The following is a 41,150-nucleotide window of genomic DNA, read 5'->3' as shown; positions in this document are numbered from 1 at the left end:
ATAAAGCACTAATTACAAAAACATTTACTATCCTTAACCATCTTTTTCTAGGATGATATTGGGCCATAAGAATACCTATTACTAAAACTGGTCCTAAAGTAAAAAATAGCGAAGACCCTAATATAGAAATACCCTTCCGATTAATATGATACCAACCTCTGCTTATTGCCCTAGTATCTATAGCTATCTGTAAAGCTACTGCTAGGACACCACACCAGATATTAACCTTTAGTCTCTTCAAATCAACTAAAAGATAAAGGAGAATCCAACTTTTTATAAAGACTATAATCCATTCCATATAAATAAAGCACCCCCTCATATAGTAATTAGATTTAACGATATTATTTATGCTTGAAGTTGAAAACTATAGTAACATAGGTTAACTTTTGATGGATTAAATGTAGGAGCAGACCTATGTGTCTGCCCCCTAAATAATATTATAAAGACTACACTTAATTACTAAAATGTAGAATTTTTAGGGAAGACCTTTGAAATAATACCAGAAGGTGCTTCTAGCCTCTTTATCTTATGCTGTAGCTCTACAATAGCTCGCATCTCATCATCCCTCATCTGGGTGGTAATTGCCCTTACCTCTGGATTCCTAATCTCAATAAGATTTTGATTGTAAAATTTTTGATTTGAAATCCGATATTCGAGTATGTCCTTTAAGATATCTACATCTTTCATTTAAATTCTTTCCCCTTTCAATTAAGATTCAAGCCCTAATTTTATAATCTTATCCTTTATAAAACTTATATGTTCTTGAGATGTTTTTTTAAATTCCTTTATAATATCTTTCAATTCATCATTTTGAATATCTGGATAATACTCATCATATTTCTCTATAAGCAATTCTTCCTTTTCTAATGCCTTCTTAAAGTAAATCACTAGAATATATTCAGCTGAAAGTTTTTGCACATCTATTTCCTCCTACTCTCTTTGATATAATTTAATCTTAATAAATATTTTCCCGCTTATAAGTAAATATTATTCTTATATACAGACGTCGAAAGGAAGGTATCTTATATGAAAGTTGCAATTATTGGTGGTGGTATATCTGGTTTAGCATCTGCTTTGGCATTTGAAAGGTATGGAATTACTCCTGTTGTTTTCGAAAAGAATGGTCATATAGGAGATCCTGTATTATTTACCTCAGCCATTCTTCATATATTTAATCATTTTAAATCAGACCCTTTTAAGCACCTTAAAAAAAAGTATAATCTAAAGTTATCCCCTTCCTCTTCTATAAAAAGAATTGCTATGTACGGGCCAACAGAACAAGTTACTATAGAGGGAAATTTAGGATATATTACAAATAGAATGAGAGAAGGAACTTCTATTAACAATCAACTCTCTTCTAAACTATCTCTTTCAGTTGAATTTGATAGCTTAGTAGATATAGATGATTTAAAAGAAGAATTTGATCATATATTAGTAGCTACTGGAAATAGTGTAATTCCAAAAAAGCTAGACCTATGGGAAGATATCTTTAATACTCACTTTAGATCTGCTACTGTTATTGGACACTTTGATACCCAGTCTGTCTCAATGTGGTTGAATAAAGACTATGCCAAAAATTGCTCTGCCTACCTCATACCAATCAGTTCAAAAGAAGCTAATTTAAATCTTGTGATTGACAACATTACTGCTCGTGAAATAGATTACTATTGGGAGAAATTTCTTTCCAGCGAAAAATTAGATTATAAGATAATTGAAACAAGAGACTCAAGTTTTAATTGTGGTTTCTTATCTAGACACCAAAAAGATAACATTTATTTAATAGGAAATGCAGGGGGATTTGTTGGCAGTTTAGTAGGTCTTGGTCAGATTAAATCAATAGAAAGTGGAATCTTAGCAGCAGATTCTATTGTCAAAGGGATTGATTATGATAAACTAATCAACCCCTTTGTTCAAGATATGAAAAAATTTTATGAACTTAGAATGTTATTGAACACCTTTACTAATCAAGATTTAGATAGACTAATCAACTTATTAAAAAAACCTACACTTAAAAAATTAATCTATAATAACCCTCTTTTCAAAGTGAAATATGGCGCTTCTATTGCAAAAATATACAACTTTTTAAATAAAGTAAAGAACCCCTAAATCTAATTTACTTTTCTGTTTGAATAAATATATAATTTGAAATAGGTTGGTATATCCTTGATATTATACTACCCGGTCTAAACAAATTCCAATTTAATAATATTCCCCAACTATAAAAGACGGCTATAGCCATTATAACTATATAGACTATTAACTCTCTTTTAAGCTTTGCTTGTACTAACCTCTTTATCTGAAGATAAGCTATTATAATAAAGAATATTGTCATAATATATAACATTTATTTTCCACCGCTTTTTTATTTTTTAGTTTTACCAAGCAAGTGGAAAATATCCGTTTTTTTAATATGAGGGATTATAGAGTGAAGCATATTAGTAATAAAGTGTCACTTTCGTGCCACTAGTAATGGGTAATGAGTGAAGAGTAATTAGTAAAGTCAAAATCTCAAAACCTCTTATAAGTCTTAGGTAACAAAGGGGTTTCTGTTTTTTTAAGGTTTTACCCATTACTCATTACTGATTACTCTTCACCAGTAATAAAGCTCCGCTTTATTACTATAATATTTCACTCTTCACCTTCGCAAAAGCTCTCAATGCTTCTTCTAAATCAGATCTACTATGGTTAGCCATAACTGTAACTCTAAGCCTGCTACTACCCTTTGCTACAGTTGGTGGTCTAATGGCTGGAGCCAACACCCCTTCTTCTAATAAAGCCTTACTTAAACTTGTAGCCCTCTTAGCATCACCGATTATAATCGGGATAATTGCACTATTACTAGGTAATAGATCATAACCCAAATCCTCTAATCCAGACTTTAAAAACTTTATATTATTCCATAATTTTTCAATAATCTCTGGGTGCTCTGTTAAATACCTTAGCGAAGCTAGAGACCCACCTATTGTAGAAGGGGATAAAGCTGTAGAGTATACAAAAGACCGTGACTTATTTCTTAATAAATCAATCAATTCCCTACTTCCTGCTACAAAGCCACCTTCTGATCCCAACGCTTTACTTAAAGTACCCAGTTGAATATCCACTTGGCCCTCTAAACCAAAATATTCAACACTTCCTCCAGCATTTTTACCTAAAACTCCCGTCCCATGAGCATCATCAACCATCACCATAGCATCATACTTTCTAGCTAAATTGACTATCTGATCTAAGGGGGCCAAATCTCCATCCATACTAAAGACCCCATCAGTTACAATCAGCCTTCTTCTATACTTACCAGCACCTTGCAATTTTCTCTCCAATTGCTCCATATTATTATGCCTATAAACTCTTAACTTTGCCTTACTTAACCGGCAACCATCAATAATACTGGCATGATTTAACTTATCACAGATGATGATATCTCCTTTTCCTACCAGAGTAGTCAAGACACCTATGTTGGCCATATAACCGGTATTAAAGACCAGAGCATCCTCAGTTTCTTTAAATTGCGCCAACCTTTTTTCCAACTCTCTATGTAAATCATAATTACCAGTAGTTAGTCTTGAGCCACCTGAACCAATTCCATACCTTCTTACTATCTCTATAACCTCTTCTTTTACCTGTTTATTTGTGCTTAGACCTAGATAATTATTTGAGGCTAACATTATAACTTCTCTGCCATCAACAATAGTTCTAGGAGATTGAGAGCCTTCTAAAACTCTCAATCTCCTATATAGCCCCTCCTTCTTTAATGAGTCTAGTTCACTTTTCCATCTGCTCACATTAACCCTCCTAAAACTCTAAACCTAAATCCTTAATCATCTGTAAATCCTCTTTAACATCTCTTCCCTGAGTAGTCAAATAATTTCCTATTAGTAAACCATTAATCCCAGATAATAAAGCTAAAGACTGTAAATCACGCAAATTCTTCTCTCGCCCTCCACATAACTTAATAGTCTTTTTAGGATTGATAAACCTAAAGATTGCTGCTGTCTTTAAAGCTTCCATTGGTGGAACCTTCCTATTATCTTCTACTGGAGTTCCCTCTACTGGATTTAAGATATTTAAAGGTATAGAGTCAACATCTAGCTCTTTTAAAGTAAAGGCTAAATCTACCCTATCCTCAAAGGATTCACCCAAACCTATAATCCCACCACTACAGACCTCTACTCCTCTTGCTTTTAAGGCTCTTACAGTCTTCACCCTATCTTCATACTGGTGGGTCGTACAGATATTGGCAAAATGACTTTCAGAAGTTTCTAAGTTGTGATTATACCTCTTCAACCCTACCCCCGATAACTTCTTAGCCCTATCTTCATCTAAGGTTCCCAAAGAAGCACAGACTTCTAAGCTTGTATCCTCCTTTATAGTCCTAAAAGCCTCTACTAGTTGTTCAAACTCCTGATCATCTATTACACCCCTACCGCTAGTTACGATTCCAAAGTGCTTAGCCCCACTCCCCTCCATCTCTTTGGCTCTAGCCAAAATGTCCTCTTTAGCCATCAAAGGATAACTTTGTACTCCTGTATTATAATGAGCCGATTGAGAACAGAAGGTACAATCCTCAGAACAACTACCTGCCTTTGCACTAACAATTGAACATAAATCAACCTTCTTCCCCTTATACTTCTCTTTAATTTCGTTTGCTGCTCCTAAAAGCTCTAGTGTTTTAACCTCTGCTAAATTAACCAACTCCAAAGCTTCTTCTTTAGTAATCTCTCCCCCAGCTAATACCTTATGCTTTAACTTACTTATCATATTTTCTCATCCTTTCTAAATTTAATCTTCTAACCTTACAAATAACAGATGGTGGGTTACAATAATATCCCCATCCTTTTTATACCTACTTTCGTACTCTTGCTCTAATCTCTTTAGGAGACCTTTTGTCATAATAGGCTTCCCCTTTGTGGCACTATTGGCCCCAATCTTTTTAGTGGCCCTTAAAAAGTCTCTTACCCTAGAAAATCTTTCTTTATACTCCTTCTCTTCTATGTAAACCCTTTCGAATTCATCCTTTAAAAGCTCTTCTAACTCCTCTTTACTAAAAAAGCTCTGAGAATAGTTATCTTCACCATAGATTGAAACTAAAGAATTTCTTAATTCATAAAAAGTTCTATCTCCAAAGGTTGAAAAGTATATCTTCCCACCTCTATTTAGGTGCTTTTTAAGATTTTTAATAGCCCCCTTTAAATCTTCAAACCATTGGAAGCTAGCATTAGATGCTATCAAATCAAAGCTACAATCCAACTCTAAAGTTTCCCCATCTTCTACTAAATAACTAATGTTAGAATAATCTTTAAACTTCTCTTTACATCTGCTAATCATCTTAGAAGAGATATCTACCAATAGATAATCACTTTTTGGGAACTGATCTAATAGCATCTGAGTAAAAAGACCTGTCCCAGCACCTATTTCTAATACCTTATTTGCTTCATTTTTGTCTAGATAATCCTTTAAATGTTGGCCCATATACCTCTGCACTACCGCATAATCATCATAACTATTTGCAGCTTTTGAAAAATTACTCTTAACCAAGCTCTTCTTTATCATCTAAATATCCCCTTATTAATCTATTCACTTCTTTTTTACCCTCGTAGATGAGGTTATGACCTATTACTTCTAAGTCATAGAAGTAATAATTAGAAAACTTCTCTAAAACCCTTCTTGAACTTAAATTTTTCATTATCCTATCTTTCTCTCCTATTATTATAAGTGGATTTAAAGTATCATTTACCTTTAGATTTCTTAGATCCTCTTCCAGTAAAAAATTTAAACCTTGTTCTAAATAATCCAAATCTAAACTTTCTAAAGCTCCTTGATTCTTTTCTAAATAGTCTTTAAAGTACTTGTTTTTATAAAAATTAAGCCTGCTAAAGTTAGTTAATAGACCTAACTTATCTCTTCGCAAGTCCCTAAGCATCTTCTTTACCACAACCTTAGGCTGATTCTCTAAAAAATTTAAAGTCGGTGAAATTAATATTAACTTATCAACCTCAAAATCTTTTAAGTGTTTTAAAGCCAACATAGCTCCTAAAGACCAACCAAAGAAAATCAGTTCACCTTCACTTAGTTCTTTAACCTCTTCTTTCAATCTATTTAAATCAAAATAATCTACAAATAAGATTTGATGCTCTCCAAAATCTAGATTTTTATATAACTTCTTACTAGTCCCCCAACCAGGAAATAATACAACAAGACCCATATAAAAATCCTCCCTTCATTTTTGTTAACCTGATAAAATTCAAAGTTGACAATGTTGGTAAAAATTTTCCCTTTTTTAATTATATTAGATAAGACAAGTATTGTCAACTAACTTATCGTTTAGTTGACAATACTTGTCTTATCTCTTCTCTAACCTTCTCATCATTCTCCTTAATCAAAGCCTTCTCCAACGCATCCAATGCTCTCTGACTCCCAATCTGACCAATAGCCCAGACAGCACTTCCTCTAACTATAGGCTTAGGATCTTTTAAAGCCTCAATCAAATGAGGTAGGCTTTCTTCCTTTCTTAAGTTTCCTAAGATTATCGCTGCATTACGCTGAATTGGCCTCTTTCCCCGCCAATTCATCGGAGTAGGCATAAATTTTTTCTTATACCCCTTATTACTCATAGCTAATAATGGGGCCAACTCTGGATAAGCTCCCAACTCTCCTGGCTTAAACTCCTTATGATTTCCTGCCTTGGTCTTCTTATTATGGGGGCAGACATCTTGGCAGGTATCACACCCCCATAAGCGATTTCCCATCTTCTTGCGGTACTTGCGGGGGATATGCCCCTTACTCAAGGTAATATAGCCTAAGCACTTACGACTATCTAAAGTATAATCATCTACCAAAGCTCCTGTAGGGCAAGCCTCTATACACCTTCTGCACTCCCCACACCTATTCTCGACAGGTTCATCAGTCTCTAAGTCTAAGTTTGTTATTATCCCACCTAAGAAGATCCAAGACCCATAATCTTGATTAATTATTGAACAGTTCTTGCCCTGCCAGCCTATCCCTGCCTTTCTAGCTAGAGCCCGGTCAACCGTTGGTCCGTTATCAACAAACTTGACCCCTTTAAATTCCTCAAACTCCTTTTCTAAGAAATCTATTAGCCTATCTAACTTCTCTCCTAATACCCGGTGATAATCCTTACCCCAAGCAAACCTAGATAGCCTAGCTCTTAATTCTTTGTTGGCCCTCATTCTCTCCTCTTCAACCTTAGGATCATCTATCTTATAAGAGATAGCACAAACTATTACTGTATTGGCCCCTTTCATAACCATCCTTGGATTACAGATCTGATCCAGATCATCTTTAACAAACTCAGATAAAAAACCTTCTTCCTTCATCTTTGCTAAAAATTCTCTCGTTTCAAAAAGAGGCTCTCCATCTGCAAATCCTATTGCATCTATTCCAAGCTCTTTAGCATACTCTCTTATCTTAGCCTTCACTTTAAATCAACTCCCTTAGACCTATTATATCATATTTAACTTTACATTATATAGTAATATAGTGGCACTATCGTGCCACTAGTAATGGGTAATCAGTAATGAGTAATGGATAAAACCTTAAAAACCCCTTTGTTGCCTAAATTTGAATAAAAGGTCTTTAGGTTTTGATCTTACTCATTACTCGTCACTCATCACTGATTACTAGTTGCACAAAAGTGCAACTAGATTACTACAAATCAACAAAAAGAGAAGTAGCTAAAAAGCTACTCCTCTTCTTCTTCCTTCTTGGCATTGATATAAAATTCTTTATGGTGACCACCTTTGGTATAACACTTATAAGAGTTTTCCCTTAACAGATCTAATATCTGATCTGCTTGGTGGGCATCATATCTTTCAAGAGTAATTGATAACTCTTGCCCGCTCTCCATATCATCGACCAACCGTTTCAACTTCATCATCTCTGAAGAGCTTATCTCTGGTCTGAAATCTAAACATATTTTTCCCATTTTACACCACCTCAATACTAACGACATCTCTACCTCTTTGCCTAATTCTAGGCTTCAATAATAGCATCTGTTGGACATCCATCCATAGCATCTTGAGCCTCTGACTCTAATTTATCAGGGACATCATCTGTAATGGCCACTGCCTTATCATCATCATCCCAATCAAATACAGCAGGCACTTCATTTACACATAAACCACAACTTATACAGTCATCTTTTATAACTTTAACCTTCACTTTATTCCCTCCTTTTTTAAGCTAAAACTCAACTTTAGTATTGCTAGATTTACAATAATTTATTCACCATAGACTCACAGTTGACCCTATAATTTCATAAGATAAATTAAAACTTTTCAATCTGGAATTTAGTATCTGTTTAACTAATTCCTAATTCCAGGTTCCTAAGTTATGAAAGGAGAATCAGTATGATTAGCAAATCTTTTTTTAAAAAAATAAGAAAAGAAATAATTGGTTTAAATAAAAAAGTACCTTTACTAGATGGAAGACACAGAAAATATATTAACCTTGATAATGGGGCGAGTACTCCTTCCTTTAGGCAGGTCTTCTCTAAAATGAGAGAATTCTTAAATTGGTACTCTAATGTTCATCGTGGAAGTGGATTCAAATCTAGACTTTCTACAGAGGTTTATGATAAATCCCATAGCCTAGTATTTGAATTTTTAAATGGGAATTTTGATGATAATACAATCATCTTTGTCAAAAATGCAACCGAGGGGATTAATAAAATAGCCAATACTTTGGAGGTAAAAGAAGATGAGATAATTATTAGCTCTTTAATGGAACATCACTCAAATATACTACCTTGGCGTAAAAAGGGTAAATTACTTTATGTAGGTTTAACTGACGAGGGTCGATTGGACTTAGAAGATTTAGAATCTAAATTAAAAGAACATAGAGATAAAGTTAAGTTAGTAGCTATAAGTGGAGCATCTAATGTTACTGGAATCATCAACCCCATCTATAAAATTGCTAAGTTATCCCATCAGTATGGAGCCAAGATATTAGTTGATGCAGCCCAACTTATTCCTCATCGCCAAATTGATGTTAAGAGTAATGACCATCCTGAGCATATTGACCTTTTAGTCTTCTCAGCCCATAAGCTCTATGCACCCTTTGGTACAGGAGTAATATTTGCACCTAAGAAGTTTTTTAAAGATAATGAGCCAGACTATTCTGGTGGGGGAACGGTAAAAGTAGTTACTTTAGAAGATGTAATCTGGGCCAACTTGCCTGACAAAGAAGAGGCTGGAACACCAAATATAGTAGGAGCATTTGCCCTAAGTGAAAGTATTAAAACTCTTAATAGATTAGGATGGGATAATATTATAGGGGCTGAATCTTTATTAACAGATTATACCTTAAGACAGTTGCAAAAAATACCACAAGTGCAACTATACTGTAATATGGATAAAAAAGTACCCCAAGATCATTTAGCCGTAATCCCCTTTAACATTAAAGGAATCGACCATTCATTGGTGGCTGCCATCTTAGCAGATGAATATGGAATAGGTGTTAGAAATGGATGCTTCTGTGCTCACCCTTATATAAATCACCTTTTGGATATTGGGCCTGATGAAGCTGAAGAATTTAAAGAAAGGGCCTTCAAAGGAGACTATTCAGATAAACCAGGGCTAGTTAGGATTAGCTTTGGCTGCTACAATAACCTTCACGAAGTTAAGTATCTAATTAAAGCTATCAAAGAAATTATAGCACGTCATAAGAAAGGAGAAGACTTGAGTAGTAACTACAAGTTTGATGAAAATAAAGGAGAATATAAATCAGTTAATAAAATTGACTTTAATCGCTACTTTAAATTTTAAGTAAAAGCTATAGATCTTTTTTATAGATTTTCTCAAAGGTTATTCTATACTTCTCTTTTTCATATTTTCCATAACCTTTATCATACTTTAACCTTTGTAAATTATATCTAACTTCATAGTAAGATTCTTCTTCGACAAGATCATACTTGGTTAAAAAATCAAGCATCTCTTTTAACCCCTTAACCTTTCTAGTTAAAGGACTAGCCTTATGTTTAAAGACATAAACTCCAACCTCTTGATTCATCTCATCTTCTACCCCTAAAAGACTATATATTACATAGGTAAACATAATTGATACTACAAAGAAACCAAGAATTAAAATTACAAGTAAAAGCTGAAGGATAGATGTACTTACCCCCTCTATCTCTCGAGGGTCAATATTAAGAGTGCTTATTATTAAAAATAAAAATAACAGCACCCCAAAACCAAAGAATATAAAGGCAATTACATGGGGCAAATAAAATTCTTCAAATAACCTAAAGTTCTTCTCTACTATCTTTTTCTTCTCTTCCATCCAACTACTAATCTTCTTTATAAGATTCTCAAGGATGCTCTTAACCATAATATCCCTCCTTAGAAGAATTTAATTAAGAGTTAAAAATGAACAAATTAGGCTATTAATGATTAAATATCAGCTTTAAAACTTAATATAAGCTCTTTAATTTTAGGCTACTCTTTAATATTTATTATCAATTATTACTCTCTAATTGCTCTTCTAACCCCTTCTATCTTTTCTTTAATACTTTCAGAGCCAACTATCTCTGTTACCATACAAATAGTCTTTGCTCCTCTCTTACTAACAGTCTTTATATTATGTTCCTTGATGCCACCAATTGCTACAAAGGGTATATTAATATTCTCCACTACATAATCAAGATATTCTAGTCCAACTGGGTCACAGACGTCTTCTTTTGTATAAGTTTTAAAGATAGGGCCAACGCCTATATAATCTGCTCCCCTATTCTCTGCCTCCCTTGCCTCTTTGGGAGAATGGGTAGATAAGCCAATTATCATCTCTTCCCCTACTATCTTTCTTACCTCTTCAATTGGAAGGTCCTCTTGACCAATATGAACCCCATCGGCTCCTATAGCTAAAGCCAAAGCGATATCATCATTAATTATAAAGCTTACCCCTGCTTTCTTAGTCATCTCTCTAATCTTAAGACACTCCTGATACTTATAGAGCATCTTCTTCTCCTTCTCTCGATACTGTATTATCTTAATTCCTCCATCAATCATCTCTCTTATTACCTCTACATTACTTCTGCCTTTAGAAAACTTTTCTGCTGTAATACAATATAGGTCTGTATTTAAATTTCGACATTTATCCATAATAATCCTCCAATACCAGCTTTAAAATAATATTTCCCTGCTTTGCTGCACAAATATTGACACGAGGTGAAATAGGAGGTCTCTCTTTAGAAACTTCACTGACTAGATCACCGACTAAATAAAAAGTATCATTTATCTTTTTGACACTTAAATCATCAGAATTTCCCCAGCCTCCTATTCCAGATGCGCTAACCAATAACTTATCCGAATTCATATACCTCTCTACCATCAACTTCTTACTTTTAACCTTATCAAAGGCTTCTACTAATATATCACAATCAGAAAAGAAGTATTCCATATTTTCTTTATTAACCTCTTTTCTAATAACCTTTAGATCCAAATCTGGATTTATCCTTAAAAGATTTTCTTTTAGAGCTTCAACCTTAAATTTACCGACTTGATCAATGAAATAAAACTGTCTATTTAAATTAGAAGCTTCAATAATATCAAAATCAACTATTACAAAAGACTTAAAACCACTTCTTACAAGATTAAAGGCCACATTAGACCCCAAACCTCCAGCCCCTCCTATACCAATCCGATAGGATTGAACCTTCTTTAGCCTATCTTTTCCTAGATAAGACTCCAACCCCTTTTCAAAAGAATTCATAACTACCCCCCTTTTTCAGTTTAGAATTGACAATTGATAATTGATAGTAAAAAATCAAAACACTAAACATAACAACAAAACCTAAAATTGTTAATTTTCATTCTATATTTTTTTGATCTTAACTGTCAATTATCAATTTTAAACTTTCAATTATCTATATCCTATGCCAATCCTGCAAAATAGGCTGATATCCTTTCTCCAAAAGTAGCTTTTTAATCTCTTTTAAGCTTCTACCATCAGAGATTGCAAATTGATCGGTGCTATCTTTTTGGGTATATCCACCTACTGCTGTAGAAGACTCAGCAGATAGCTTGGTAATACCTAAAGGAAGGAGATTATCTCTAAGATTCTCTCCCTCTCTAGTCGAGAGGCTTATACCAACCCGTGGTAAAAAGAGCCTATAAGCTAAGATTATCTGAACTAAATCCCTATCACTTACAATAGATTTTGGTTGAAAAGATCCTAAATGAGGTCGTAATCTAGGTAAAGATAGGGCCAACTCCAAGTCTAGATAATTTTTCTGGAGATATTGGGTATGAATAGCTGAAAAGAAGGCCTCTTTTCTCCAATCATCAAGACCAAATAAAGGACCTATATTAATCCTTCTCATCCCAGCCTTAGCTCCTCTTTCTGGTGCATCCAACCTATAACGATAGTCCTTCTTTGGCCCAGTTATATGTACCTGATCATAAATTTCTTCATTATAAACCTCTTGATAAATAGTAAGGCCATCTACCCCAGCTTCTATAAGCTCTTCATACTCACCCTTATATAAAGGATAGATCTCGATATCAATAGATGAAAAGTAGTCCTTTAAAGCCTCGACTGCCTCTTTTATATAAGAGACTGGGCTATGTTTACGAGATTCACCTGTTAAGATTAGAAGATGCTTAATCCCCTTCTTAGCTATAGCTTCTCCTTCTCTTCTTATCTCTTCTATATTTAGTTTCTTTCGTTTGAATTTATTCTTAACATTAAAACCACAATAAGCACATTGGTTTACACAATGATCAGATAAATAAAGAGGAGCATATAAGAAGATAACTCTACCAAAGTTTTGAATCGTCTCTTTGTTGGCTCTTTGAGCCATCTCCTCTAAATGCTTAGTTGCTACAGGTGATAGGAGAATTAAAAAATCCTCCCACTCTAAACTATCCTTTGCTAAGACTCTTCTTACATCATTATCGTTGGCCCTTTTAAATACATCATCTAAATTTAATCCCTTATACTTTAAATATTCATTATAAAAGCTCATGATTCAATCCCTTCTAAGAAACCTGTTAAAGGTGAAGAAGCCTTAGCATAATCTCTTACTGGACCACTACCAGCTAGATATCCCATTCTACCTGCTTGAACAGCCTTAGCAAAAGCCCTTCCCATTCCAATTGGATCTTGAGCTGTAGCAATTGCAGTATTAACAAGAACTGCATCAGCCCCCATCTCCATTGCCTCTGCTGCTTGAGAAGGCTTTCCTATTCCTGCATCTACTATTATTGGAACTTCAATTTCATCTATCAGTATTCTAATCATCTCCTTGGTCTTCAAACCACGATTAGAACCAATTGGAGCTCCCAAAGGCATAACAGCCCCAGCTCCTACCTCCTCTAATCGTTTAGCTACCATTAAATCAGGACTGACATAAGGAAGAACTACAAACCCCTCTTTAGCCAAGATCTCTGTAGCCTTAATTGTCTCCTGATTATCAGGCATTAGATACTTATTATCTGATATAACCTCTATCTTAATCCAATTTCCACAGCCTGCAGCCTTAGCTATCCTAGCAATCCTTACTGCTTCCTCAGCCGTTCTTGCTCCTGAAGTGTTAGGCAAAAGGATACAACCTTTGGGAATATAATTTAGTATATTCTCCTTAGGAGAATCAAAATCAACCCTCCTTAAAGCCATAGTCACCACCTGAGAGCCTGAAGCTTCAATAGTATCCTTAATTATATCCTTTCTTGGAAACTTCCCAGTCCCAGTTAAAAGCCTACTCTCTAACTTAACTCCACCAATAACTAAAGAATCCTTCTTCATCTTAACATCCCCCTCCTACAAACTTTAATACCTCTAAATTATCTCCAGCTTTTAAAGTAATGTTATCCCACTCTTCACTCTCTAAAACATTATAATTATACTCAACAACCAACCTTTCTAACTCCATTGACTTCCCAAGCAGATACTCTTTTATTGTTATCTCTTCTTCTAATATTTCTTCCTTACCATTTACAGTTATCTTCATTATATATCCTCCCATTTTAAAGTAGTAATTTCATATTCAAAATCTTAATAAACCCTAAAGACTTAGCGCAGATAAAAAAGGATCAGAGCCGATTAAATCTGATTTAAATCTTAATTAATTTCTTATCTTTTAATCTGAACTTAATCCTACCTTATCAGATTTAATCTACCCCTAACTTTTGATCTTTCCGCACTAGAAACCTAAATCCAAAAACATCTCGTACAATTCCAACTTTAAAGAAGCCCCTGTGCAAGATTATTCTTTGTTCTCTATTCTTTATCTTCTATCCCTTAACTGTAAACTGTGCATTGTACACTACTCTGCTCACTGCTAATACAAAAGAAGCTCCCCCGTTAAACGAGGAAGCTTCTTTATCTAAAACTGGGCCAACGCCCATTAAATATATAAATTAGCTTCCCTCCGCTGGTGTTAACCAGATCAGGTTATAGAGTTAGGGAACTCTCCCCTCTCAGCCCTTTTAATTAAGGGCACCCCTAGCCTTAATATTATACTGTATTTTAATTATATAGTATTTCTAAAAAACTTCAAATTTAAAAAAAGATTAAAGTCAATTAGAAAGTTTCTTATTTGACTCTACAACCTTATCAATTAATTCTAACTGCTCTTTACTTTCCATAAGCTGTTCATTAACCTTATCATAAAGCTTATCATTAAAATCGGTAACCTCTACCATAATATCATTTAAAGAGTCAGCACTACTAGTAGACTCCCCTGTCTGTGCTGCAACCTCCTCACTGGTAGCTGAAATTTCTTGAGATAAAGCACTCATCTCTTGAGTAGCCGCTACTTGGTCATCAGCAAAGGATATCACTTGTTCCATTTTATCTCTTACTTTAGCAGATGAATCTTTAATATCAGAAAAAACCCTAACAATACTATCTTCTCTTCCCTCTTCTTCATCCATTATCATCATTCTTATAGCTTTTGCTGATACTGCCTCTACCTCTTGAACAATATTTTTAACCTCTTTTGTAGCCACCATACTTTCATCAGCCAGCTTTTTAATCTCTTGAGCTACTACAGCAAAACCTTTTCCTGATTCACCAGCCCGGGCTGCCTCAATAGCAGCATTTAAAGCTAACAGATTAGTTTGATCTCCTATTTTCATTATCCTATCAGAAATATTACCAATTTTCTCTACACTTGCTTGTAATTTATTCATTATTATTGCAGTATCTTCAATCAGCTTATCTCCATATTCAATCTTCTTGTAAGTATCTTTAATAACTGAATATGTTTCATTTCCCGCCTTTGATACCTCTTCGGCATTTAAGGCTAAGCTTTCTGCTCCTGTAGAAACCTCTTTAATCGAAAGGGAGACCTGACTTATAGCTTCAGAAATCTCATTATTACCTGACATCATATCCATTATAATTTCTACTGATTTATTCAATTTAATGGTAACCTCTTCTGCTACCTCCTTCATAGAATAAGCAGATTTAGAGACAATTTCCGCCTTATCAGAGGCCTTATAAGTCTGATCTTTCACCTCTTTAGTAACTTTATATATACTTAAACTAATAAAAAATCCAAGCAAAATTCCAATTAATAAAGTAACTATAGCTACAATGATAACTATATTTCTACTAGAGCGAGAATCTTCACTAATATTTTCAACTCTTAAACTTAACTCATCTATTCTACTATGGAGATTATCCCAAATTTCTCTAGTCAAAGATGCAGAAGCCATTCCTAATTGTAAATTAATACGATCATGAAGATTATGCATTATATCACTTCTTAAATGGGTATCAGAAGTTCCTCTTATACTCTCTACACCATCTTCAAATCGATCATTCCATCTAGTAACATCTTCTAAAGAGGCTAATATATCTTTATTATCAGTTAAAGTTTTTATATTAGCTATATTATTTTGAGCAACTTCACTCTCTAAACTTGATGTATTCCCTAAGCCTGCTTCCCATCTATATAAAGCAATCTGTCTTCTATTTATCTCATTTACCAAATCTGTATTTCTTCTAATTATAGGAATAGACTGATCAGTTAACTCTTCCACCCCATATCTAATCTCCTCAATCTCTCTATTTATACCTGCAGTACCTCTATAAACAAAGAAACCAACAAAAATGATTACCAACATCATAAGTATAAATCCCATCTGAACGAATTTAACAATAGTTAATTTGAAGGGATCTTTCTCCCCTTGGCCATTGCCCTTACCTTGTTTTAAATAAAATTCTTTTGCTAACTCAAATTTGTCAACTAAAAAATCCTTAACTATATTACACCCTTTGCTCAATAAGTTTTTTAACTTTTTAAAACTATCTTTATTAAATATTTTAGCTACTGCTGATTTAAATTTTTTTACTAAAACTTTCAGCTTAATCATAATACATCGCCTCCTTAATCTAATTACACATATCTATTTAAACAGGAGATCATTATAAAATTATAGCCTTTCTCTTATAGATTAGTGTTATGAAAATCATTAACTTAAGTTAATTCTAGAAAAATTAGCTTTATTAAAAAGCCCTTCTTTATTACTATAATTAAACAAAATTGCTATTAATCCTTCTTTTATTCCCTCTTTTGACCCATCTATAACATTTAGTATATCATACTTAAAAGACTCAATTTGAATCTTTCTTCTAATTTGGCGTGCACTAAAGCCGCTTAAATCTGGTAAGTACTTATCAATCATCTCTTTATCTCTTGTAAAATTATTAAACTTATCCTTATAATCATCCACTTCATACTTATTAAAGAAATCAGGTATATCCACTTTTCTTCTTCTTAAGAGATAATCAAACTTTAATATTTCATTAAATATATCTTCTTCCTTCACACAATACTCCCTATAGAATTCTTGCAAATACTTATAAAGAGACTCTAATTTATGAGGATAGCGATAATATCCTTTCTCTTCCCAAAATTTAGCCAAATCTTCAAATAGATCAAAGGGGGTTGCATAAAAGTTATCTTTAATATATTCTATGCTATAATCAAAGTGATGAGAATTACTAAAGGTCTCTAAAACCTCTTCTACCATCTTTAATTTCAACATCTCCCCATATGATAAACTATTACTCTCTAACACTTCATAAGGAGGCTTAGCTGCCCATATATACCCATATTCGTTGGCCCTTCTTCTAAGCCCAGATCCTTTTAGGAGTTTTAAAAAACCTAGCTGTAACTTGCCTGGTTTTAAATCATAAACAAAATTAAATGACTCTTTAAAAGTATTATAGTCCTCCTTTGGTAAAGCAGCTATAAGATCCAAATGCAAGTGGATATTATTATAGCTATTAAGGTCTCTAACTACCTTGCTTAACCTTTTTAGATCCATCCTACGATCAATCAACTTCAAAGTCTCTTTATTGGTCGATTGTACACCAATCTCAAATTGGAAATAACCCTTTGGAGCTTTAGATAATAATTCAATCATCTCTTTGCTCATTAGATCAGCCGTAATTTCAAAATGGAAGTTAATATCCAAACCTTCCGACCATTGATCTAGCAAAAATCTAAAGACTTCCATAGCATAATTACTATTAGCATTAAAGGTTCGATCTACAAATTTAACCTGTTTAACTCCACTTTCAATCAACTTTAAAAGATCACTCTTTACCCTATCTAAAGAGAAGAACCTAACTGATGATAAAGTAGAAGATAAACAATATTGGCAGTTGAAAGGACAGCCGCGATTTGATTCAAAATAGATTATCTTATTATCTAACCCTTCTAAACTTTCATAGGGTGAGGGGATAATATCTAAATCACAAATAACCTCTCTAGCTTTATTCTCTACTACCTTACTTCCTTTTCTATAAATTAGACCATCCACCTTAGACAGATCTTTTTTGACCCTTAAGTTACCAAGCAACTCCTTAAAGCTAAGCTCTCCCTCTCCAAATATTATATAATCTATCTCTTCATACTCCTCCATCAACTTGTAACCATCATAAGATACCTCTGGTCCACCTAATAGAACCTTAATATTAGGTTGAACCTTCTTTAATAGCCTAATCAATTCTAAAGTCTGACCTATATTCCATATATAACAAGAAAAACCAACCAAATCACAACCTTCTCGATATATCTCACCTAATAATTCATCAGTATGTTGATTAATTGTATATTCTCTTATTCTAATATCAAATTCATCTCCACAGTAAGCTTTTAAGTATCTCAAAGCCAAAGAAGAATGAATAAACTTTGCATTTAACGTCGTTAACAGTGTCTTCATTGTTAGAACTCCTTTGTATTTATTACTAGTGATGAGTAATCAGTAATGGGTAACTTCTTAAAAACCAGAAGCCCCTTTACTCCCTAAGTTTATAAAAGGTTTTGAGATTTTGGTCTTACTCATTACTAATGGCACCAAAGTGCCACTTAATATCACTTCTATCTAAATAATAACTTCGCGCCTAAGCGAGCAAAACCTTCTTACTGAACTTAAAAGCTCTACCCTAAAAAGGATAGAGCTTGCTAAATTTAAAATCTAACTTTGTGGTTTACTAGGAGTAGAGATTGTCGATAGAGCATCTCCAGCTTCCATATCTGATCCAGACTGTACAGCTAAGTCACCTAAAGCTACTATTCCAACAAGATTACCATTTTCTACAATGGGTAACCTTCTAATCTGATTTTTTGACATTAACTCTGCTGCTTCATGGACAGACATATCCGGACTTCCATAAACTAAGTTATTAGACATAATACTCTCTACTGGAGAGTTAAAATCCCCATTTTCAGCAACATTACGAATAGCAATATCTCTATCAGTAATAATACCCACAGGCTCATTACCATTACAGACTGGAACACAACCAACATTTAAATTCTTCATAATCTGCGCTGCTTCATTCACACTTGAAGTTGGGCCAACACTAGATACATCATTGGTCATAATATCTCTTAATTGCATTCTTATATCCTCCTCCTTTTCAAGATTAGGATATGCAATTGTTTTAAAATTTAATCATTAGATTCATCGTTAAAGTCATTAATTAGATGCTTTAACCTTATCTTGATTTAAATATCCTACTCTTAACCAATTTAATAGGAAGATTAATAGTACTATATAAACAAGAAATCCTCCATAACCTAATCTAATTCCTAATAAATCATTTAATAAGCCAGTAAACCAATTAGCAATAATTACATCACCTAAAGCACCAAAGGTCAATATCAATCCAATAATAGCTGATATATCCTCTTCAAAAGTTTCAAATATAATAGCCTGCATAGTCGGGAAAATAGGTGCTATCCATAAACCAACCATAGAAAAAAAGATTGTAAATACCTCCGGGCCAACTAATCCAAGAAAAAAGCTTAGCCCACCTAAAGTAGCAGATATGAATACCATTTTAAAGTAACCTACTTTCTCTACAATAAAACTTGCAACTAAACGACCAAAGGTAAATAAAAAGAAGAAAATAGCTAAATAAAACCCTATCTCTCCCTCACTTCTACCTTGTACATCATTTAGATAAACACCAAGCCAACTGGCTATTCCAATCTCCAATCCTACGTAAAGCAGAAAGATTAGAGCAAAGATAAGTATTTTAGGTTCACCTAATAGCTTAAAGAAAGAAGTTGGCTCTTTTTTATCCCTCTCCAACTTAGGGAATTTAGCTTTAAAGGTAACCATTAATAAAGGTATTATTATCAAAAGAACGAAAAAGTATGTACTCTTCCAATTTCCACCTAAATTAAATAATCCATTAGCATAAATAGGGGCCAACATACCACCAACTCCAAAGAATAAATGAAAGATATTCATCATCCTACCTCTATTTTTGACAAATAATAAAGAAGCAAGTGAGTTATTACTAACATTTAAAAGTCCCAACCCTAGCCCAATTATAAACATAGCAACTAATAGTAGATTGTAAGTAATAGAATAATTTACTACAGCCAAACCTACCCCAACAACAGATAATCCACTAAAGATAACTTTCTTTAACCCAAAATTCTGGATCAACCTTCCCCCATAAAAGGTTGTTATAATACTTCCTGTAGATAAAGTAGAAAAAATTAGACCCAACCTAGAATAATTAATCCCATAATAATCTTGAATTAAAGGGTTAACTTGGGCCTTTAAGTTCATAATAATTCCAAAAGTCAAAACAATAGAAAATGCAAATACAGTTAATAACCTATAATCATTTCTTTTACTCATCTATTTATTCCTTTCTGTATCTTATAATATAATTTTTAAGATAACAACTTATATTATAATTGACTTTAAACAACTTTGCAAAGAATATTACTTGGGCTGCTTATTATTAACAACAATTTTTAAAACAACTTATAACCCCTAACTACTTTAAACATCTATATAGATTAAGATTCTATCACACTAGCTCTCTTAAGATAATATATATATGGTATAATCTCTATAAGATTCTTTTAAAAATAGGTATAAAACCATAGAAATTAGAATTATAATATATGGTATGATTATAAATAACCTTGTAACCTTAAAAATTAAAGCTATCTCTTAAAATAGAGAGTCTAAGGGAAATTTATACCATAATTCGGTAAATGCGAGTTTTAAACGCCCATATATATAAATTATCCTTTTGCAACTAAGAATTAAATTAGTATAATAGTTATATAGGTAATAATTATAGCTATTTAACTAAAAGACTTATAGAATGTCCATCTATAAAAGGAGGATTAATTTATGGATAATTACCTTACAGTAAAAGAGTTAAGGAATTATTTCAATTTAAGTCAAAATATAATATACGATAGGCTTCAAAAGATTAGAGAAGAAGAACCGGAGATGATAAGTAAAGGAGATCATAATAAGTATTTACTCAAAGAGGATGCTTTAATACACTTTGATAGCTTAGCAAAAGATAATCTAATCTCTTTTAATGATGAACTTTTAACCTTTATTCTCTGTAATAAAATAAGAAAATCAATGAAAAAAGATAGGGATATTATTATTAAGTTAACTAAAAGAACTTCTATCAAGCAGAAGAGAAATCTAACAGAGTTTGAAACCTTACCTTCTATTATCCAAGATAAGTATAATGATTTCTCTAAAAATTTCGTTAACTGGCTGAAAAAGAGCTTCTTCAATGGTAGTCTAACTAAGGTAGTAATAGATAGATCACCAGACAGGTTAAAGAATAAAGTTGACACCTTTGATCTTAGAATCACTTTATATGAAGGAAAAAGCCCCTATGATCTAAACTTTATATTTAAAAGAGAGATAAATAATTTAAAAGAATTAAAATTAAATAAAAAAGATGAAAAGATAAGCCCTATTAATAAAATAGAAAGGAAAATAATTAATACCTTTAACAATTCAGATAACTTTATTGAAGATTTAGCTAAAACCTTAAAAGAAAAGAATAATGAATTAAATATAAAGAAGATCTTCAAATTTATAATTGGGCCAAATTCTCATTATAAAGTAATTGCAAGACCTGATATAATTATTATAAACTTTGACAAGATAGAACTACCAGATAAACTAGAGATCTCTTCTTTTGATAATTCCTTAGAATTACAATTCAATAATGGATGTAACTTTATCTGTAAATTAATAAAAGAAAAGAACTCTAAGAAACTACTAATAAATTTCAAAGAGTTGCCTAATGATTTAGAATTAATCTCATTATAACTTCTAAAAGATAAATTAAACTACCAAAAGAGATAAGCACATAATATTATGTGCTTATCTCTTTTCTAAATTATAATAATTGTATAACCAATGGAATAGTTAACATAGATAATAAAGTACTTAAAAATACTCCCTCTGAGGCTAAAGCTGAGTCTCCTCTAAATTCCTGAGCAAAGATTGCCGTCATAGCAGCTACTGGCATAGCTGTTAAAATAACTGCCACCCCTAATATTAATGGGTCTATATTAAACCCTCTTAAAATAAATAAAGCTATTATAGGTATTACTACCTGCCTAATTACACTTACTATCCATAATCTAATATTAGTAAATGTACCCCCTATCTTAACTTGGGATAATGTAGAACCTACAACAATTAACGCTAAAGGAGAAGTAACTCCACCTACCATAGATATAGCATCTTTTATTGGTCCAGGTAAATCAATTGAAAGAATAAATATCAAAAATCCAATTACTACTGATACGATCCCAGGATTTAATATAGCCTTAATAGTTATCTTTGCACCTTCACCTTTTCTTCTCTCCATAATTACTATACCTAAGGTCCATAATACCAAATTAAGAATTACATTATAAATAGCCCCTAAAAATATTCCCTCTCCTCCATAAATAACCTGTATAACTGGAAAGCCTATATAAGCTGTATTAGCAAAGATAATCATAAATTGATAGATATCTTCATCACTTTTGGGAGATGGATGTAAAAGCTTAATTATAACATAGGATATTATTATCATTCCAATATAGATACCTGCAGAGATAATTAAAGTAGTTCTCATCATTACTAGACGCTCTAAACTAAAATCATAATCCATTGAAATAATGATTAAAGCTGGCAAAGTTATATATATGATAAGATTGGTAAAATTTTTATTTCCTCTCTCATCTATAATACCAATCTTTCTAAGAATAAATCCTAAAAGCAATATTGAAAAAAGAACTAAAACTTGGTTGAAGACAACTAAAAAATCTATATGAATCATCCTTTCATAATTTAATGAATATTTTTAATTAACAGTTTAATATAAAGCTACTTACTATTAGAATTGTCTATTGACCTCTTTTTATTCACTTAAAGCTAAAACCCTCTAGAATATATATTCTAGAGGGTTTTATATTATTTGAAAATATCAAAATATTCATCAACAGTTGGGAACTTACCTAAGATGGCAGAAACAGCTGCTACATGAGCACTACCTAAGTAAGTCTTAGAATCAGCCGGGCCAATTCTAGATTGATAATTTCTTGTTGTAGTAGTTAGTGCAGTCGATCCCGCACCAATTCTTCTTTTATTACCCATACAAAGTCCACATCCTGGCATAGTTATAGTAGCACCAGCTTCAGTCAATTTAGCTAAACTACCATCCTTTGCTAGCTGGTTGTAGATATCTCTAGAAGCAGGGCATACTACAAAGTTAACCTTATGAGGTATCTTATGGCCTTCAACGATTCTAGCAGCAGCCCTGATACTCTCTAAATCTCCACCTACACAACTTCCAATAAAGACTTCATCTAACTCTACACCTGCTACCTCTGATAGATAAGCTACATTATCTGGATGATGTGGTTTAGCAACAATCGGCTCATTAACCTCTTCTAATGGAATCTCAATTGTAGCTGCATATTGAGCATCCTCATCACCCTTAGGCAAGATAGGATCCTTTAAGAACTCTTCAATAGCCTCAATAGTCCTAATAACAGAAGGTGATGACTGAGCATCAGGTCTAGACCTTAAGTACTCCAAATTCTCTTTAATTGTCTCTATAGTCCTCTCATCTGGCGGAACTGTTCCTGCTGAAGCACTTCTTTCAGCTACAGCATTAGTCAAGATATAACGTTCATCAGAATCAAGGAATTCAACACCCTCCATCTCAATAATTCGACCACTATAGATATCCTTGCCTACAGTCTTGTCAGCATACATAACTAAAGTAGATACTAAATCTCTAGCAGTAATCCCTTCCTTAGGTTGGCCTTTAAAGATGACCCTTACAGACTCATCCATAGTCAAATCCTGCTTACCATACTTCATAGCTCCAGCTATAATGTCTGATGCAGCTGGGAAAGATACACCGCGGGGAGTTCTAGTATGAGAATCTCCACCTACTACCACATCTGTTGGTAGAACAAAGCGATTTGCTATAGTATGGATAATACCTTCTCCAGTCTCTAAACATACACCACCACGACTAGTAACAAAATCATCTATATATTTATGACGATCTCTATCTTCACTAGATGGGCACTCTCCAGTATGACAAAGAGATTGGACAACATAATCAGCACCAAATAATCCTCCAGCCATTGATTGATACTCTTCTAGAGTCATTGGCCCAGTTGTATCCTGAGAATATACACCCCTAATTTGAACTGGAGCAGTTTCGCCAGGTAAGATTGTATTCTTTCCATCTAAACGATTCATCCCTACTATCTTTTGGGCCAACGTTTGAGGAACCTTATTTGTATCTTCTTTAAGAGCTTTATCAGCCTCAACTTCAATCCCTTTCTCTTGACAATAAGCTAATGCCCACTTTTTAAGCTCATTTCCAGCATCAAAGGATGTCATACCTCCAGCAGCAATCTTATCCATCTGGAAAGGAATAGGAAGCTTAATATCTAATTCTTTGCTTCCATTAACTATCAGCTTTTCACCTTCTAGATCAACTTCAAGTTCATCCCCTTCTTCAATATCATCAGTATCACAAATAACTGGCAAAATCGCTGAAGCTACCAAAGAAATTTTAAAGATTGGTGCCATACTCTTAGCGATTACAACTCCGCCTTTTTTCTTCTCTGGCTCCCCTTCTACCGACTTACCTAAGACTTGTAATATAGTATAAGTAGCAGACTTTCTAGAAGAGCCTTCCCCTAAAGCAGAACCTGCAACCAAGAAAATATCCTCTGACTTTTGCTTAAGATCAGCTAAACGATCTAAAAAGTCCGATTCGTCCTCACGACCATCCATAATAAATTGAGCATGCAGCGGTTGATCCGTTCTAGTATCTGCATTCTTTGAAGGACTTAAATGTCCAGTAGTTATATTATCTCCTACCTTAATACTTAATCCCTTATAAGAATCTTTTAATTTCCACTCCTTAGTAAACTCACCTTCTGCCCAACTCTTCAATAATTCTTTAATTAAAGGTTTTTCATCTAAGGATACTAACCTATCAAATTCCTCTTTATTAACCAATACGGTATCTTTTAAAATCTCTACAATCTCTTCAATATAATAATCTTCTTCTAATAAACTAACTAACTCTACAGAAGCAGCTCCACCCTTCATCTGGGCCAACAAATTTAAAGCTTCTTCTTTAGATATATAATCTGTATCCAACTCACCTTTAACTACCTTTGCTAGTCCTTCTGCCTTAACATAAGATGAAGGGAAGGTTCCCCTTCTAACCTCTTTAGATAATAATCTGACTAATAACTTATCCAACTTTTCTTCTTCAAAAATAATAAAGCTTTCTTCACCTAACCCTTTTAAAGATAATCCTTCTACTATTCCTTCAACCTCTTCTTTAGTTAAAGGTCTTGGATTTAAATTATAATTCTTCTTCCTGTCCATAGCCTTCTTCTTATAATTATTCAATAATTGTATTAGCTTCTCCATACTCTCCTCCTGTACCTCTTATTTTCTTATAATTATACAATAAAGTTTATCAACTTACAAATTTAAAATAATAAATCTCCCCTTATAGGGAGATCTATTAGCGCTTAATAACTCTTGGCCACCTCTTCTAATTTTACCTTTTCGCTAGTAGTTAATATATTATCTAAATCCAATACTATTATTAACCTTTCATCAACCTTAGCAATCCCCTCTATAAATTCAGTTTTTATCCCAGCTACACCTTTTGAAGGAGGCGTAATATCCTCTTTTTCTATTCTAATAACCTCAGAGGCATCATCTACTACAAAACCTACATTTATTCCATCAATCTTAACAATCATTATTCTAGGTTCTATATTCTCATCTAAATTAAAATCTAATCTCTTCCTTAGATCAATTATTGTGATAATATCTCCTCTAAGATTAATTATTCCTTCAATAAAATCTTCTGCCTTAGGTAATTTAGTTACCTTTTGAGGCTTTATTATCTCTTGTACTTTGATTATCTCAATACCAAACTGCTCTGAATCTAATTTAAAGACAATAAATTGATTAAGATCTTTCATCCTTATCACTCCCCTCGCTCTTTAGATATTGAACTAATCTTAGCCTTACTGCTATCTTATATTGAAGCTTAATAGTAATATAGTGTCACTTTCGTGCCACTAGTAATGGGTAATGAGTGAAGAGTAATGAGTAAAGTCAAGATCTCAAAACCTCTTATAGACCTTAGGGAATAAAAGGGTTTCTGTTTTTTTAAGGTTTTACCCATTACTCATTACTGATTACTCATCACCAGTAATAAAGCTAAGCTTTATTACTATACAATACCATTGTACTTATCTTAGGAACTAAGACCTCTTTTCCTTCAACTACCTCAACACTTTCAACTCCTGCCTTATTTTCTTTAACTACAACATTCCATTTTCCACCCTTTGGTAATTCTACCTTCTTAGCTTCATGGTGAGGATTAAAAGCAACAACAATATCTCTCCAACTATCACCATTGGCATTATTCTTTAAGGTATAAGCAATCACCCCATCTAAAGTTTCTAGGAATTCTAAATTATCTTTAATATCTTTAGCAGAATCCATCCTAAAAGCAGGATGCTCTTTTCTTAATTTTATTAAACCTTTATAGTATAAGAATGTATCATAATTATCTACTTTCTTCTCCCACTCTATCTGATTGATCTTATCAGATGAGCTATAGCTATTTGCTACACCATATTTGGTTCTTAAAAATTCAACCCCTCCATGCAAGAATGGAATTCCTTGAGAAGTTAAGACTATAGCATTACATAAATTATTCATCTTAACCTTATCTTCTTGACTATCTACCACATTACTCTTATCTATCTTATCCCATAAAGTTAAATCATCATGTGCTGAGACATAATTAATTGACTCTTGAGGATTATCTGCAAAAGAGTTAATACCTCCTACTATCCCCTCTTTAACCTCATCTATATTGCTTATACGACCTGTAGCATAACCTCTATCTTCACCTCTAGTACTTCCCTTGACTGCATCTCTTAAATCATCATTAAAGACACCAACACCCATACCACGTTGCTCACCTTTTCTTAATTGTTCATCAAATGGCAAAGGTGAATAGTCTGCCATCCAAGGTTCTCCATATATTAGTATGCTTGGATCAATATCACGCAACTCTTTTGCCACCATTTTCATTGTTTCTTTATCATGTAAGGCCATCAAATCAAATCTAAATCCATCAATATGATATTCGTTGGCCCAGTACTTAACAGAATCAACAATAAATTTACGAACCATAGGATTATCAGAAGCTACCTCATTACCACATCCTGAACCATTTGATACCTCTCCATCAGATTTATACCTGTAATAATGTTTTGGAGCCAACTTACCAAAGTTAGATGTTTCCGTAGTATATGTATGATTATAAACCACATCCATAACTACCCTTATACCATTTTTATGTAAACTTTGAACCATAGATTTAAGCTCCTTAACACGTGCAACAGGATCGGTTGAATTGGTAGAGTATGACCCTTCAGGAGCATTATAATTAACTGGATCATATCCCCAATTATATTCATCATCTGCCGCCTCATCAACACTACCAAAATCAAAAATTGGTAATAAGTGTATATGGGTTACTCCTAATTCTTTTAGATGATCAATACCTGTCTTAATATCATTTCCTAGAACCGTTGTCCCTTCTTCAGTAAAGGCCAAATATTTACCCTTATATTCCATACCGGAATTAGCTGAAATAGAGAAATCTCTAACATGCATCTCATAAATTACAGAATCTTCTATCCTTTTTAACTCTGGTCTTTGATCATTACTCCATCCCTCAGGATCTGTCTCCTTTAGATCTAGAATTACACCTTTTGCTCCATTTTGAGATAAACCTTTTGCATAAGGATCAACAGCATAAAACTCTTCATTATCTCTAGTAACCCGATAATGATAAAACTTATTCTTTAAATCACCCTTTACAGTTGTACTCCATACTCCTGCTTTATCCTTTTTCATTGGAATTATTTCGCCTTGACTATGTACAGCATCTGCTTCATCATATAATACTAAATTAACCTCATTATTTTCTGGAGACCAAACAGAGAATTTAGTCATCTCTGGACTGTAGTTTGCTCCTAACTCACCTTTACTAAAGAATTTTTCTCCACTACTATAGTTCGCCTCTTTCAAATTACTCATATCTTAAACCACCCCTATTAAAATTTAATTGTTATCAGATAAAGATAGATTAAACTAAATAAGATATAATACCTTATTTGAATTAGATAATCACTTAGAAATAGTTAATAAGAATAATTCGCTTCTCAATAACCAGTTTCTTATAATTAAAATTAGACATTTATTACCTAAACTCCTTTTTTTTAAGAGTTAATAAAGATAAATAATTAAATTAGTCCTCTTAAATTATATTTACTAACAAGTCTAATTATGTATGTAAATAAATTTACCCCCTTATGATAAAAAGACCTATCCTAAGGATAGGTCTTAGAATAGGTCTAATTTATTTAATTGTTCTCTGGTGCATAAACTAATTTATAGTAATCATTTAACATTCTACCAGCAGAGAATTGCTCATAAGTATCATTATGGCTCTCCTTCATCATATCAATCCACTTATCTTGATTATCATAATAAGTAGGTACAACTTGGTTTAGTAGAACATCATAAAGATTTGTAACATCATACTCATCTAATTGAGCAAGCTTCTCTTCATGACTTCCTTCAAAATCTTCAGCAGTCTTAGCTTCTACACCATCTGGAGATATAGCCCATCCATTTTCTCCATGACGACAAGCTTCTGGCCACCATCCATCAAGAGTACTTAAGTTTAGAACACCATTCATAGCAGCTTTCATACCAGAAGTACCACTAGCCTCTTTAGGTCTACGTGGGTTATTTAACCATACATCCACACCTCTAGTTAAAGCAGCACCAATAGTCATATCATAATCTTCTAAGAATACTACACTACTTGGATACTTTTTGCTCATAGCAATAAGATTAGCTGTAATCTTTCTACCCATATCATCTAATGGATGAGGCTTACCTGAGAATACAAGTTGAACTTTACCAGACTTTAAGTATTCTTCAATAACCTCTGGCTTGCTAAAGATTAAGTCACTTCTCTTATAAGGAGCAGCACGACGAGCAAATCCAATTAATAACTTGTCTGCATCTAATTTAACTCCATTTCTCTCTTCAACTAAATCAATTAATGCTTGTTTAGCCTTTTGGTGTGCAGACCAGATCTTATCATTGTCACCATCAGCAAAAGCAGCAACAACATCTTCATCTGTCCAAGTTCCTGTATGAACACCATTTGTAATTCCTACTATTGGAGCAGCTCCATCTACATGGCTCCACATTTCATTAGCAGTTTGCTCATGCAAACTAGCAACAGAGTTAGCATTTCTAGCCAATCTTAAACCAGCAGCAGTCATACTAAACGGTGCGTCACCAATAGCAACCATTTGCTCAACATTTAAATGTTGATAAGCACCCATATACTTTAATAAATGATGTGTATGAACTTCATTTCCAGCCAATACAGGTGTATGTGTAGTAAATACAACCTTCTTACGAACTTCTTCTAATGCATGATCAAACCACATACCTTGATCTTCCATTTTCTCTCTTAATAATTCAACACCTGCAAATACAGGGTGACTATCGTTGAAGTGATATACATCTGGTTCAATTCCTAAGGCTCTAAGAGCTTTTACTCCACCAATACTCAATACCATCTCTTGAGCAATTCTGTGCTCATTAAATCCACCATACAGACGGTCAGTAATCCACTCATCACCAGCGTAATTTTCTGGTACATCAGTATCTAATAAATACAAGTCGGCATTACCGAACTTAGTCACTTTCCAAACCTTACAGTGTACATCTCTTTCTCTGATGTTAACTTTAACTTTAACACCAGTATCTTCTAAGAAATCATAATCCTCTTTAAATACTGGATAAGCCTTATAAGGTTTACCATCTTTTACGATCTGCTGATTATAACCTAGTTTCCATAACATTCCTATAGCTACAAGATCTCTGTCTTGGTCATAAGCAGCCTTTAAATGGTCACCTGCCAAAATACCTAATCCTCCAGAATAAATTTTAAAATCACTCTCTAATCCATATTCCATACAAAAATATGCTACTTTTGGTTCCTTACTCATTTTTTCTTGTCCCCCTCTGAATTGTTTATTTTTTAGATTACTATTATTATAATAATCTAATTTTAATTTTGATACTAAAAATTATTTTATATAAAATATATCTAATTAGATATATTTATAAACATTTATTATAAAAGATCTTTTATAATAAAGAATTATTTCATTTATGTATTCAGGTTATTTGAAATTATAAAAAACTTAACTATCAACTTTTTTTACCTTTTCAAAGACAAAAAACCCTAGATCAACTATTTCTAAGTTAATCAGGGTTCTCACATAGTAACATTGCCCTCAGATTGTAAATAATAAAATTACTTTAGCCTGTCTTTTAAGCTTCATTCGATTTTATTATCTTTATCTAAATTTTTTTATAAACTTATTTTGTCTGCTTTTCGTAATTTATTTTATCATATCTTCACGAAAAATGAAAGAAAAAAACGATTTATTTTTTAGTTTTTTTAAAAGATAAACATAATTGCTTAATACTATTATCCCTCATATTGAATAAAGTTATTCCTATTAATCGAACTTTTTTTCTTAAATTTATCTCTTTTAAAATACTCAAAGCTAGCTTATATATTTTTTCTTCTTTATTAAAATAATACTCACAACTTTGACTTTTTGAAAACTCTTCAAAATCACTATACTTTAACTTCAAAGAAATACTTCTTCCTTTAATATTATTGCTAACTGCTCTTTGACTAACTTCACTACATAGCTCTTTTAAATAATCGATTAAAAGAACTTTATCACCAATATCTTTTTTAAAAGTTGTCTCTTTTCCAATAGATTTAGGTCGGCTTGGAGGAGTTACTTCCCTATTATCCTCTCCTTGGGCCAACTTCCAAATCTGATAACCCTTTTTGCCTAACTTATCTATCAGCACTATTCTATCAGCTTGAGCAATATCCTTTATTTTATATAAACCAATTTCCTTTAACTTACCCTCTGTTTTAGGGCCAACACCCCAGAGAAATTTAACATCTAAAGGAAGAATAAGTTCTTCAAAATCATAAGGTGAGATTATCTTGAAACCATTAGGTTTATTAAAATCTGAAGCAAGCTTAGCTAAGAATTTATTATAACTAATACCTACCGAAGCAGTCAGCCCTAGATTATTCTCTATCTCCCTTTTAATTTCTTTAGCTATTCTAATACTATTTTTAGGATTTTGCTTTACATCTAGATAAGCTTCATCTAGGGATAAGGGTTCAACTAAGTCTGTATAACGATAAAAAATCTCTCTTATATTATTAGAAACCTCTTTATAAAGAGAATGCCTAGGCTTTAAATAAACCCCATTAGGACATAACTTTCTAGCTTTTGCTATGGGCATTGCGGACCCTACACCATAGCATCTAGCCTCATAAGAGGCCGTACTTACTACTCCCCTTCTGCTCTTACCACCAATAATAACAGGCTTTCCTCTTAAAGCAGGGTTCTCTCTAACTTCAACAGAAGCATAAAAAGCATCCATATCTATATGTATTATACTAAGCTCCATAAGCACACCCACCTAGAGAATTTAGATCAGATTAATTAATAAAAAACTCTTGCTTTATCAAATTAAATAGCCCATTTTTCATCTTGAGTAAAAGCAATATCCATCCACAGCTCCAACTGATTTTTCTTTAGTTTTTTATAAAGTTGACCTCTTATTTCATCTTGATCAGTAATTGATCTAATATAAGAATCCTTTCCTACTATAAAATCAACATCAATTTTAAGTGTTCTTCCAACCTTAGTTACTCTAATAAAAACATTATCTATATTATATTCTTCTTTTAATTTTAACACCTCTTTTTCAACTTTAGTTCTCAAATCATCATCAGGAGCCATTTGTAATAACTCCTTAATAGAAGAAATAATCTCTTCAATTGGAATCTTTATAAAATATACTGAGAATAAAATTACCATTATTGGATCTATATAGGGTATTATAGGATTAAGTTGATCTATAAGTTGAGAAATAACAGCTATAAAAAAACCTACTAATACTCCTAAACTAACTAAAGTATCCATATACCATTGATTGGCTTCAGAAATAACAATGTTGGAATTTAAACTTTTACCACCACCATATAAATACTTATAAGTTACAAAGCAACCTATTACACCAAATATAGTATAGATTAAAGCAGGACCTAAAACTACATCCCGACCACCTTCTAATATTGACATAATAGCAGTAACCAAAGAACTTATTACTAATAATATTATTAAAAAATATTTAATAATTATAACCAAAGGCTCAATAACTGATTTACCAAAAGGAAATAATTCATAATCAGTCTTTTTTATAAATTTAATAGCTACTAAAGAAAGATATGATAAAAAAACAGAAATCAAAGAATATAAACCATCAAAAACTAATAATTGAGAGTTTAATATTATACCTAAAAGAAAAGATGTTATAGAAAAAAATAAAGCACTATATATTGAAACTTTTAATAAATTTGTTTCTGTTTTATTATTTTGTATTAACCAGCCAGCCAAAACTAATCTCCTCCTTCAAATTTATCACTAATTATTACCTTTACATTTTAAATTTAAATTAACTTTCACCTATTAATTCTTTACTTATCTCTTCTCTAACTATTAAAGTTAAATCATCTTTCTCCTCTTTACTTAAACTATCAATGTAAATAGGATCTGAAATAACTAGCTCTACATTATCTCCTTTGATAAAACCATTATTTCTTTCTTTTAATTTATAAGAACCTTTAATAGTCACAGGGACTACAGGAACCTTCTCTCTAAGAGCAATCTTTAAGCTTCCCCGTTTAAATTTACCCAATTTACTTGATCTACTTCGGGTTCCTTCAGGAAATATGACCAGTGATTGGCCCTTTTCAAAGACTCTCCCAGCTCCTTTAAAAGCCTTAAGAGTTTGACGAAAATCATTTCTTTTAATAAATATACAACCTAACTCCTTCATCCAACTCCCAATAAAAGGTAAATACCTTAATTCCCATTTAGCAATAAAGGCCTTAGGCTTATCTATGTAACCTAGCAAAAGAGGGATATCAAAAGAACCTTGATGATTAGAAACAAAGAGAACAGGTTCATCGGGCAACTTATCTTCCCCTATAACTTTCACCTTGCTACCTGTAAATTCTACCATTTCTTTGGCCCATTTTGGTACCCATTTATTAACCAAGCCCTTTACTTCATCTTCTTTATTATTTTTCATAAGGTACTTAAGTTTAAAGAATATCGGCAAAAGTCTAATCTGATATATCCAAAAATAAGAAAACCATAATATTGTTTTAACCATCTAACCCCACCTCAACTAAAATAATCTCTTATAAAGTATTATAATCTATCTTCCCTATTAAATCAAAAAAGTTATCTTTGCATTTAAAAAGCCTCCTAATATAGGATTAATTAACTCTATATTAGAAAGCTAGGTAATTTATCAGCTGTAATTTTCTTCTAAATATTCTATAATCTTAGCTGAATCATTTACTACTGTGCCATCACTATCTTGGATGACGGGAACCTTGATCTGACCAGATAGCTCTTTAATATCAGTCCTCTTTCCCCTATCCCTTGGTACTTCAACCTTTTCATAATCTAAACCCATACTTTCAAGCTTATCCCTAACTTTTTTGCAAAATGGACAGGTCTCAAATTGATATAACTTAATCACCTTTTCTCCTCCTTTTGAATAAATTTAATAGTAACTACTATTAGTATTTTGTGTGATTTAATATTCTCCTGCTTACTTCCTTTGATTTTACAAATATAAAACTTTACTTTATTATATATTATATTCAAAAGACCATTAAGTTATAAAAAAATTAAAACCTACCCTACACCTTATTTCTCTTTACTTTTTATTTTAAATTAAAATTCATACCTATCATAAACTATTTGGGCAAACCTATCAACTGCTTTAGTTAATACATCATCAATCATCTCTTCATCAGAAGGAATTGAAACTGATTCTCCTTGATAATAGGATGTTCTAAAGTTCTCTCTTTCTCTAATAGTCTCACTTAAGACTATTGCTCCATTAGAAACATCAAGAATATTAAAGATAATTTGAGTATATGCTTCCTTTTGTACATTAGTTCTTGTTACTGGATCATCTTGATATCTAACATCTACCTTTTGTGAATTCCTGTCTTCTGTTACACTACCACTTAAAACCTTCCCAACTACCAAAAAGTCAACTCCCAATATATTACCTATATCTTTAGCAGTAGAGGAATCAACTAATCCGCTCGCCCCTAACTTCTGTTCTTCTAAAATCTGATTAAGTCGAGCTCGTTCAATTACCTCAATAAACTTAGGGTCTCTGCTTAATAATTTAGCTGTAAATAAACTAGTAGCTCTTCTTCCTAAGTTATAACGGTATGTACGATAAGTTGTATCTTCAAACTCTATAACTGCCATCCTCTTTAACTTAATTTCTCTTAACTTTTGATAAGCTTGATCATAATTATGATTAACATTTAGATAATTTTGATCATATCTTCTTACATTATTAAAATATCTATAAGCTAGTTCCCAATTTTCTTCTTCTAAATATTTTATGCCTTGGCTATAATGATAATCTTTGTACTTATCTTGGGCTTCATGTAAAAGGCTTAATACCTCTGTTGTATCATTTATAGCTCTAGCCTCTTCTAGATAATTAATAGCCAATTGATAATTCCCTCTATCTAAAAAGTATTGTCCCCTCTCTAAATTCGATTCATACCTCGCTTCACGACTACTTCTTACTCTACGATATATCCCCCAAACACCTAAAGTTATTAAAGCACCTATCCCTAAGCCTTTAGATATATTAGAATCACTATCTTGGTTAGATGAGCTGTATAGTTCCTGGGCCAACACATAATCAGCCCCTACAAAACTAATAAATATAAAGACCAATAATATCATCGAAATAAACTTAGAATACCTGCTTAACAAAACAATCACCCTCTTTATTAATTTTATATAATAATTAAACTGATTTAAGTTACTCTATAAGCTCTAAAATCAACTTTCCATCACTTAAACTAACTACTTTAAATTTAAATGGTAGAAGATCTTCTAAATCCAAAGCAAAATCTAGAGGATCAGAGCCACTCATCAATTCTAAATCAAATATCGCTAAATTATTACTATATTCTCTAAAATAAACATTATCGAGTTGAGAAATAGAAGGAAGTTCTCTTCTGATAGTTCCTAATTGGGCCAACGATTCTACTTCTCTTATCTGCAACCTAATATTCTTCTCAGAACTTAATATAACATTACTTATGCTACTAACAATCTCTTCTCCACTATCCTTGCTTGCAGCTAATAAAGCTTTACTAGCAGCATCCTGTCTGCTAATTCCTATTCCCTCTCCTCTACCAGTACTAACCCCAATAACTCTTGCGTTAGACGTATCGATAGCCCTTACTTCAACTTGGCCACTATAAGATACAAGTCCAGATAAACTATTATTATTAATTCCTCTTAGATCAACCTTACTAGCAACACCATCTGCTATTAGAACAACCTCAGCATTAAGTTGCTTTCCTAATTGAGATGCTAGTTGATAATCACCTCTAACCATTGCCTCTTCTTGCTCCTTTTTAACTACATTCTTTACTTCAGTGGAATCAACTACTTGATAACCTGACTCTAAAAGGATTTTAATAAATTCATTTTCAATGATAGAATTAGAAAGGTTAGTGAAGTTGGCCCTTTGAGATGCAACTACCATTAACCTAGGATTTCCTTGACGTTTAATATTTAACTTTAATGCTTCAAGATCATCTTCTAACTCACCTACCCCAACCTCAACTCTCAAATAAACATAATAATTATCTCCATCATTATACTCATCAACTATCTGATAATTCTTCACATACCCTTCACTACTTCTTAAGATACTATCACTAATCAACTCATAATTCTCAACTTTAGTTTGGGCATTTATATGAAGGCCTACTACTTTCTCTACACCTCTACGTAAGCCATCATTTATAGCTAAACTTTTAGCTCTAGCTATATCCCTACCCGCAATATAAGATATACCTTTAACTTCAACTACCTTTGAATCTCCACTCTCTATTGGCTTATTAGATGATAAGTCTTCGCTCTCACCTTCATTATTAATATCTTTAAACCTCTGATCCTCTATTTTTTGGCGTGACTTTTGATATTTATCTCTTGCTTCATCTAAGAGCCTTAACGCTTCATTAGTATCTTTGATCTTCCTTGCTGCTTCAAACCTATAAATTGCTAGCCTATAATCTCCTCTTTCTAAAAAGTATTGACCCTGCTCTAAGTTAGACCTGTACTCTGCCTTACGCTTACTTCTAGACCTTCGATAAATCCCCCAGACCCCTAAGAAGATAAGAGCACTTACACCTAAATTTCTAATTGTTTGAGAGTCATTATCACCATTAAATTGCCCTGATAAGTTATATATTTCTTGGGCCAACGCACAATCTACCCCTACAAAACTAACAAAAATAAATACCAATAAAACCATAGCTATAATTCTAGAAAGGTCTCTCACAGTATCAACACCCCTTCTCTAATCTTTCCAAATTGGCTTACTGTAATTAATATCTTCATCTACTAATATACCTCTAATTTCACCTTTAGGAGTTAATAAATTTATATCCTTAGTACCATCCTTCTTACTTACATATATTAAGGTATTTAATTCTGCATTCCAAACTGGATACTGATAACTTTCATCTTTTGACTCTAATAGATTTCTTAATCCACTGCCATTATAGTTCATCTTATATATTCCTGAACTCTCACTAGTTGAAGTAACAAATACAAATTCTCCTCCATCCTTTGACCAACTAGGATCACTGTCATTACCAAAGGATTGACTTAACAAGATCTTTCCTCTCCCACTCTTATCCATTAAGTGAACCTTATCTTCTCCTGTAGTTTGAGAAATATAAACTATACTACCTCTTATATCAGAGTAATCTATTTGACCATCGTAATGATTATTGTTAGTTAACCTTAATAGATTATCTCCATTTAAATTCATCGAATAGATATGAAATTCTCCTTCAAAATTGGCTACAAAAGCTATCTTGTCATCACTTAACCAAATAGGACTTTCTTTATCCCCTTTATTAGAGGTAATCTGCCTCAAATTCGAACCATCTTCCTTCATTGTATATATGTTGCTATTGCCATCCCTATCTGATAAAAACAAAATCTCTCCTCTTTTTTCTGACCAAGCAGGAGACCAATCATTACTATTGCTATCAGTCAATTTAGTTCTTTCTCCGCCATATATATCTCCTAAATAAATACTCTTTGATCCATCCTTATCACTAACAAAGAAAAAATTCCTAACCCTACTAGGTCTAAGCCTTATATCTATATTCTTATCACCTTCTTCTAAGATCAGCTCTTCAACAAAAGTTCTATAACCTGGAACCCCGACTTTGATTAGCCTCTCCTTTAAGGGAATATCTTCAACTACCGGTATATCTTCTAAGATAAAACCACCTGATGAGTTTGTCTTTAAATCGATATCACCAATCTCTACCCCAACTCCTGCCAACCCTTCCCCAGTTATATCATCTATAACTCTTCCTCGTAGAGTCATAAACTCTTCTCCTCTACAACCAGTTAACAATAATAAGGTGATAACTATTGATATAAGTATCAGCCTATTCTTCAATTATACCCCTCCTTAATTAAGAACAATGATAACTCTACGTTCACTTAAAATACCTTCTCTTTCTAAAGCTTTCATTACTTTAGCATCATTATTAGATACTATTAAATCGGTATTATAATCTCCTCGGCTACCTTTTGTATCGATAATTAAAGGGTTATTGCCAACCCTAGAATTATTCTTTGCATCTGCTAAACTTCTACTATAAGATACTAATCCATCTATAACAACTCCATCTACATTAATAGTATCCATCCCATAGATCAATTCTCCCCTTGAGCTATATATATTAGGGGCCAAAGCTGGTTTAAGATCAGAAGTCCCATTGATAATAACCCCAGTATAATTAACTTTAACATTAGGTTCTTTATTATCAATAGGTCTACTACTCTTGCCATCCCCTTCTAGTATTGGTAGTACAGCCTCTATAACACCCTCTTTACCATAAAGATGAACTTCCATAACTACCATATAACTATCCTCATCTAATTCCTTCTCTTCAACTATCCGTGCACCTTTGAGCAGTCCCGAAATTCTTCTCTCAATAATATCTGATTCAATCTGAGCATTGCGGACAGTCTGTTTAGAATCTATCTGTACACCATCAATTAATTCAATTAACCTTCTTTGAGCTGCTGTTATTGCAGCTTCTCTAGCCATAATCCTAGCTTGAGTTTTATTTTTAGTAAAGGAAGGTGAGATTCCAAAACCAGTGGCTTGAATAATTGATCTTTCCCAGTCATAAAGACCTTCATCCCTCTCCTCTACAATATTAGTATCTTTAGACCACCCATCATTAATATCTTCTGGTAATTTAATTCCACCTCTTAAGTCTTGCTCTTTCAAGTTACCTTCATCTACTTTATCATTAGATTCTTCTTTAGTAGAATAAGGACTTAACCTTATCTCTAAGCTCTTATCCCCTTTTTCTAGAATCAACTCTTGAACAAAGGTATTATAACCAGAAACACCTACCTTAACGAATCTATCCTCTAAAGGTACCTCTTCAACTACAGGTATATCCTCTAAAATAAAGAAACCTGAAGTATTTGTCTTTAAATCGATATCACCAATCTCCACCCTAACTCCTGCCAAACCTTCCCCAGTCATATCATCTATAACTCTCCCTCGTAGAGTCATAAACTCTTCTCCTCTACAACCAGTTAATAATAATAACATTATTAATACAATAGTAAGTTTCTTCAAGAAAACCTCCTCCTTAATTGAGAACAACTATTACCCTACGATCACTGAAGACCCCACGTATTCCAGCAGATTTAATAGATCTAGCATCACGATTAGAGATTACTATATCAGTGCTATAATCACCCTTAACTCCTTGTGCATCAATTATTAAAGGATTATTGCCAGCTCTTGAATTATTTCTAGCATCTGCTAAACTCCTACTATATGATACCAAACCATCTGTAATAACATCATCAATATCAATAGTACTTACCCCATATATCAAATCTCCACTAGAATTATATATTTTAGGAGCTAACGCTGGACTAAGATCAGAGGGTGCCTTTATAATAATACTAGTATACTCTCCCTCTTCTTCTCCAAAGCCATCATTTCTATCAATCCAGATGCTATCTTTAGTAGATCTTCTACTATCCTCTATAGCTGGAAATATAGCTTCTATAACTCCTCCATTACCATAAAACTCTAATTCCATTACTACCATATATGTCTTATCGTCTATTGACTCTTCTTCAATTATCCTAGCCCCTTGTAATAAGCCAGAAACTCTTTTTTCAATAACATCAGACTCTATTTGAACATTCTTTACAGTTTGCTTTGAATCAATCTGCACACCATCAATCAACTCTAACAGCCTTCTTTGAGCTGTTGTTATTGCAGCTTCTCTTGCCATAATCCTTCCTTGAGATGAATTATTTATAAAAGAAGGTGAAATACCAAAACCTGTAGCTTGAACAACTGACTTTTCCCAATCATAGACTCCATTATCCTTCTCTGCAAAGATGCTACTTCCAACATCAGCCTTGACTATACTAGTTACCCAAAATAAGATTAAAAGCAAAGGTAAAATCCTCTGTCTAAACATATAATCACCCCTTAATTACTAATCTATAAAATCAACTTTCTTTCAGTTACACTAACTCCCTCAAATTTGGAAGTAAAACTATAAAATCGAAAATCCCCCAAAAAATCGGCATTACTGATTAAATTCAAATTAGACAATGCTAACTATTAATAACTCTCTAAATAGATAGCACTACCTTAGGATAAAAGGGGTAACTCTCTTCTTATACAACTTAAGCTAATTAAAGAATATACACCCACTAACTATACTTAACTTTTTTACAAATTACATTCTAAATTTATAAGCTCAATAACTATCCACTAGATATATTAATAGCCCTTCCTTTACATTCTACTATATTAAAAAATTAAACTAATTATAGTATATTCATTGACTACCTAGTAGTTTCTTCTGTATGATGAATATTTATAAAGATAATCTCCAGTTACAATTAGGTTATATTATAGTAATAATTTCAATATACCATCTGAAAATCCTCTTTATTTTGTAACTTTGGAACATTGTATAATTAAATGCACGGATAGTGCAAAAAATAAATGACACATATGAATACCTCATATATAATGTTAAATAACCACAAATAACATAAAGTGAGGTATTGATATGTGCCAAGATAATTATAACACAAATGAGAACAAAGGTGAACACTTAAAATGGGAAGATAGAAAAGTAATAGAACACTTGTATAATCAACAAAACAAGTCTCCCAAAGAGATTGCACAAGAGTTAGGTAGACATAGAACTACAATAAGCAGAGAGGTTAAAAAAGGCAAAATAGAGCTATTAAATTGGGACTATACAATTAGAATAGAATATGATGCATTAAAGGCTCAAAAGGTATATGATCAAAATGCTACAGCTAAAGGAGCTAAAATAAAAATAGGTAAAGATCACAGGTTAGCTGAGTTTATAGAGGAAAAAATCAAAGATAAGTATTCTCCAGAAGTAATTGCAGATATGATAAAAAATAGTGAAGATTTTGAAATAGAATTACATTGGAAGACTATCTATAATTATATAGATAAAGGCATCCTATTTGTAAGTAGAGAAGAGTTGACCTATGGTAATTATAAAAGTCTAAAAGACAAAGAAGAAAGAAAAGAATCAACTAAAAGACGTAAAGAAGGTAGAAGAATATCAGATAGGCCTAAAGCAGCTGATGAGAGGTTAGAAGTAGGTCATTGGGAAATGGATCTAGTAGAGGGTAGAAAGGGAAAAGGAGAGCCTTTCTTATTAGTTCTAACGGAGAGGTATAGTAGAAAAGAAATAATAGAGATTATACCTAATAAGACGCAGGAAGCTGTAATAAGAGGTCTGGATCGAATAGAAAGAAGAATAGGAGTAAAGAAGTTTAGAGAATTGTTCAAGACTATTACAACTGATAATGGGAAAGAATTTTATAACTATACAGGAATAGAGACTTCTTTTACAAGAAGTAAAATTCCAAGGACAAAGCAATATTATGCTGATGCTTACTCTTCTTGGCAAAGAGGGAGTAATGAGAACTTAAA

At 32.7% G+C, this 41,150-nt stretch carries 39 protein-coding genes and 1 riboswitch; of the genes, 4 read left to right on the top strand and 35 right to left on the bottom strand.

Features of this window, described 5'->3' with window-relative positions; genetic code table 11:
• The 3 genes from HALSAC_RS17215 to HALSAC_RS0101980 form a co-directional block, all read right to left on the bottom strand.
• The coding region (locus tag HALSAC_RS17215) for a hypothetical protein (protein WP_035571064.1) at positions 1 to 298 on the bottom strand (298 nt) is incomplete at its 3' end.
• A gap of 161 nt (positions 299 to 459) precedes the next feature.
• On the bottom strand, positions 460 to 687 hold the full coding sequence (locus HALSAC_RS0101985) for a ferritin family protein (protein WP_027338859.1): 228 nt from the start codon (positions 685 to 687) through the stop codon (positions 460 to 462).
• A gap of 21 nt (positions 688 to 708) precedes the next feature.
• Positions 709 to 918 carry a hypothetical protein gene (locus HALSAC_RS0101980; RefSeq protein ID WP_027338858.1) on the bottom strand — a complete coding sequence of 70 codons (210 nt, stop codon included), beginning with the start codon at positions 916 to 918 and terminating at the stop codon, positions 709 to 711.
• Between the two features lie 108 nt (positions 919 to 1,026).
• Here HALSAC_RS0101980 and HALSAC_RS0101975 point away from each other — a divergent pair, with 108 nt between their 5' ends.
• A complete protein-coding gene (locus tag HALSAC_RS0101975; protein WP_027338857.1) occupies positions 1,027 to 2,106 on the top strand; it encodes an NAD(P)/FAD-dependent oxidoreductase in 1,080 nt (359 codons plus the stop codon).
• A 7-nt stretch (positions 2,107 to 2,113) separates the two neighbouring features.
• On the opposite strand, the gene HALSAC_RS0101970 is transcribed toward HALSAC_RS0101975, so the two are convergent.
• The 8 genes from HALSAC_RS0101970 to HALSAC_RS0101935 all read right to left on the bottom strand — a co-directional run bounded on the left by HALSAC_RS0101970 (position 2,114) and on the right by HALSAC_RS0101935 (position 8,175).
• Positions 2,114 to 2,332, bottom strand: coding sequence for a hypothetical protein (locus HALSAC_RS0101970; RefSeq protein ID WP_211231278.1), 219 nt, complete (start codon positions 2,330 to 2,332; stop codon positions 2,114 to 2,116).
• A gap of 286 nt (positions 2,333 to 2,618) precedes the next feature.
• Positions 2,619 to 3,779 carry an 8-amino-7-oxononanoate synthase gene (gene bioF / locus HALSAC_RS0101965; RefSeq protein ID WP_027338855.1) on the bottom strand — a complete coding sequence of 387 codons (1,161 nt, stop codon included), beginning with the start codon at positions 3,777 to 3,779 and terminating at the stop codon, positions 2,619 to 2,621.
• Positions 3,780 to 3,789: 10 nt separating this feature from the next.
• The gene (gene bioB, locus HALSAC_RS0101960; protein WP_027338854.1) at positions 3,790 to 4,755 is read right to left on the bottom strand and encodes a biotin synthase BioB; all 966 of its coding nucleotides are present in this window, start codon (positions 4,753 to 4,755) and stop codon (positions 3,790 to 3,792) included.
• A 21-nt stretch (positions 4,756 to 4,776) separates the two neighbouring features.
• On the bottom strand, positions 4,777 to 5,547 hold the full coding sequence (gene bioC, locus HALSAC_RS0101955; RefSeq protein WP_027338853.1) for a malonyl-ACP O-methyltransferase BioC: 771 nt from the start codon (positions 5,545 to 5,547) through the stop codon (positions 4,777 to 4,779).
• Positions 5,525 to 6,199 carry an alpha/beta fold hydrolase gene (locus HALSAC_RS0101950; protein WP_027338852.1) on the bottom strand — a complete coding sequence of 225 codons (675 nt, stop codon included), beginning with the start codon at positions 6,197 to 6,199 and terminating at the stop codon, positions 5,525 to 5,527. The genes bioC and HALSAC_RS0101950 overlap by 23 nt, the downstream gene beginning before the upstream one ends.
• Before the next feature lie 112 nt (positions 6,200 to 6,311).
• Complete coding sequence (gene queG, locus HALSAC_RS0101945) at positions 6,312 to 7,433, bottom strand: tRNA epoxyqueuosine(34) reductase QueG (protein WP_027338851.1); 1,122 nt, start codon at positions 7,431 to 7,433, stop codon at positions 6,312 to 6,314.
• A gap of 263 nt (positions 7,434 to 7,696) precedes the next feature.
• The gene (locus HALSAC_RS0101940; protein WP_027338850.1) at positions 7,697 to 7,939 is read right to left on the bottom strand and encodes a hypothetical protein; all 243 of its coding nucleotides are present in this window, start codon (positions 7,937 to 7,939) and stop codon (positions 7,697 to 7,699) included.
• A 47-nt stretch (positions 7,940 to 7,986) separates the two neighbouring features.
• Positions 7,987 to 8,175, bottom strand: coding sequence for a ferredoxin (locus HALSAC_RS0101935; RefSeq protein ID WP_027338849.1), 189 nt, complete (start codon positions 8,173 to 8,175; stop codon positions 7,987 to 7,989).
• A gap of 188 nt (positions 8,176 to 8,363) precedes the next feature.
• Between HALSAC_RS0101935 and HALSAC_RS0101930 the strand changes: the two genes are divergently transcribed.
• Positions 8,364 to 9,779, top strand: coding sequence for an aminotransferase class V-fold PLP-dependent enzyme (locus HALSAC_RS0101930; RefSeq protein ID WP_027338848.1), 1,416 nt, complete (start codon positions 8,364 to 8,366; stop codon positions 9,777 to 9,779).
• A 7-nt stretch (positions 9,780 to 9,786) separates the two neighbouring features.
• Here HALSAC_RS0101930 and HALSAC_RS0101925 read toward each other — a convergent pair whose 3' ends face one another.
• The 10 genes from HALSAC_RS0101925 to HALSAC_RS0101875 all read right to left on the bottom strand — a co-directional run bounded on the left by HALSAC_RS0101925 (position 9,787) and on the right by HALSAC_RS0101875 (position 20,126).
• A complete protein-coding gene (locus HALSAC_RS0101925; RefSeq protein ID WP_027338847.1) occupies positions 9,787 to 10,341 on the bottom strand; it encodes a hypothetical protein in 555 nt (184 codons plus the stop codon).
• A 134-nt stretch (positions 10,342 to 10,475) separates the two neighbouring features.
• Complete coding sequence (gene thiE, locus HALSAC_RS0101920; RefSeq protein WP_027338846.1) at positions 10,476 to 11,111, bottom strand: thiamine phosphate synthase; 636 nt, start codon at positions 11,109 to 11,111, stop codon at positions 10,476 to 10,478.
• Complete coding sequence (thiF, locus tag HALSAC_RS0101915) at positions 11,104 to 11,721, bottom strand: sulfur carrier protein ThiS adenylyltransferase ThiF (protein WP_027338845.1); 618 nt, start codon at positions 11,719 to 11,721, stop codon at positions 11,104 to 11,106. The genes thiE and thiF overlap by 8 nt, the downstream gene beginning before the upstream one ends.
• 154 nt (positions 11,722 to 11,875) lie before the next feature.
• On the bottom strand, positions 11,876 to 12,976 hold the full coding sequence (thiH, locus tag HALSAC_RS0101910) for a 2-iminoacetate synthase ThiH (protein ID WP_027338844.1): 1,101 nt from the start codon (positions 12,974 to 12,976) through the stop codon (positions 11,876 to 11,878).
• Positions 12,973 to 13,755 carry a thiazole synthase gene (locus HALSAC_RS0101905; protein WP_027338843.1) on the bottom strand — a complete coding sequence of 261 codons (783 nt, stop codon included), beginning with the start codon at positions 13,753 to 13,755 and terminating at the stop codon, positions 12,973 to 12,975. The genes thiH and HALSAC_RS0101905 overlap by 4 nt, the downstream gene beginning before the upstream one ends.
• 1 nt (position 13,756) lies before the next feature.
• Positions 13,757 to 13,960, bottom strand: coding sequence for a sulfur carrier protein ThiS (gene thiS / locus HALSAC_RS0101900; RefSeq protein WP_027338842.1), 204 nt, complete (start codon positions 13,958 to 13,960; stop codon positions 13,757 to 13,759).
• Positions 13,961 to 14,358: 398 nt separating this feature from the next.
• Positions 14,359 to 14,466: riboswitch (TPP riboswitch) on the bottom strand.
• Between the two features lie 62 nt (positions 14,467 to 14,528).
• Entirely contained in the window at positions 14,529 to 16,331 is a 1,803-nt protein-coding gene (locus HALSAC_RS0101890; protein WP_027338841.1) for a methyl-accepting chemotaxis protein, read from the bottom strand.
• A 99-nt stretch (positions 16,332 to 16,430) separates the two neighbouring features.
• On the bottom strand, positions 16,431 to 18,188 hold the full coding sequence (locus tag HALSAC_RS0101885) for a B12-binding domain-containing radical SAM protein (RefSeq protein ID WP_027338840.1): 1,758 nt from the start codon (positions 18,186 to 18,188) through the stop codon (positions 16,431 to 16,433).
• Between the two features lie 255 nt (positions 18,189 to 18,443).
• Positions 18,444 to 18,869: a CBS domain-containing protein gene (locus HALSAC_RS0101880; RefSeq protein ID WP_027338839.1), complete on the bottom strand. Its 426-nt coding sequence runs from the start codon at positions 18,867 to 18,869 to the stop codon at positions 18,444 to 18,446.
• A 78-nt stretch (positions 18,870 to 18,947) separates the two neighbouring features.
• Positions 18,948 to 20,126, bottom strand: a complete 1,179-nt coding sequence (locus HALSAC_RS0101875) for an MFS transporter (protein ID WP_027338838.1) — start codon at positions 20,124 to 20,126, stop codon at positions 18,948 to 18,950.
• Positions 20,127 to 20,633: 507 nt separating this feature from the next.
• Here HALSAC_RS0101875 and HALSAC_RS0101870 point away from each other — a divergent pair.
• Positions 20,634 to 21,584, top strand: a complete 951-nt coding sequence (locus HALSAC_RS0101870) for a hypothetical protein (protein ID WP_027338837.1) — start codon at positions 20,634 to 20,636, stop codon at positions 21,582 to 21,584.
• A 70-nt stretch (positions 21,585 to 21,654) separates the two neighbouring features.
• On the opposite strand, the gene HALSAC_RS0101865 is transcribed toward HALSAC_RS0101870, so the two are convergent.
• From HALSAC_RS0101865 to HALSAC_RS0101800, 14 genes are all read right to left on the bottom strand, one after another.
• Positions 21,655 to 22,587 (bottom strand): AEC family transporter, encoded by a 933-nt coding sequence (locus HALSAC_RS0101865; protein ID WP_035571061.1) that lies wholly within the window; start codon positions 22,585 to 22,587, stop codon positions 21,655 to 21,657.
• A 134-nt stretch (positions 22,588 to 22,721) separates the two neighbouring features.
• Positions 22,722 to 25,220: a bifunctional aconitate hydratase 2/2-methylisocitrate dehydratase gene (locus HALSAC_RS0101860; RefSeq protein ID WP_027338835.1), complete on the bottom strand. Its 2,499-nt coding sequence runs from the start codon at positions 25,218 to 25,220 to the stop codon at positions 22,722 to 22,724.
• A 104-nt stretch (positions 25,221 to 25,324) separates the two neighbouring features.
• Positions 25,325 to 25,786: a chemotaxis protein CheW gene (locus HALSAC_RS0101855; RefSeq protein ID WP_027338834.1), complete on the bottom strand. Its 462-nt coding sequence runs from the start codon at positions 25,784 to 25,786 to the stop codon at positions 25,325 to 25,327.
• Between the two features lie 241 nt (positions 25,787 to 26,027).
• Complete coding sequence (pulA, locus tag HALSAC_RS0101850) at positions 26,028 to 27,926, bottom strand: type I pullulanase (protein WP_027338833.1); 1,899 nt, start codon at positions 27,924 to 27,926, stop codon at positions 26,028 to 26,030.
• Positions 27,927 to 28,252: 326 nt separating this feature from the next.
• The gene (gene glgP, locus HALSAC_RS0101845) at positions 28,253 to 29,923 is read right to left on the bottom strand and encodes an alpha-glucan family phosphorylase (RefSeq protein WP_027338832.1); all 1,671 of its coding nucleotides are present in this window, start codon (positions 29,921 to 29,923) and stop codon (positions 28,253 to 28,255) included.
• Between the two features lie 442 nt (positions 29,924 to 30,365).
• Positions 30,366 to 31,427 (bottom strand): DNA polymerase IV, encoded by a 1,062-nt coding sequence (locus HALSAC_RS0101840; protein ID WP_027338831.1) that lies wholly within the window; start codon positions 31,425 to 31,427, stop codon positions 30,366 to 30,368.
• 62 nt (positions 31,428 to 31,489) lie between these two features.
• A complete protein-coding gene (locus tag HALSAC_RS0101835) occupies positions 31,490 to 32,419 on the bottom strand; it encodes a cation diffusion facilitator family transporter (protein ID WP_051412042.1) in 930 nt (309 codons plus the stop codon).
• Between the two features lie 58 nt (positions 32,420 to 32,477).
• Positions 32,478 to 33,200, bottom strand: a complete 723-nt coding sequence (locus HALSAC_RS0101830; protein WP_027338829.1) for a lysophospholipid acyltransferase family protein — start codon at positions 33,198 to 33,200, stop codon at positions 32,478 to 32,480.
• A gap of 141 nt (positions 33,201 to 33,341) precedes the next feature.
• Positions 33,342 to 33,575 (bottom strand): glutathione S-transferase family protein, encoded by a 234-nt coding sequence (locus HALSAC_RS0101825; RefSeq protein ID WP_027338828.1) that lies wholly within the window; start codon positions 33,573 to 33,575, stop codon positions 33,342 to 33,344.
• A gap of 197 nt (positions 33,576 to 33,772) precedes the next feature.
• Positions 33,773 to 34,855: a CsgG/HfaB family protein gene (locus tag HALSAC_RS0101820; RefSeq protein ID WP_425402501.1), complete on the bottom strand. Its 1,083-nt coding sequence runs from the start codon at positions 34,853 to 34,855 to the stop codon at positions 33,773 to 33,775.
• 40 nt (positions 34,856 to 34,895) lie between these two features.
• Complete coding sequence (locus tag HALSAC_RS0101815) at positions 34,896 to 36,431, bottom strand: LPP20 family lipoprotein (RefSeq protein ID WP_027338826.1); 1,536 nt, start codon at positions 36,429 to 36,431, stop codon at positions 34,896 to 34,898.
• Positions 36,432 to 36,449: 18 nt separating this feature from the next.
• Positions 36,450 to 37,571 (bottom strand): DUF5050 domain-containing protein, encoded by a 1,122-nt coding sequence (locus tag HALSAC_RS0101810; protein ID WP_027338825.1) that lies wholly within the window; start codon positions 37,569 to 37,571, stop codon positions 36,450 to 36,452.
• Positions 37,572 to 37,583: 12 nt separating this feature from the next.
• Entirely contained in the window at positions 37,584 to 38,774 is a 1,191-nt protein-coding gene (locus tag HALSAC_RS16255; protein ID WP_051412041.1) for an LPP20 family lipoprotein, read from the bottom strand.
• A gap of 13 nt (positions 38,775 to 38,787) precedes the next feature.
• Positions 38,788 to 39,639, bottom strand: a complete 852-nt coding sequence (locus HALSAC_RS0101800) for an LPP20 family lipoprotein (protein WP_027338824.1) — start codon at positions 39,637 to 39,639, stop codon at positions 38,788 to 38,790.
• Positions 39,640 to 40,242: 603 nt separating this feature from the next.
• Here HALSAC_RS0101800 and HALSAC_RS14770 point away from each other — a divergent pair.
• A partial coding sequence (locus HALSAC_RS14770) for an IS30 family transposase (protein ID WP_051412040.1) occupies positions 40,243 to 41,150 on the top strand: 908 nt, incomplete at its 3' end.

This window comes from Halonatronum saccharophilum DSM 13868 (assembly GCF_000517025.1).
Taxonomy (GTDB): domain Bacteria; phylum Bacillota; class Halanaerobiia; order Halobacteroidales; family Halobacteroidaceae; genus Halonatronum; species Halonatronum saccharophilum.
The sequence above is the reverse complement of the archived record's forward strand: the minus strand, read 5'-3'. Positions and strand labels throughout refer to the sequence as shown.

Bases quoted from the DNA above. Each gene is read 5' to 3' on its own strand.
- HALSAC_RS0101830 (WP_027338829.1), bottom strand. From the start codon at position 33,200: ATGGTTAAAACAATATTATGGTTTTCTTATTTTTGGATATATCAGATT.
- HALSAC_RS0101905 (WP_027338843.1), bottom strand. From the start codon at position 13,755: ATGAAGAAGGATTCTTTAGTTATTGGTGGAGTTAAGTTAGAGAGTAGG.
- thiF (WP_027338845.1), bottom strand. From the start codon at position 11,721: ATGAATTCTTTTGAAAAGGGGTTGGAGTCTTATCTAGGAAAAGATAGG.
- HALSAC_RS0101940 (WP_027338850.1), bottom strand. From the start codon at position 7,939: ATGGGAAAAATATGTTTAGATTTCAGACCAGAGATAAGCTCTTCAGAG.
- HALSAC_RS0101950 (WP_027338852.1), bottom strand. From the start codon at position 6,199: ATGGGTCTTGTTGTATTATTTCCTGGTTGGGGGACTAGTAAGAAGTTA.
- HALSAC_RS0101880 (WP_027338839.1), bottom strand. From the start codon at position 18,869: ATGCAATTAAGAGATATTATGACCAATGATGTATCTAGTGTTGGCCCA.
- HALSAC_RS0101890 (WP_027338841.1), bottom strand. From the start codon at position 16,331: ATGATTAAGCTGAAAGTTTTAGTAAAAAAATTTAAATCAGCAGTAGCT.
- HALSAC_RS0101930 (WP_027338848.1), top strand. From the start codon at position 8,364: ATGATTAGCAAATCTTTTTTTAAAAAAATAAGAAAAGAAATAATTGGT.
- HALSAC_RS0101925 (WP_027338847.1), bottom strand. From the start codon at position 10,341: ATGGTTAAGAGCATCCTTGAGAATCTTATAAAGAAGATTAGTAGTTGG.
- HALSAC_RS0101865 (WP_035571061.1), bottom strand. From the start codon at position 22,587: ATGATTCATATAGATTTTTTAGTTGTCTTCAACCAAGTTTTAGTTCTT.
- HALSAC_RS0101970 (WP_211231278.1), bottom strand. From the start codon at position 2,332: ATGACAATATTCTTTATTATAATAGCTTATCTTCAGATAAAGAGGTTA.
- glgP (WP_027338832.1), bottom strand. From the start codon at position 29,923: ATGAGTAAGGAACCAAAAGTAGCATATTTTTGTATGGAATATGGATTA.
- HALSAC_RS0101875 (WP_027338838.1), bottom strand. From the start codon at position 20,126: ATGAGTAAAAGAAATGATTATAGGTTATTAACTGTATTTGCATTTTCT.
- HALSAC_RS0101985 (WP_027338859.1), bottom strand. From the start codon at position 687: ATGAAAGATGTAGATATCTTAAAGGACATACTCGAATATCGGATTTCA.
- HALSAC_RS0101870 (WP_027338837.1), top strand. From the start codon at position 20,634: ATGGATAATTACCTTACAGTAAAAGAGTTAAGGAATTATTTCAATTTA.
- bioC (WP_027338853.1), bottom strand. From the start codon at position 5,547: ATGATAAAGAAGAGCTTGGTTAAGAGTAATTTTTCAAAAGCTGCAAAT.
- pulA (WP_027338833.1), bottom strand. From the start codon at position 27,926: ATGAGTAATTTGAAAGAGGCGAACTATAGTAGTGGAGAAAAATTCTTT.
- HALSAC_RS0101860 (WP_027338835.1), bottom strand. From the start codon at position 25,220: ATGGAGAAGCTAATACAATTATTGAATAATTATAAGAAGAAGGCTATG.
- HALSAC_RS0101885 (WP_027338840.1), bottom strand. From the start codon at position 18,188: ATGAAGACACTGTTAACGACGTTAAATGCAAAGTTTATTCATTCTTCT.
- thiE (WP_027338846.1), bottom strand. From the start codon at position 11,111: ATGGATAAATGTCGAAATTTAAATACAGACCTATATTGTATTACAGCA.
- HALSAC_RS0101855 (WP_027338834.1), bottom strand. From the start codon at position 25,786: ATGAAAGATCTTAATCAATTTATTGTCTTTAAATTAGATTCAGAGCAG.
- thiS (WP_027338842.1), bottom strand. From the start codon at position 13,960: ATGAAGATAACTGTAAATGGTAAGGAAGAAATATTAGAAGAAGAGATA.
- HALSAC_RS0101840 (WP_027338831.1), bottom strand. From the start codon at position 31,427: ATGGAGCTTAGTATAATACATATAGATATGGATGCTTTTTATGCTTCT.
- bioB (WP_027338854.1), bottom strand. From the start codon at position 4,755: ATGATAAGTAAGTTAAAGCATAAGGTATTAGCTGGGGGAGAGATTACT.
- HALSAC_RS0101800 (WP_027338824.1), bottom strand. From the start codon at position 39,639: ATGTTTAGACAGAGGATTTTACCTTTGCTTTTAATCTTATTTTGGGTA.
- HALSAC_RS0101975 (WP_027338857.1), top strand. From the start codon at position 1,027: ATGAAAGTTGCAATTATTGGTGGTGGTATATCTGGTTTAGCATCTGCT.
- thiH (WP_027338844.1), bottom strand. From the start codon at position 12,976: ATGAGCTTTTATAATGAATATTTAAAGTATAAGGGATTAAATTTAGAT.